This window comes from Buttiauxella sp. A111, assembly GCF_014189855.1.
In the GTDB taxonomy this organism is placed as follows: Bacteria; Pseudomonadota; Gammaproteobacteria; order Enterobacterales; family Enterobacteriaceae; genus Buttiauxella; species Buttiauxella selenatireducens.
This window is the reverse complement of the sequence record NZ_BJFN01000005.1, coordinates 57,672-115,342: the sequence shown is the minus strand read 5'-3', so window position 1 is coordinate 115,342 and position 57,671 is coordinate 57,672. Positions and strand designations below refer to the sequence as shown.

General features: G+C 50.4%; 51 protein-coding genes, 1 tRNA gene and 1 pseudogene (2 of these 53 cut by a window edge). 12 read left to right on the top strand and 41 right to left on the bottom strand.

The window, feature by feature from the left end; translation table 11 throughout:
* The 13 genes from hmsP to dppA form a co-directional block, all read right to left on the bottom strand.
* A protein-coding gene (gene hmsP, locus BSPA111_RS15705; RefSeq protein WP_183272093.1) for a biofilm formation regulator HmsP crosses the window boundary here: on the bottom strand, positions 1 to 446 show its 5' end (the start). The gene continues 1,549 nt to the left of window position 1, outside the view; the window shows 446 of its 1,995 coding nt (coding positions 1-446); its start codon is at positions 444 to 446; its stop codon lies off the left edge, out of view.
* A gap of 154 nt (positions 447 to 600) precedes the next feature.
* Positions 601 to 1,596 (bottom strand): glycosyl hydrolase family 8, encoded by a 996-nt coding sequence (locus tag BSPA111_RS15700; RefSeq protein ID WP_183272092.1) that lies wholly within the window; start codon positions 1,594 to 1,596, stop codon positions 601 to 603.
* 9 nt (positions 1,597 to 1,605) lie between these two features.
* Complete coding sequence (gene bcsD, locus BSPA111_RS15695) at positions 1,606 to 2,073, bottom strand: cellulose biosynthesis protein BcsD (protein ID WP_183272091.1); 468 nt, start codon at positions 2,071 to 2,073, stop codon at positions 1,606 to 1,608.
* 2 nt (positions 2,074 to 2,075) lie between these two features.
* Entirely contained in the window at positions 2,076 to 5,921 is a 3,846-nt protein-coding gene (locus tag BSPA111_RS15690; RefSeq protein WP_183272090.1) for a cellulose biosynthesis protein BcsC, read from the bottom strand.
* Positions 5,922 to 5,933: 12 nt separating this feature from the next.
* Entirely contained in the window at positions 5,934 to 8,282 is a 2,349-nt protein-coding gene (gene bcsB / locus BSPA111_RS15685; RefSeq protein WP_183272089.1) for a cellulose biosynthesis cyclic di-GMP-binding regulatory protein BcsB, read from the bottom strand.
* Positions 8,279 to 10,399, bottom strand: coding sequence for a UDP-forming cellulose synthase catalytic subunit (gene bcsA, locus BSPA111_RS15680; protein WP_183272088.1), 2,121 nt, complete (start codon positions 10,397 to 10,399; stop codon positions 8,279 to 8,281). The genes bcsB and bcsA overlap by 4 nt, the downstream gene beginning before the upstream one ends.
* Positions 10,400 to 10,418: 19 nt before the next feature.
* Positions 10,419 to 11,222: a cellulose biosynthesis protein BcsQ gene (bcsQ, locus tag BSPA111_RS15675; protein ID WP_183272087.1), complete on the bottom strand. Its 804-nt coding sequence runs from the start codon at positions 11,220 to 11,222 to the stop codon at positions 10,419 to 10,421.
* Positions 11,213 to 11,827: a cellulose biosynthesis protein BcsO gene (bcsO, locus tag BSPA111_RS15670; RefSeq protein ID WP_183272086.1), complete on the bottom strand. Its 615-nt coding sequence runs from the start codon at positions 11,825 to 11,827 to the stop codon at positions 11,213 to 11,215. Before bcsO ends, bcsQ begins: the two co-directional genes overlap by 10 nt.
* A gap of 725 nt (positions 11,828 to 12,552) precedes the next feature.
* Positions 12,553 to 13,557 (bottom strand): dipeptide ABC transporter ATP-binding subunit DppF, encoded by a 1,005-nt coding sequence (gene dppF, locus BSPA111_RS15665; protein WP_183272085.1) that lies wholly within the window; start codon positions 13,555 to 13,557, stop codon positions 12,553 to 12,555.
* The gene (gene dppD / locus BSPA111_RS15660; protein ID WP_183272084.1) at positions 13,554 to 14,537 is read right to left on the bottom strand and encodes a dipeptide ABC transporter ATP-binding protein; all 984 of its coding nucleotides are present in this window, start codon (positions 14,535 to 14,537) and stop codon (positions 13,554 to 13,556) included. Before dppD ends, dppF begins: the two co-directional genes overlap by 4 nt.
* Positions 14,538 to 14,548: 11 nt before the next feature.
* Entirely contained in the window at positions 14,549 to 15,451 is a 903-nt protein-coding gene (gene dppC, locus BSPA111_RS15655) for a dipeptide ABC transporter permease DppC (RefSeq protein ID WP_183272083.1), read from the bottom strand.
* A gap of 9 nt (positions 15,452 to 15,460) precedes the next feature.
* Positions 15,461 to 16,480 carry a dipeptide ABC transporter permease DppB gene (gene dppB, locus BSPA111_RS15650; RefSeq protein WP_183272082.1) on the bottom strand — a complete coding sequence of 340 codons (1,020 nt, stop codon included), beginning with the start codon at positions 16,478 to 16,480 and terminating at the stop codon, positions 15,461 to 15,463.
* A 247-nt stretch (positions 16,481 to 16,727) separates the two neighbouring features.
* Positions 16,728 to 18,335 (bottom strand): dipeptide ABC transporter periplasmic-binding protein DppA, encoded by a 1,608-nt coding sequence (gene dppA / locus BSPA111_RS15645; protein WP_183272081.1) that lies wholly within the window; start codon positions 18,333 to 18,335, stop codon positions 16,728 to 16,730.
* 917 nt (positions 18,336 to 19,252) lie between these two features.
* On the opposite strand from dppA, the gene BSPA111_RS15640 reads away from it, so the two are divergent.
* On the top strand, positions 19,253 to 19,921 hold the full coding sequence (locus tag BSPA111_RS15640) for a DUF3829 domain-containing protein (protein WP_183272080.1): 669 nt from the start codon (positions 19,253 to 19,255) through the stop codon (positions 19,919 to 19,921).
* A 71-nt stretch (positions 19,922 to 19,992) separates the two neighbouring features.
* Here BSPA111_RS15640 and BSPA111_RS15635 read toward each other — a convergent pair.
* Together BSPA111_RS15635 and eptB are read right to left on the bottom strand one after the other, a co-directional pair.
* Positions 19,993 to 20,069, bottom strand: a tRNA-Pro gene (locus BSPA111_RS15635).
* 100 nt (positions 20,070 to 20,169) lie between these two features.
* Positions 20,170 to 21,852 carry a kdo(2)-lipid A phosphoethanolamine 7''-transferase gene (gene eptB, locus BSPA111_RS15630; RefSeq protein WP_183272079.1) on the bottom strand — a complete coding sequence of 561 codons (1,683 nt, stop codon included), beginning with the start codon at positions 21,850 to 21,852 and terminating at the stop codon, positions 20,170 to 20,172.
* Between the two features lie 302 nt (positions 21,853 to 22,154).
* Between eptB and BSPA111_RS15625 the strand changes: the two genes are divergently transcribed.
* Positions 22,155 to 22,739, top strand: coding sequence for an HD domain-containing protein (locus BSPA111_RS15625; RefSeq protein ID WP_183272078.1), 585 nt, complete (start codon positions 22,155 to 22,157; stop codon positions 22,737 to 22,739).
* On the opposite strand, the gene BSPA111_RS15620 is transcribed toward BSPA111_RS15625, so the two are convergent.
* On the bottom strand, positions 22,730 to 23,932 hold the full coding sequence (locus BSPA111_RS15620; RefSeq protein ID WP_183272077.1) for an MFS transporter: 1,203 nt from the start codon (positions 23,930 to 23,932) through the stop codon (positions 22,730 to 22,732). The genes BSPA111_RS15625 and BSPA111_RS15620 overlap by 10 nt on opposite strands.
* 238 nt (positions 23,933 to 24,170) lie before the next feature.
* Positions 24,171 to 24,884: an autotransporter domain-containing protein gene (locus BSPA111_RS15615; RefSeq protein WP_183272076.1), complete on the bottom strand. Its 714-nt coding sequence runs from the start codon at positions 24,882 to 24,884 to the stop codon at positions 24,171 to 24,173.
* 251 nt (positions 24,885 to 25,135) lie between these two features.
* Here BSPA111_RS15615 and tag point away from each other — a divergent pair, with 251 nt between their 5' ends.
* Both tag and BSPA111_RS15605 read left to right on the top strand, forming a co-directional pair.
* On the top strand, positions 25,136 to 25,699 hold the full coding sequence (gene tag / locus BSPA111_RS15610; RefSeq protein ID WP_183272075.1) for a DNA-3-methyladenine glycosylase I: 564 nt from the start codon (positions 25,136 to 25,138) through the stop codon (positions 25,697 to 25,699).
* A complete protein-coding gene (locus BSPA111_RS15605) occupies positions 25,696 to 26,136 on the top strand; it encodes an N-acetyltransferase (protein WP_183272074.1) in 441 nt (146 codons plus the stop codon). The genes tag and BSPA111_RS15605 overlap by 4 nt, the downstream gene beginning before the upstream one ends.
* On the opposite strand, the gene BSPA111_RS15600 is transcribed toward BSPA111_RS15605, so the two are convergent.
* On the bottom strand, positions 26,105 to 28,435 hold the full coding sequence (locus tag BSPA111_RS15600) for a molybdopterin guanine dinucleotide-containing S/N-oxide reductase (RefSeq protein WP_255459293.1): 2,331 nt from the start codon (positions 28,433 to 28,435) through the stop codon (positions 26,105 to 26,107). The genes BSPA111_RS15605 and BSPA111_RS15600 overlap by 32 nt on opposite strands.
* A gap of 166 nt (positions 28,436 to 28,601) precedes the next feature.
* Between BSPA111_RS15600 and BSPA111_RS15595 the strand changes: the two genes are divergently transcribed.
* Entirely contained in the window at positions 28,602 to 29,264 is a 663-nt protein-coding gene (locus BSPA111_RS15595; protein ID WP_183272073.1) for an OmpA family lipoprotein, read from the top strand.
* Positions 29,265 to 29,339: 75 nt separating this feature from the next.
* Here the strand turns inward: BSPA111_RS15595 and BSPA111_RS15590 are convergent, their stop codons facing one another.
* A complete protein-coding gene (locus tag BSPA111_RS15590; protein ID WP_183272072.1) occupies positions 29,340 to 29,957 on the bottom strand; it encodes a hypothetical protein in 618 nt (205 codons plus the stop codon).
* Positions 29,958 to 30,050: 93 nt separating this feature from the next.
* Here BSPA111_RS15590 and BSPA111_RS15585 point away from each other — a divergent pair, with 93 nt between their 5' ends.
* From BSPA111_RS15585 to emrD, 3 genes are all read left to right on the top strand, one after another.
* Complete coding sequence (locus BSPA111_RS15585; RefSeq protein ID WP_255459292.1) at positions 30,051 to 30,452, top strand: hypothetical protein; 402 nt, start codon at positions 30,051 to 30,053, stop codon at positions 30,450 to 30,452.
* 472 nt (positions 30,453 to 30,924) lie between these two features.
* A complete protein-coding gene (locus BSPA111_RS15580; protein WP_122974051.1) occupies positions 30,925 to 31,014 on the top strand; it encodes a type I toxin-antitoxin system toxin TisB in 90 nt (29 codons plus the stop codon).
* Positions 31,015 to 31,262: 248 nt separating this feature from the next.
* On the top strand, positions 31,263 to 32,447 hold the full coding sequence (gene emrD / locus BSPA111_RS15575; RefSeq protein ID WP_183272071.1) for a multidrug efflux MFS transporter EmrD: 1,185 nt from the start codon (positions 31,263 to 31,265) through the stop codon (positions 32,445 to 32,447).
* Positions 32,448 to 32,535: 88 nt separating this feature from the next.
* Here emrD and BSPA111_RS15570 read toward each other — a convergent pair whose 3' ends face one another.
* The 4 genes from BSPA111_RS15570 to dsdC form a co-directional block, all read right to left on the bottom strand.
* Positions 32,536 to 33,258: an amino acid ABC transporter ATP-binding protein gene (locus BSPA111_RS15570; protein WP_183272354.1), complete on the bottom strand. Its 723-nt coding sequence runs from the start codon at positions 33,256 to 33,258 to the stop codon at positions 32,536 to 32,538.
* Positions 33,245 to 34,009, bottom strand: coding sequence for an amino acid ABC transporter permease (locus BSPA111_RS15565; RefSeq protein ID WP_183272070.1), 765 nt, complete (start codon positions 34,007 to 34,009; stop codon positions 33,245 to 33,247). Before BSPA111_RS15565 ends, BSPA111_RS15570 begins: the two co-directional genes overlap by 14 nt.
* Positions 34,010 to 34,052: 43 nt before the next feature.
* Positions 34,053 to 34,823 carry a basic amino acid ABC transporter substrate-binding protein gene (locus BSPA111_RS15560; RefSeq protein ID WP_183272353.1) on the bottom strand — a complete coding sequence of 257 codons (771 nt, stop codon included), beginning with the start codon at positions 34,821 to 34,823 and terminating at the stop codon, positions 34,053 to 34,055.
* Between the two features lie 87 nt (positions 34,824 to 34,910).
* On the bottom strand, positions 34,911 to 35,834 hold the full coding sequence (dsdC, locus tag BSPA111_RS15555) for a DNA-binding transcriptional regulator DsdC (protein ID WP_183272069.1): 924 nt from the start codon (positions 35,832 to 35,834) through the stop codon (positions 34,911 to 34,913).
* Positions 35,835 to 36,059: 225 nt separating this feature from the next.
* Between dsdC and dsdX the strand changes: the two genes are divergently transcribed.
* Both dsdX and dsdA read left to right on the top strand, forming a co-directional pair.
* Positions 36,060 to 37,397 (top strand): D-serine transporter DsdX, encoded by a 1,338-nt coding sequence (gene dsdX, locus BSPA111_RS15550; RefSeq protein ID WP_183272068.1) that lies wholly within the window; start codon positions 36,060 to 36,062, stop codon positions 37,395 to 37,397.
* A gap of 18 nt (positions 37,398 to 37,415) precedes the next feature.
* Positions 37,416 to 38,744 carry a D-serine ammonia-lyase gene (dsdA, locus tag BSPA111_RS15545; RefSeq protein WP_183272067.1) on the top strand — a complete coding sequence of 443 codons (1,329 nt, stop codon included), beginning with the start codon at positions 37,416 to 37,418 and terminating at the stop codon, positions 38,742 to 38,744.
* 119 nt (positions 38,745 to 38,863) lie between these two features.
* Here the strand turns inward: dsdA and BSPA111_RS15540 are convergent, their stop codons facing one another.
* On the bottom strand, positions 38,864 to 40,186 hold the full coding sequence (locus BSPA111_RS15540; protein ID WP_183272066.1) for a 6-phospho-alpha-glucosidase: 1,323 nt from the start codon (positions 40,184 to 40,186) through the stop codon (positions 38,864 to 38,866).
* Positions 40,183 to 41,805, bottom strand: coding sequence for an alpha-glucoside-specific PTS transporter subunit IIBC (locus BSPA111_RS15535; RefSeq protein ID WP_183272065.1), 1,623 nt, complete (start codon positions 41,803 to 41,805; stop codon positions 40,183 to 40,185). The genes BSPA111_RS15540 and BSPA111_RS15535 overlap by 4 nt, the downstream gene beginning before the upstream one ends.
* 296 nt (positions 41,806 to 42,101) lie before the next feature.
* Here BSPA111_RS15535 and BSPA111_RS15530 point away from each other — a divergent pair, with 296 nt between their 5' ends.
* A complete protein-coding gene (locus BSPA111_RS15530) occupies positions 42,102 to 42,809 on the top strand; it encodes a GntR family transcriptional regulator (RefSeq protein ID WP_183272064.1) in 708 nt (235 codons plus the stop codon).
* A gap of 128 nt (positions 42,810 to 42,937) precedes the next feature.
* On the opposite strand, the gene BSPA111_RS15525 is transcribed toward BSPA111_RS15530, so the two are convergent.
* The 5 genes from BSPA111_RS15525 to ibpA form a co-directional block, all read right to left on the bottom strand.
* Positions 42,938 to 43,831, bottom strand: coding sequence for an HNH endonuclease (locus BSPA111_RS15525; RefSeq protein WP_183272063.1), 894 nt, complete (start codon positions 43,829 to 43,831; stop codon positions 42,938 to 42,940).
* A gap of 115 nt (positions 43,832 to 43,946) precedes the next feature.
* Positions 43,947 to 44,678 (bottom strand): pentapeptide repeat-containing protein, encoded by a 732-nt coding sequence (locus tag BSPA111_RS15520; protein WP_183272062.1) that lies wholly within the window; start codon positions 44,676 to 44,678, stop codon positions 43,947 to 43,949.
* A gap of 287 nt (positions 44,679 to 44,965) precedes the next feature.
* A complete protein-coding gene (locus tag BSPA111_RS15515) occupies positions 44,966 to 46,621 on the bottom strand; it encodes a putative transporter (protein ID WP_183272061.1) in 1,656 nt (551 codons plus the stop codon).
* Positions 46,622 to 46,745: 124 nt separating this feature from the next.
* Entirely contained in the window at positions 46,746 to 47,177 is a 432-nt protein-coding gene (ibpB, locus tag BSPA111_RS15510) for a small heat shock chaperone IbpB (protein ID WP_183272060.1), read from the bottom strand.
* Positions 47,178 to 47,279: 102 nt separating this feature from the next.
* Positions 47,280 to 47,693, bottom strand: coding sequence for a small heat shock chaperone IbpA (ibpA, locus tag BSPA111_RS15505; protein ID WP_183272059.1), 414 nt, complete (start codon positions 47,691 to 47,693; stop codon positions 47,280 to 47,282).
* Positions 47,694 to 48,012: 319 nt separating this feature from the next.
* Between ibpA and BSPA111_RS15500 the strand changes: the two genes are divergently transcribed.
* Positions 48,013 to 48,333 carry a YceK/YidQ family lipoprotein gene (locus BSPA111_RS15500; RefSeq protein ID WP_183272058.1) on the top strand — a complete coding sequence of 107 codons (321 nt, stop codon included), beginning with the start codon at positions 48,013 to 48,015 and terminating at the stop codon, positions 48,331 to 48,333.
* Here BSPA111_RS15500 and BSPA111_RS15495 read toward each other — a convergent pair whose 3' ends face one another.
* The 11 genes and pseudogenes from BSPA111_RS15495 to BSPA111_RS15445 form a co-directional block, all read right to left on the bottom strand.
* On the bottom strand, positions 48,334 to 49,602 hold the full coding sequence (locus BSPA111_RS15495) for a DUF3748 domain-containing protein (protein WP_183272057.1): 1,269 nt from the start codon (positions 49,600 to 49,602) through the stop codon (positions 48,334 to 48,336).
* 49 nt (positions 49,603 to 49,651) lie between these two features.
* Positions 49,652 to 50,949 (bottom strand): annotated as a pseudogene (locus tag BSPA111_RS15490) (MFS transporter).
* Positions 50,950 to 51,138: 189 nt separating this feature from the next.
* Entirely contained in the window at positions 51,139 to 52,287 is a 1,149-nt protein-coding gene (dgoD, locus tag BSPA111_RS15485) for a galactonate dehydratase (RefSeq protein WP_183272055.1), read from the bottom strand.
* Positions 52,284 to 52,904: a 2-dehydro-3-deoxy-6-phosphogalactonate aldolase gene (locus BSPA111_RS15480; protein WP_183272054.1), complete on the bottom strand. Its 621-nt coding sequence runs from the start codon at positions 52,902 to 52,904 to the stop codon at positions 52,284 to 52,286. Before BSPA111_RS15480 ends, dgoD begins: the two co-directional genes overlap by 4 nt.
* Entirely contained in the window at positions 52,888 to 53,772 is an 885-nt protein-coding gene (locus BSPA111_RS15475; RefSeq protein ID WP_183272053.1) for a 2-dehydro-3-deoxygalactonokinase, read from the bottom strand. Before BSPA111_RS15475 ends, BSPA111_RS15480 begins: the two co-directional genes overlap by 17 nt.
* The gene (gene dgoR / locus BSPA111_RS15470) at positions 53,769 to 54,452 is read right to left on the bottom strand and encodes a D-galactonate utilization transcriptional regulator DgoR (RefSeq protein WP_183272052.1); all 684 of its coding nucleotides are present in this window, start codon (positions 54,450 to 54,452) and stop codon (positions 53,769 to 53,771) included. The genes BSPA111_RS15475 and dgoR overlap by 4 nt, the downstream gene beginning before the upstream one ends.
* Before the next feature lie 464 nt (positions 54,453 to 54,916).
* Positions 54,917 to 55,243 (bottom strand): hypothetical protein, encoded by a 327-nt coding sequence (locus tag BSPA111_RS15465; RefSeq protein WP_183272051.1) that lies wholly within the window; start codon positions 55,241 to 55,243, stop codon positions 54,917 to 54,919.
* Entirely contained in the window at positions 55,212 to 55,772 is a 561-nt protein-coding gene (locus BSPA111_RS15460) for a peptidoglycan-binding domain-containing protein (protein WP_183272050.1), read from the bottom strand. Before BSPA111_RS15460 ends, BSPA111_RS15465 begins: the two co-directional genes overlap by 32 nt.
* Positions 55,773 to 55,931: 159 nt before the next feature.
* Positions 55,932 to 56,750, bottom strand: coding sequence for a sugar-phosphatase (gene yidA / locus BSPA111_RS15455; protein WP_183272049.1), 819 nt, complete (start codon positions 56,748 to 56,750; stop codon positions 55,932 to 55,934).
* Between the two features lie 148 nt (positions 56,751 to 56,898).
* The gene (locus BSPA111_RS15450) at positions 56,899 to 57,288 is read right to left on the bottom strand and encodes a YidB family protein (protein ID WP_183272048.1); all 390 of its coding nucleotides are present in this window, start codon (positions 57,286 to 57,288) and stop codon (positions 56,899 to 56,901) included.
* A 48-nt stretch (positions 57,289 to 57,336) separates the two neighbouring features.
* On the bottom strand, positions 57,337 to 57,671 hold the 3' portion of the coding sequence (locus BSPA111_RS15445; protein ID WP_183272047.1) for an NAD(P)-dependent alcohol dehydrogenase. It continues 691 nt past the right edge of the window; only the last 335 of its 1,026 coding nucleotides appear in the window; the start codon falls outside the window, past its right edge; the stop codon is at positions 57,337 to 57,339.

The window sequence follows — 57,671 nt, the reverse complement described above, 5'->3', positions numbered from 1 at the left end:
TACATCCGCCAGGAGTCCGCTTGTAGCACCAGATAGGCCAGCGGCTGCGGATTTGCCGGGCGCTCCAGTGAATACAGCGGTAACGATATCTGAACCGGAAGTTCGAACAGACGAGTAATCCAGACGGGGATCGGGCGCTCTGGCGCAAAGCTCTTGCGCAATGCCTGGAATTGGTTCGGCAGCACCACATCCGCCCGGCTGATAATGCCGGAAGGTTGAATCTGATTCAGGATGGACTCTGCCTGAGGAATATCTGCCTTCAGGATAGCTTCAGACAGCGGAATACGCACCGAATGGGCGATTTTCTCCATCTGGCTGGCGGTGTCGTAGCGGCTTTGCTGCACAAAGTGAAAAAGCTGTACCACAATAAAAATGAAAATAAACAGCAAGGCGACGGCTGACACCATCGCCATTTGTTTAATCGTTAATGAACGACTGACTCGCAAACTTACACTCCGCAATGACTGGGCTTACTGGACATATTCTTATGCATGCTGAGTATACTGCATTGTGGTGGATTTTAGACGCAGTGGCTGGTGAATCAGGGGAATCTGTACGTTTCCCTCTCTCTGGTTGCAGAAAGAGGGAAAACAGAGGCATTTACCTCGCCGCTAACCCCACCAGCATTTTCAAACTCGCAGAATAATAATCTTCCTGAGCCGTAATTTGCACAGCCGCCACATTCGCAGGCTGGAGTACCAAATCCCGCACAGCCAGGAGCCCGCCATCCATCATGTACGATGCGGTATCGCCCGTGCTGACATTCACCCATGCTGGCGTTTTGTCACGTGGGTAACGTCCCCACCAGGTTTTATAGACCTGCAACTCAGGGCTGTTGTGATTAAACCAGTACACATACAACGGAACACGGATTGCGTCGTAACTAAAACGTGCAGGCCACTGTTTTGCCGGAACGGTACGGCCATCGGAATAGAGCGAAACCCAGTCAGACGGGAGTTGTGGGTTACCAAAATGCATTTTGCCCAGCAACTTCTGCCCATCATTAATCAAATCCCGCCACACCGTTAAATGACTGCGGTCAGCGAAATCCTGCCAGGCCGGGAAGATAAAATAGGACGGGTTCAGATTCACGTAGCTATTTAGGTTAAAACCTTTTGCGCCAGGCAGCATCACCTGCAAACCAGCAAAACGCACCACGTTATGAGCGACCAGCGCCTTAGCGATCGCATCTGATTCTTTGAGATAATCCGGGTTCTGCCACTTGTTGCCCGCTTTTAGCAGCGCCCACGCGATAAACGTATCGCCATCGGTGGCGTTATTTTTATCGGTGATCGGTTGGGCTTCGACTGGGTTATAACGCCAATAGAACAGACCATTTTCGGGGTTTTGCAGCGTTTTTCGCGTCCAGTTCCACATCTTTTCAAAACTGGCGCGGTCATCGTTGGCCACTGCCATCATCATGGCAAAACCCTGGCCTTCGGTATGGCTGACGCTTTTATTGCCGGTATCGACAATGCGACCATCGGGCATTAAAAAACGGGATTTATAGCTGTCCCATGCCGTGTCAGCCAGCGCTTGCTGGCTGAAGATCAAGGCAATAATTGCCACTATCAGCGTTTTGCATCGCTGCAACATCAAAGCACCTCATCGACTATTTTGATATCGAAAGTGTACCACTGTTGCTGACGGTGAAGACTCGCGCCACAGCGACACATGCGGTTTGCCGCCCTGATCGCGCAACCAACGGGCGTATATTCCTTCCAGAACGGCGCTGAAGGCGTTATTCCAGGAAGCCTGCTGCGCTTCGTCTGCGGGAACAGGCAAAGCCATGTGGCGAATGAGCATCGCCGTTTCGCTGGCTTCAATATCAATATAGCCCCAGTTGAAACGGGCAAGCTGAAGATTTATCTGCGATTCGAGTTCGCCCACAGTTCGCGCTAATGCTAATGGGTGACGCTCGGCCAGCGTCTCACCCATTTGTATCAGAAACGGGCGGCTTTCTGCTTCACCCGCATTCGCCACCATGCTATCAATCATGATGTGGAGCAAAGAGAACCAGCCCGGTTGAGTCTGCTGATTTTGAAAGTACTGCAATAACTGCGCGTCATTCATGATTAATTATTCCCTAGCAGATAACGGAAGTAGAGTTGCGCGGTACTTTCGTTGTAATCACCAAAGGTGTCATAACCGACCTGGCCACCAATTCGCATGTCTTTGTTAACCTTGTAATCAGCGCCGGCACGCAAGTTATAACCCATACCATTTTTGCTACTGCCGCTGTACCACGCCTCTTTAGCAAAACCATTGGCGACATAGTTTTCCAGTTGCGCTTGCATCGCTGAGTCAGTCGGGAAGTACGGGCTTGCATTCTGGCTATACGACTGATAACCCACGGATGCGCCAACCGACATATCCCAGTTATCAAACTTCTGCGTGTAATCCACCGGGAAGGAAACGCTGATGTAATCCTGCGGGCTAAAGTAGCCACCTTGCCCATAGCTGAAGTAGCTGAGGTTTTTCGAGAAGTCCATGTAACTCATGCTGATACCGGTTTTCAGTTCACGGTCATCAGCACGGTATGGGCGAATATATACGCCAGCATTACCCGTGACGTTGCCGTTACTCGGCACGTTTTCGCCAATGTAGTTATACAAACCTACGCCCGCGTAGAAACCTGCATCACCGTCGTCGTAGCTCAGTTGAGCGTTCCCGCCGTTTTTCGTGACCTGGCCCCATTTCTTACCGCTGTATTTGTCTTCCACACCAACGTAAGACAGCAGGCTGTCGACCACGGCACGACGTTCGCCGGTCAAAATTAACTTCAGGTAATCGGTCAGTTGTGGCGACCACTGAACGCCACCGACAACGGTATTTAAATCCTGACCCAATGGCGTGGAGCCGACGTCTAATTTGTACTGCTCGCCCGTCAGCGCCATAGCGACTTCCACACCCGCAGCGCTTTGCGAGCCCTGAGAAGGCACGGTTATCTTGTCAATATTTGGCAACTCCGGCGGTGTCGTCGTCGAAGCGTTATACAACTCCTGCGCCACCTGCCCTTGAATCAAGGCACCCGTGCCAAAACGACGGCTGGTTTCGTCAGACGAACTCCCGGCATTCAGGCTGATAGGCGTCACATTGAGATCCAAACGTGAGTCGCCAAACGGAACGGTTGACCATTGCAGTGGCGCTTTGATTTCAGTGAGTTCGCTCAGGCCACTTTCGCCATCACGACCACGAACCGCCACGGCACCTCGCGCCCAGGTCGCGGTTTTCTCCGTCAGTTGCTCCATCATGTTATCCACCTGGCGCAACGTGCCCGCCTGCGCCGTTTCAACCGGCAGATCGGTACGCGTGGTGCCCGGAGGTGCAGTTTGTGGGTTACGAGCCAGTTGGGCGACTTGCCACGGCATGACATCACCATACAGCGAATTGGATGCCGTTTGCGGTGCGACGGTGTTTTTCGGGGTAAACGGGTTATCTGCTAACGCCAGCCCACCCATAGTAGGTGCGGTGTCGCCACTCGTTCCTTGCAGGCCAACCAGTTTCCCACGCGCGGTACGCAAATAACTCATGGCCTGCTGGTGATTGCCATCGGCTTCCGCAACTCGCGCCAGCAACAGCAGACGATCCGGCGTTTCGTCGTTACGCAATCCGGCGGTTAACTGTTTAGCTTTATCAACGTCTTTATTGGCAAGAGCAACATCAATCGCCCCTGCCCGTGCATCTTGCTGCGGCGTGTCACGCGTCATCAGGTAGTCGTAAACCACGCCCGCTTCTTTGTTCATTTTGCCGGACTGATACAAACGCGCCATGGCAAACATCAGGTCGGTGTTTTGCGGGTCGTTTTGCATCGCACGGATCAGTTTGTCGTACGCCGCCGCATAATTACCCTGCGTGCGCAGTTGATCGGCTTCGTTGATCACATAACCATTACGGACACTGGCCAGTTGCGTTGGTGTACTGCGCGATTGCAATTCAGGGCTCGCAAGGAATGCCTGAGCTTCGCGCCCCAGCCCTGCCTGGTTCAGCACGGCTATCTGGTCGCCATAATCGCCAGCATTGCCTTGCACGCCACGACGCATGTTGTCGCGCACGATCGTCACCGCCGTAGTGACATCACCGGTTTGCGCCAGCATTTTCGCCAGTTTACCGGCGTCTGCTGGGCTTTGTGGTGGGCGCATCGCCAATGCTTTTAGGGTGTTAGACGCAGCGACGGTATCGCCCTGCGCCAGGTAGCGTTCCGCGACCGACATTTGCAAATTGTAGTTCACGCGTGCCGCCAGGTTGCGCATGTCGCTGGTCTGGCTGGCGGCTGGAATGCGCGACAGCAAAGTTTGTGATTGCTGCCAGGCATTGTTTTCACTGGCAAACAGCGCACCGGCATACAGTTCGGTATTGGAGGCATTTGGCCGGAATGACGGCGCCATGACGTTACTTGCCTCGTCGCGGCGTCCCTGTTTCTGGAGCTGGCGGGCTAAATCAAGGCGCAACCATGGATCGGATGGGTAACGCGCGACACCCTGCTGCAAAATATCGATGGCTTGCTGCGGATTGCCATTTGCCGCAGCCTGCTGTGCCTGACGACGCAGCGGATCGGCAGGATTGCCGCCAGATACCCGGGGCTGCAATTTCGCCTGCAAGCTGGCAGGTAAAGTTTGCAGCATCGCCTGGGCTTCAGCGGTTTTGCTCTGCTCGCGTAACACGTAGTAGAGGTTTTCACGCGCAGCACCGTTATTCGGCTGCTCGGCCAGAATACCGCGCAAAGACTGCTCGGCGGAGGCGTAATCTTTATTGTGCCGCTGAACATCCGCACGGAATAATTTGGCCGAAGTGCCGCGCTCGCCACTTTGTTGGGCCAGTGGCGCACTGAGCGCCAGCGCCTGGCTGATATTCCCTTGCTTGAATGCCGCCTGAGCGCTCGCCAGTTGCCCGTAAAATTCAGCGTCATCGGCTTGTTGTTTGCGCTCTCCAGACTGATCGCCACCGAGGTTCGCGGCACGATTTAAATATTCAGCCGCGGCAGTGTAATCACCTTTACGTTGTGCGATGTAACCCATCCCAGCCAACGCATCGGCGTCTTGCGGGTTGGTTTGCAACACCTGTTCAAACTGCGTTTTTGCCGCTTCCGTGTTGCCGCTGTTAAGCGCGTTAAAACCTTCACCTTTCGCCGCACCGCCAATATTTTTACGGTAGTGATCTTGCACCACCGTGTCTTTTGGGTGGCGTTGCAGGAAGGTTTGATAATAGGGTTCATCGCTTGAGGTTGGGCCAAGCCAGAGCAACGCCTGACGCAAGGCTTTATCAGCATCCTGGCTCCCGCTCGCCATATTTTGCAGGATGTCCATGCCTTCGCGGCGCGTGCCTTCCTGATAGGTCAGCACTTTACCCAGCGCGATGCGTCCGCCGTTATCCTGCGGGTTTTGCGCCGTAAACTGGCGCAAACCTGCCACGGCCTGCGGATAGAGCGATTTATCACCCGCCATCGTCAGATAATATTCTGGCGCGAGGCTTGGCGGTGGCTGGTCGCCATTAAATAAACTGCGCCAGGTGGCGAGGGCGGCGGGAATATTGCCGCTTCGCGCTTGCTGGCGTGCTAAATCCAGTTGCCCACGCGGGATTTGCTGAATTTGTTTGGCGTTATCCAGCGCCTGCAAATTGCCATCTTGCGGTGAAACTGACGCCAGACGTTCGCGCCATTGTGCCGCACCTTTGATGTCCCCGGCCTGCTGCGACCACAGCGCCATCAGGTACAACGCCTGAGTATTGTTGGCATCGACCATCAACACTTTTTGCAGCGCTTCTTTTGCCAGCTCGTCATGTGACTTTTCATGCCAGTAATTGGCCTGGTCGAACAACGCTTTTAGCGCCGGATTGTTTTCTGCAGCCTGAGCGCCAAACGTCAGGCTGCCAAAGAAGCACAGCGTTAACAAACGATGGGCGGTTTTGTTTTTATGATTCATTGAGCACCACCTTTACTTTCCATCATCCTGAGGATTAAGACGTTTGCGCGCGCGTTTTTTCAGTAAGGCATACAGGCTCAGGCCAATCACTGTGGCGAACAACAAACATAAAACGGCCATAAATGCAGAATGCTGGTTGGCATACCAGACCACCATCATGTACCACGGCATTTGACCACTCGGGAACTGCTGGCCGACGCGGAAACTGCGCACACCGTTTTCATCGGTAATGATCGCGACATCGCCACGAATACCGGCGTTTATCCGCGCCGAGCTTAAGTCCGTCTGAAGCCGTAAAAGCTGTTCATCCGTGGTGCCAATCGCCATCACCACCACTCGTGCCGGGTTCCACGGCGCGCGGAAACTGACAAATCCACGCCACGCTTCGTTAGACGAGAAGTAGCGGTCAGCGCCAACCCCCGTTGAACCCCAGTCACCTTCGACCCAGTTTTGTATTTTTTGCCAGATGGATTTATCCCGAACACCAAATGAATGCTCGTTGCTGGTAAATGGCGACTGAGCCAGCAGTGCGCGGTTAAACGCACTTTGATTGAGCGTTGAAACCGCCAGCACGTGGCTGATTTCCAGACGTTGCAGGTTTGCGCCGCCCGTCGGCAGGCCAAACATCACCGAGTTATTGTTCAGAGATGTGCCAGTCGCATTCCCCGAACGCGCCGCCATGTTCAAAAGCGTGCTGATTTCAGCCTCGCCAGGGTTTTCAGGCAACAACAGAACGGTATGCGAGTAGTCAGCGAAGCGTGAGAACGGGAACGACGCACCAACGAAGTAAGAAAGGTTTGGCAGCAGCGAGAAGTGACGCGTTTTGCTTAAATCGATCCACGAATTTTCGTCGATACGGCTCTTAATGTTGTTATTAAGCAGCACGTTACACGGTGCGGATTCTTTGGTTTCGATGTTGAAATACAGTGATAACTGGTTATCGCCGTAAATCAGATAGGGTTGCAGCGCGAGATTGTAACTTTCCTGGCGTGCATCGCCGCCCAGTTTACGCCAAAGCGTTTCCAGTGCGCCGAGCTTGTTCACCGGCAGGTTGCTGAGGAAAGTGCCGTTGAAGGTCATGGAAAGGAAAGAGCGATCTTCGTCTATCCAGTTTTCCGTCGGGAAGCGATAGCCGATTTTCATCGGGATCGTGCCGCCATCCCACAAGAACAGATCCGGTGCCGCACGGAAGGCCACGCTTAACGGTTCGTGCCAGATACCGGTCGCGGTCAGGCTTTGGTCTTTACGCATCAGCTCGGTTAAGCGCACCGGGCGTTCGGTGGTGATCCAACGCGGTGCGTCATACGCCAGGCTTACTGGAATATTCTGGTTTTCAACGGTGGTACTGGCGGTCTGGAGAGTAAATTTCCCCTGCGTTAAACGCCAGGCGGCTGCGCGCAATTGCTGATCGGAATTCCCGACCACCAACAGCAGCTTATAAACCGGATTGCCTGGGTTATCGATAATTTGCAGCATCGGTTTTTGCGTTTCAGGCAGCGTCAGGCCGCCAATTTGCTCGCCAGGTTTGCCAAACAAAATGCCGTTTTTCTCAGGCAGTTTGTCGTTCAACGCGTTAAAGGAGATGCCGCGGTAATCCGCCTCAATGCCCAACCAGGATGCAACCAATGCCGCCGCACTCACTTGTTCTGGCTGCGTTTTTGCCGGGAAGGCAAACGCCACAGAAGCAGGCGTCATCTGCATTGAGTCAAAGAACGGGCGTGGGAATTGGCTGAGATCCGCGCCGATATTCAGCTGCTGTCCTTCCAGATCCAGCCGCGTGCTCGGCATGATGGTGACCTGGTATTTATCCGACAGGTCACGCAAGCAGAGTAACGCATCACCATCGTTGATTTTAAAGCTGATGTTGTTGCTCGACACCACCATCGCCGCCGGGATTTCCAGCTGATAGTTGGAAACATCGCTGTCGGCAGAACCCAGTGGAACGGTTCCCAATGGCTGACCGTTCATCATCAGTTGCAATGTCGTATTTCGTGCCGCCATCGCCGGAGACACTTTCAGGTTCAGGAACAGCTGCGCGTTGGTGATGACCTGATCGGATGGCAAGGTAAAATCAATACCCGCCTGCAACTGGCCACCGCTGAGCATGACGCCGTGCGGCTGGCCCATTTGCGCCACGCTAATACTGCTCACACTCCCCGGCACGATAATCGAAGGTGCAGGCGTCACCACGACCGGAGCGGCAGGTGCCGTTTCTGGTACAGACGCGGGTTCCTGGCCCGGTACCGGTAAATCTATCGGAAGAAGCGATTCCACCGTGGTGGCCTCTTCAGCCATCACCGGTGTTGTTAAAACGCTTAACGCAAGCAACAACTGGCAAACTTTAAAGGTCATCCGTTTCATACCACGTTGTCCTCACCGGTACTTTCCATGCGCTTTGCCTCTTCCTGACGCAAACGGCGGTTTTCGCGGCGCGATTTAAACGTCAGCCAGAACAAATCAAACACACAGCGAATAATGATAAGCAGGGAACGGAACGGGTTGTCCTGCGGTTTTGGCGGATGAATCCAGGCATCAGCACGTGCCAACACCACGCGCACCAGTTCACGGCGGCGGTCCAGTGGGATCTCTTCAAACATCAGGCGAATCGCCTGTTCGTCGTAAGAGATCATTTGCACCGGAATACTGATAGAGCCGGATTTCAGTTGCAGCTCGATTTCTTCAATTTCGTCTGTGAGATGGCGGTCGTCCGGCACCGCAATGCGGCTGCCACCCATGGACAAATCAAGCGTATGGCTGCGTGAGGAGATACCGCTGGCGTAATGAATCACCACCGGGATATCGACATCAATACGAATCGTTTTTCGCGTCTGGCGCGTTTCACGGGCGACGGCGATTGCCGCCAGCAGGAACACCAGGCTGTATAAGCCCCAGCCGACGTTCAACGCGATAACGTTGGGGTCGACATCAAAGTAGTCATGGGCAAAGGCGCGCACAATCCCTGCGGTGACTCCTACCGCCAGTAAAACCGCCACAATCATATGCGGGCGAACGACGCTGAAATCGAAATACCCGACGTCCAGCAACGCACCTTTATCGGTCACGTTGAACTTGCCACGTTTTGGGAACAGCATCGTGACCGCCGTCGGTAGAACCAGGTGGAAAGCCATCACCATGTCGTAAATCTCGCCCCAGAAACTGTAGCGATAACGCCCGTTCATGCGCGAGTTGAGGTAAATACTCAGGATCAGGTGCGGCAGCGCATAAGCAAAAATCAGGCTGGCTGACGAGTGGATGATGTTCAGGTTAAACAGCAAATAGGCCAGCGGTGCGGTCACGAACGCCACACGCGGCAAGGCAAACTGGAAATAGAGCATGGCGTTGAGGTAACACAGGCGCTGCTGCCATTTCAGGCCACGACCGAATAACGGGTTATCGAGACGGAAGATTTGCGTCATACCGCGCGCCCAACGGGTTCGCTGAATAACGTGCAGAACCAGGCGCTCAGTCGCAAGCCCTGCCGCCAGAGGAATATCAAGGAACGCGGATTTCCAGCCAAGGCGCTGCATTTTCAGCGCGGTGTGCGCATCTTCGGTCACGGTTTCTACCGCAAAACCGCCAATTTCTTCCAACGCACTGCGGCGAATGACCGCACAGGAACCGCAGAAGAAAGTCGCGTTCCAGTTGTCATTCCCTTGCTGGATTGGCCCGTAGAACAACGCGCCTTCGTTAGGGATATTTTTACCGCCCGACAAGTTACGCTCAAAAGGATCGGGAGAGTAGAAGTAGTGTGGTGTCTGCAACAGCGCCAGTTTCGGGTCTTGCAGGAAGGCACCCACCGTAGCTTGCAGGAAGATGCGCGTGGCGACGTGGTCACAGTCAAAGACGCAAATCAGCTCGCCTTTGGTGAGTTTCATGGCGTGGTTGAGGTTACCGGCTTTGGCGTGCGAGTTGTCGTTGCGCGTGATGTATCCCACACCAACGTCCGCCGCAAACACCGCAAACTCACGCCGCTTGCCGTCATCGAGCAGGTAGATTTTTATTTTGTCGCGCGGATAGTCGATACATTGCGCGGCCAGCACGGTATCGCGCACCACTTCAAGACTTTCGTTATAGCTGGGAATGTAAACATCGACCGTCGGCCAGGTCGAGGTGTCATCCGGCAGCGGCACGATCCCCCGTTTTAAAGGGAATGCGGTTTGCAGATAACTCAGTAATAAGACAACCCAGATATACAGTTCTGCTAAAAATAACCCTATACCTAAAATGGCTTCTATTTCGGAATTAAAATGTAAGGTTTGAGTTGCACGAAAATAAATATAACGCGTCGACATCAACACTGAAACCAGCATCATGATTATCGACACGCTGTGCTTTTTGCTGAAGCCTAATAAAAACATCATACCGAGGCTGATAAAGCCAAAGATATACTGCTTCTGGCTGTCCATAGGCGTAATGATGATAAGCACTGCTATGGGTGCCATGACCAATAGCAGTAAATAAAACAGGACCTTTTTCATAGGACATCCTGGATGATTGTCAGAAATTTGATGTTCTCAAGGCGGCATGTACCGCGCCATCACCAATTTTTACGCCGAGAACACCCGCAACTCTTTTACTGATCAGTTCAATATCAAAAGCCGCAGCAGAGGCCGGGCTAAAATCGAATATTGATTGCTGAGACGCGTTGGCTTCAGCCACACTTTCGTCGCGGTTAATAACCCCAAGCAAACGATCGCCAAGACGCTGTTGCATAAATGCCGTGACATCGCGACTAATATGGCGGCGGTTATCACTTTGGTTGAGGACAAAATAATATCCGGCTTTATTGTTGAGCGGTTCACCAATAAGACGGTGATTTTCAATATGCGGCAACAATGACAGCGAAGCGGTATCTGCCATCATGGTCACCAGATGCAAATCGGCCAAATGCGATACCGCTTTCAGCGCCGGATTAGGGCCTGGCGGGAAATCGGCAATGATCACAAGGCCTGGGTAGTTAAGTAAGGTGCTTAATCCACGCATCAGAAAATGGCTGTCGGTACTCAAGCGGTGCTCAAACTCCATGCGCTGCTCTTCGGTGACATCGCCATACGGCAGCACGAACAAATTGCTACCGGCAGTCAGCACGGATTGGCTCCAGTCTGCGGATTCAATGGCTTTTGCCACATAGCCACGGCCATCCGATAAAGGCACCCCAAAATGCAAGCGCAGCGCATTTTGCACATCAAAATCAATGGCTAACACTTTGCTACCCGCGCGAGCCAACGCATATGCCAAATTGGCGGTAACCGTGGTTTTTCCTACTCCGCCTTTTGGCGAGCAAACACACACTAGCGGCATGACGCAATCATCTCCAGCAACGGTTGCAGCGGTAAGTCTTTAGCGGGATGATTCCGCGCCGTGTTCCCTTTGGCTGCGAACAGTTTGTCAAAACGCACAGGTTCAGTTTTTACCGGTGCAGAGGCCTGCGGCGCTGCGATAGCGGCAGGTTTCACGGTTTCTTTTAGCGGTTCTTTTATTGGTTCTTTTAACGATTCAATAATGGATTCTGGTTGCGCCACTACCGGTGCAAGTTGTTCAAACAACGTCGCTGTGGTGTGATGACTTTGCTCAGGCTGGAAAACCTCGGCTGTAGCTTCTGGCAGCGCGCTGTGCAAACTATCCAGAATAGACCCTTGAGACGCCGAGTTGCTGATAGGTTGCGCCACCAATGGTCTGAAATGGCTGGCATCAAACTCATCAGCCTTTACCGCTTGCGGAACGGGCACCGCGATACTGCCTGCATGGGAAAGCACAGAACCTTCATCTTCAGTTTTCATTAACTGTTTGATTATCGCCCAGTTGCTGGCATCTGACTGTTGGCTTTGCGCAGACATATCTTTGAAGTCGATAGCGCCTGTACGAGTCTTATCCTTGAAACGCTGCAAATCATCATAGTTTTTCATTGCGACACCCATGATTTATAAGACATTTGTATTTGATGCATGAATATACTCAAGCTTATACCGTGACTATTAGAACGTTTTGGTTGGTTATAATTTTGGCTTATTGACTTCATGAATTACTAATAATTGCAGTGCGTTATCATTCTGTGATTTATTATTCATTTTTCGGAAAACTGCTGCATTTCAAGCCAATATATAGGCACTGACGGTCTCATCACCATCTTTTTTTCTTATTAATAACGGGCTAAGCATATAACCGATTAGATTTGAGCTTGAGTAATATTTAACACTACCCCTTAAAAGGTAGCAGCTTTCTTTTGTGATTTCACACACATAAAGAGCATTTCTTGATTTGGAATATTTCGCGCAAGAAATTAACATTACGGGCGGGATTTGAGAGAACATATATTCACGCAGCTGATGAATCAGCTCAGTGCGCAGTTTTTTATACAGACATATGGCCCGCGCATTTCTATTCAAATAATTTGAGTTACCAGGCAATAACAATGCGAATAGCCCCTGTCAGAACATGGAATAAACCTGCCACGCGAGGCTTTGATACAGAATGGGGTTGGAGCGAAGGGTTTAGCTTGACGCCCTCATCCCGACCTTCTCCCCCAGGATAAGGGGAAAGTCCAAAGCCGAGTACTGGGGTGAAGGTGAAAACCAGAACAATCCCCTCTCCCGGCGGGAGAGGGTTAGGGTGAGGGCGAAGGCGATCCGAACTACCGAATCTCCACGTTCTCATCCTGATCAACAGCAAAACACGCCACCAACTGACCACCATACTCTTTAAGTTGCGGCTGCAACTGCGTGCATGGCCCGAAGCGGCGACGGCAGCGGGCGTTGAACGCGCAGCCTGGCGGCGGGTTCAACGGGCTAGGCAGCTCGCCCGTCAGCTTGATACGTTCGCGACGGTCATCCGGGTTCAGGCGTGGAGTTGCAGACAATAACGCCTGGGTGTACGGGTGGCGCGGGTTAGAGAAAATCTGGTCTTTCGTCCCCTTCTCTACGCAGCGGCCCAAATACATCACCATCACTTCGTCGGCAATGTGTTCTACCACGGATAAATCGTGGGAGATAAACACATATGACAGCCCCATATCCTGCTGCAAATCCATCATCAGGTTCAGCACCTGCGCACGCACGGAAACGTCCAGCGCAGATACCGGTTCATCGGCGATCACCACGTCCGGGTCGAGCATCAAACCACGGGCGATGGCGATACGCTGACGCTGACCGCCAGAGAACATATGCGGGTAGCGGTCGTAATGTTCGGTTTTCAGGCCGACTTTCGCCATCATCGCCAGCGCTTTTTCACGGCGCTCGGCTTTGCTCAGACTGGTGTTGATTTGCAGCGGCTCTTCAAGAATTTGCCCCACTTTTTTACGTGGGTTCAACGAGCCGTACGGGTTCTGGAACACGATCTGGATTTTCTGACGACGCAGCTTTTCAGAGGTTTCGTCAGGTTTGAGCAAATCCTGGCCCTGGTAGTAAAGCTCACCACCGGTCGGGATTTCGATCATTGTCAGCAGGCGGCCCAGCGTGGATTTTCCACAGCCAGACTCGCCCACCACCGCCAGTGTTTTGCCGCGTTCGAGTTCAAACGAAACGCCGTCCAGCGCTTTCACCAGGCGCTCCTGGCCGAAAATGCCTTTCTTCACCGGGTAGTGTTTTTTCAGGTCGATGGCCTGCAACAGAGGTTGCGTAGTGGCCTTATCGGTACTCATAGGGTTGGCCTCCCGGCATCATCGAGTGGGAAGTGGCATTTGGACTGACGCCCGTTGTCCAACATGTTCAGTTCTGGTTCTTCAGTGCGACATTTATCCGTCGCATACGGGCAACGCGGGTTAAGCAGGCAGCCGGTCGGGCGGTCATACTTGCCCGGAACCACGCCTGGCAGCGAGGCCAGTCGCGCTTTGTCCTGCGCAAACTCAGGCAGCGCGCGCAGCAATGCCTGAGTGTACGGGTGGCGCGGTGCACGGAAGATGTCGTGCGATGCCCCGGTTTCCACCACTTGCCCGGCGTACATCACGATGATCTTGTGTGCCGCTTCAGCCACCAGCGCGAGGTCATGGGTGATAAGAATCAGCGCCATGTTCTCTTTTTGCTGAAGTTCCAGTAACAGCTCAATGATTTGCGCCTGGATGGTGACATCCAGCGCGGTAGTCGGTTCATCCGCAATCAGCAGCTTAGGACGACAGGCAATCGCCATGGCGATCATCACACGCTGGCTCATACCGCCGGAAAGCTGATGCGGGTAAACATCCAGACGCGAAGCCGCATCGGGAATACCCACCAGATTCAGCAGGTCGATAGCGCGCTGACGACGGGTACTTTTGTTGCCGCCCTGGTGCACCTTGATGGCTTCCATAATCTGGAAACCGACGGTGTAACACGGGTTGAGGCTGGTCATCGGGTCCTGGAAGATCATCGCCACTTCGGCACCGACCAGGTTGCGACGCTCTTTCTCGGAAATCTTTTGCAGATCCTGGCCGTTAAACTCCAGTTTCTCCGCCATGACGCGGCCTGGGTAATCAATCAGCCCCATAATCGCCAGCGAGCTGACCGATTTACCGGAACCGGATTCCCCAACGATACCCACCACTTCGCCTTGATTTACGCTATAGCTCACGCGATCTACGGCACGGAACGGTGTCTTTTCGTCGCCGAAATGCACCGATAATTTATTTACATTCAATAACGCCATCTCGTGCCTCTTTACTGCTTGAGTTTAGGATCGAGTGCATCACGCAGCCCGTCACCCATCAGGTTAAATGCCAGCACCGTCAGCAGGATTGCGACACCAGGGAAGGTGACAACCCACCAGGCACTTTGTGCGAACTGCAACACGTCGGAGAGCATCGTGCCCCACTCCGGTGTTGGGGGTTGCGCACCCATGCCGAGGAAGCCGAGAGCGGCCATATCGAGAATGGCGTTAGAGAAGCCAAGGGAGGCCTGCACGATAAGCGGTGCGAGGCAGTTTGGTAGAATGTTGATGAACATCTGGCGCATAGAGCCCGCGCCTGCAACGCGCGAAGCGGTCACGTAGTCGCGATGCACTTCCACCAGCACCGCGCCACGCGTCAGTCGCACATAGTGCGGCAGCGCAACAAAGGTCAGTGCCAGCGAGGCGTTAACTATCGATGGGCCAAATATCGCGACCAATACCAGAGCCAACAGCAGGCTTGGCAGTGCCAGCATGATATCGACGACACGCATGATGATGTTGTCGATAAGGCCACCAAAGTAGCCTGCGACCAGGCCGAGCACCACGCCCATAATAAGCGACAGTACCACCACCAGACAGCCAACCAGCAGCGACAGACGCGCGCCGTACATCAGGCGAGCCATGATGTCGCGGCCGACGTCATCAGTACCGAGCAGGAATTGCCAGCTACCGCCTTCTTGCCACACAGGAGGATGCAGCAAAGAATCACGGAACTGTTCAGCCGGGCCGTGTGGAGCGAGGACGTTAGCGAAGATGGCGATCAAGATCATGACGGTGACATACACCAGGCCAACGACCGCCCCTTTATTTTTTTTGAAGTAGTACCAGAATTCCTGGAACGGCGTCATGGGGACGGGCGCCGCGACCACTTTATTCTCAGTTATTTGCGTCATGATAGACCCTTATTTCTTATGGCGTATACGCGGGTTCACCACGCCGTACAGTAAGTCGACGATCAGGTTGACGAGGATAATCATCGTCGCCACCAGCAATACGCCGCCCTGTACTACCGGGTAGTCACGACGTTGTAATGCATCAATCAACCAGCGGCCAAGGCCCGGCCAGGAGAAGATGGTTTCCGTCAGAATCGCACCTGCCAGCAATGTCCCCACCTGTAAGCCGATAACGGTGACAACCGGCAGCATGGCGTTACGCAGAGCGTGCACGACGATGACGCGCATACGGGTCAACCCCTTGGCGCGAGCAGTACGGATGTAATCTTCGCCCAACACTTCCAACATGGACGAGCGGGTCATACGCACGATAACCGCCAGTGGGATGGTACCGAGTACCACGGCTGGCAATATCATATGCATCACGGCATCGATGAAGTCACCGGACTCACCCCATATCGCGGTGTCGATAAGCATAAATCCGGTGAGCGGCAAGGTGTCATCAAGGAATACCGTATCGCTGACGCGCCCGGAGACTGGCGTGAGGTTCCAGTAAACTGAAACCAGCATGATTAACATCATACCCCACCAGAAAATAGGCATTGAGTAGCCTGTTAACGCCAGGCCCACAGCGGTGTGGTCGAATATGGAACCACGTTTAACGGCTGCCAAAACGCCAACCGGAATCCCCACGGCAACGGCGAAAAGCATGGCGCAAACACCGAGTTCCATCGTCGCTTTAAAGCGCGGTACGAACTCGTCCCAAACAGGGAGACGGCTTTTTAACGAAATGCCCAAGTCACCGTGCATCACGCCCCATATGTAATGGAGGTATTGCTGCCACATTGGCTTGTCGAGACCGAGTTCGGCCAACAACTGAGCATGACGTTCAGGAGAGATACCGCGCTCACCGGCCATAATCATTACCGGGTCACCGGGAATCATGTGCACGAAAGCGAAGGTAAGAAGGGTAATACCGATAAACGTGGGGATAACGAGTCCCAAACGTCGGAGGATGAACTGCAACATATCCCGGATTCTCTGTAATGACGAAAAGTCTGGTCACTTTCCGTCTGTATTGCTCACAAATAATTTCCGCAAACCTGGGAGGGAAGTCGGGTTGGCGATGTGTCGCCCTCACCCTAACCCTCTCCCCCAGGAGAGGGGAAAAACCCCCAGTCACCCCGCTCTCCTCTGGAGAGGGAAAAAGACCTCGATCTTCTCCCTCTCCCTCAGGGAGAGGGTCGGGGTGAGGGGCGGTACTTATTATTCGTACTTATTCGACAGACACGTTTTCGAAGTGGTGTTTGCCCAATGGGTCAACCACGTAACCTTTCACTTCTTTGCGCACTGGCTCGTATACCGTGGAGTGAGCGATGATCAGCGCCGGAGCCTGGTCATGCATCACGACCTGAGCTTGCTTGTACAGCTCGATACGCTTGTTGTGATCGTCTGTTGCACGCGCAGGCTGAATCAGGTCTTCAAACGGCTTGTAGCACCAGCGAGAGTAGTTAGACCCGTCTTTCGCCGCATTACAGCTAAACAGAGTCGCGAAGAAGTTGTCCGGATCCCCATTGTCGCCGGTCCAGCCCATCATCACAGCCTGATGCTCACCTGCTTTCGCACGTTTGAGGTACTCGCCCCACTCGTAAGTAACGATCTTGGCAGTCACGCCCACTTTCGCCCAGTCAGCCTGAATCATCTCAGCCATACGGCGAGCGTTCGGGTTGTACGGACGTTGTACCGGCATTGCCCACAGATCAACGGTGAAGCCGTCAGCGTGGCCGGATTCTTTCAGCAGCGCTTTCGCTTTCTCAGGATCGTAGGTGTAGTCTTTCACGTCATCGTTGTAGCCCCACATGGTTGGTGGGATCAGGTTTTTAGCCGCAGTGCCTGCGCCCTGATAAACCGCTTTGATGATCGCATCTTTGTTTACCGCGTAAGTCAGCGCCTGACGCACTTTCGCATCATCAAACGGTTTCTTCTCGGTGTTGAAGGACAGATAGCCTACGTTCAGGCCAGCCTGTTCCATCAAACTAATGCTCTTATCTTCTTTCATACGAGCGATATCAGCCGGGTTCGGGTATGGCATAACCTGGCACTCGTTTTTCTGCAGTTTCGCGTAACGCACAGAAGCATCTGGAGTGATAGAGAACACCAGACGGTCGATCTGCGGCTTAGTACCCCAGTAGCCTGGGAACGCTTTGTACAGAATGCGGGAGTCTTTCTGGTATTGCAGCAGCTGGAACGGACCGGTACCGATTGGGTTCAGGTCAGTTTTTTCCGGCGTGCCGGCTTTCATCATGTTGTCGGCATATTCTTTAGACAGAATAGACGCGAAGTCCATGGCAAGGTCGGCAAGGAATGGAGCTTCCGGGCGCGCCAGCACGAACTGAACGGTCTTGTCGTCTACTTTCTTAACTTCGCTGATCAGGTCAGGCAAGCCCATACCTTCAAAGTATTCGTAGCTGCCGCCAGAGACTTTATGGTACGGGTTGTTTGCATTTTTCTGGCGATCAAAGGAGAACACAACGTCGTCAGCATTTAAGTCACGCGTTGGTTTGAAATCTTTGTTGTCCTGCCACTTCACGCCCTGGCGAAGATGGAAGGTATAAGTTTTACCGTCCTCACTCACTTCCCACTTTTCAGCAAGACCAGGAATGATTTCAGTGGTGCCGATTTTGAACTCAACCAGACGGTTATAAATTGGCACTGAGCTGGCATCGTACGTAGTACCAGAGGTGAACAACTGAGGGTTAAAACCTTCTGGGGAACCTTCTGAGCAATAAACCAGGGTTTTTGCCTGAACGCTAGCTGCTACGGTCAGTGCCACCAGGCTCAGACCAAATTTCAGCATCCCTGACTTCTTCAAGGAAAGACTCATTCTTCTGCTCCGTTGTGATGTTCCCTTCATCTTTCTTGCCGAAGCTTTGTAGGCTGCCTTGCACTAACGCCGTCACTTACCCAAGTAAGCTCCGATGTTTTGTTCAATTGCCGTCACACTGCAACAAGAAATCTATTGGGACATATGTCGTGTTGTTTTTATCCGTTAGACCTTTGTTATATGAGTGCGGTCTGTTCGGTGTGCCCGGAGGCGATGGTGAGGCCAGGGTTTCCCTTCGTCAGGCTAGCTGTGTGGTAGTGCGGACTGTCCATAATTTGCCCCTCACGCCCTACAATCTGTCAATAGATGAGTAAAACGTCAATATAGGTAACGGGGATTTACAACCGAGGTGAGAAACAGCGAACAAAGTTAAAAAAAAGCCAGTCACTCTATTTCCAGCAGGGAAATTTATGCTACGGCTATGTTTCTAGAATATTACACTGCTTAAAAGACGAGCTACAGCCGTATTCAGTTGTGTCTATTTTGTAAAATTTCTTGCCGAATGCTGATTATCTGAACGATATGTTTTGTGATCCATATCTCCTACAGCGAATCATGCTGGGTTGAAACATAAGCATCGGGGTAAAAAACCACTATTTTCCATAACAAAATACGATGGAAAATGTCACAAAATCGTCCTCCCGAGGAGGATACAACGTAAACAGAAAGGTAAAGCCATTTTGAGTCACCAAACAGGCTGTTTTACTCCGTTCAGGAAGAGAGCGTTTAAATTGAACAAATAACAAGAACGCTATTTTTAAGTGCTATTGGAATAAAAAAATAAAACGTAAATAGCCAATAGAATATGCCTTAATATTTACCATGCTTAATAAGTCCATTTTAAGACATATACGCAAGAATCCTTGACTGGGTAATAGCATTATTAATACCGTCAACTCTTTCCGCCAGGAATTAGTATGCACTCACACATGAAATATATTAACAAGAGAATGCTTCATGTTTTTATGAATGGTTTATTCACAGTGTTATTTCTTTCAGGATGTGATGATAAGCAGCAGGACGTTTCTGCCAGTATCTCTTCTGAACAGGCTCACATCAGGAACGCACAATGCTATGCCCCACCGAAGGTCCCGGCTAATATTCAGAATGGAACTTATCCCTTCTGGAGTAGCAGTTCAGCCAGAAATAATATTCAAAATCTCCAGAACAAACTTTCTGAGATAGAAAAAAGCCAGGACAAAACATTAGTCTATTATTCTCTCGCTATTATTATCCAGGCCGATAAAACGACAGAAATAGTGAGCAAAGAAACGTTTATCCCGCAAGAAGCACTATTACAAGTGGCGGCACTCAATTCGCTGATTGCGAAGGCACAAGAATGCTATAAAGCAGCGCCGTCATCAGACAATGCCAGCCTTATTCGTTATAGCTTCCTGCTCGACTCTGCAAGCCAATACAGCAATTTAGTCGCAGAACGCATTCAGCGACAACAAAGTCACGTTGCTTATAGCGAAGGTGAAAAGGCCCAAATTGGCGGTATGACTGAATGGATGGTCAAAGGCTCTGCGGGAAGAGTGATCCGGGCCTATAACAGGGTTGTCAGCAGTTTTAATGATTTGAGCTAGTGAGGAGGTTCTCATCCTCTTCAAACTTCAGATGCAAAAAAGCCAACCCGAAGGTTGGCTTTTTCTAAATTTGGTCGGCGAGAGAGGATTCGAACCTCCGACCCACTGGTCCCAAACCAGTTGCGCTACCAAGCTGCGCTACTCGCCGAATGCGGAGCGCATCTTACTGCGCACCGTTTTAGCCGTCAATCCCTGATACTTAAAATTATGTCCGTTTGATTCAATTTCCAGCATATGTGGCGAAAAAGTTACTGTACGGCCTTCTGCGGCACATGACACCAGTTGTTATTCTGGTTAATACCGCCGTCTGGCGACGTGTAACCCAGGCAACCCAGAATCGTGTCGTACAACTCTACATGACGGTGCGGCACTTTCATTTTCGCCTGTTCCTGCATGTATTCAAATTCACGCGCGCGGTCTGGGTTTTCCAGATATTTATCTGAAGCCCAAACTAACAACGGAACACGGAATTGCTCAGGCGGTGCCATTTTACGTGGCGTACCATGCAAATGCTTTTTCTCATCAATCGATTCACCATGATCCGAGGCGTAGAAAATAATCGCCCGCTTATCACGCAACTGAGAAATCACACTATCCAGCACCGTATCGGTATAGAGCACTGAGTTATCGAATGCGTTAATCAGCTGCTCTTTACTGCACTCTGAATCAATACTGACGCACTCAGGAGCCCATTTAGCGAAGCTGCGCGGATAGCGTTGCACGTAAGAGAAGTGTGAACCTTTGGTGTGCAGCACAATCAGATGCTTGCCATCTGGATGCTTATCAACCGAACGCTTCATCTCCTCAACCAGCAACATATCGTCGACTTGTTTGCCACTGTTCCGTGGCTCAGCGGCGATTTGCTCACGATAAGAGAAGTTATCTGCCATGGTATTACCGTAGAACCACACTTCACTTTGCATCGCAAACAGCTCGGAGCTAAAACCCAGTTGCTTGAGTACGGCAAACACGTTTTGTTCTTTTAACGTCCGTTGCGGGTTGTCTTCCGCTCCACCTTCACGCACAAACATGCAGCGCAGCGAAAGTTTGGTCGCGGTATCGCAGGATTCCCCACGGAAAGCGACGAGGTTTTTCTCTTTGGCGAGTTTTGGCGTGGTATCACGGTCATAACCCAAAATCCCCATATGATCCCAGCGCGTCGTTTCGCCAATCACAAACACGACATAGGTATCATCCAGCTCTTTTGGTGCGACATAGGTGAACTTTTTCGCCGGATTCATCAACGAGTTGTTATCTGTCGATTCATCGGCCTGAGCCCAGGCAAAAAGACCCAAAGCGGAAACCCAGTTAGACGGCAGATAGGAGTTAGCGACCACACCGCCATAGCTTGGCATATCAACGGTCGAGCGTTTCTCAGAACGGTTTTGTTGTTTATCCAGTAAACGCAAAGGCGCCCAAACCATCAACCCTGCCAGCAGCACAATAGCCACATTCTTGATGCGTTGGCCTGGTGTTTTTAACTGATGAAGCAAGGTGTCGCGGGTATTACTTCCCCAAATCAACGCCAGCGGGATAACGCTGACCAAAATCATCCACATGACAAACTGATAGCCGACAATCTCTTTAGAAAGGTCGATATCGGTAGTCATTACCGACGCAATGATCCCGTAGCCAATAACAACGTTGAGTAACGTCATGTAGTAGCTTGCGGCGACAGAGACCACCACAATCAGTGATGCGAGAATTCGCCAAACCGTGCGGCCAAATAGCGACAACAGACGGAGTAAGAAGAAAGTGACCAGCACGCATGCAGCGACTTCAGCCAACATAGAAAATGCTTTAAAGCCGCTAAATTCCCGAATGAATCCTTCAAAACGATGATAAAAAACCGAAAGGTTTAAAAATAGTCCGATGTATACCGCTAACAGGAAGCACAGCTTCTGCTGGGTCATCGATTTAACGTAATTCATGCAGTTGTCCGAAGAAATGGTGCAAAAGAAGAAATGTCATAAGCATCACTCAGACTCTCTTTAACTTGTAAAATTCTGAGTAATGAAAAAATAAAGTCCGAATCAGGACGATTCTTAGCCAATTTTTTGTGCGAATTAGTAGAGCATAGGGTGGAGAAAAAGTATCGACAAAAATCGCGATTCGATATGTTGTTTACATATCTCTAGCCTGATTTACCTTTTTAAAAGGCACAACAAAAACCAGGCGTCACGACCGGGTTGTGGGGCACATGAGCCAATACGGGTGATGCGGAGGGGAAATCATGTTGTCACTGGAAGAACGCGCACGCCGATATGCCGCTAAGGCCCATGCAGCTTGCGATCAGCGTCGCAAATATACACTTGAGCCATACATTGTTCATCCCGCCGCCGTGGTGGAACTGGTCAGAAGCGTGTCGCTGGTTGAGGAGATGCTTGCTGCGGCCTGGTTACACGATACAGTAGAGGACACCGGCAGCACGATTGTCGATATTCAGGAACACTTTGGGCCAGACGTCGCGATGCTTGTTGCCATGGTGACAAACCCCGAACAGCACCCTGGCACCAACCGCATGACGCGTAAACGCGCCCATTTCCTGCATACCGCCAATGCCAGTGGCGAAGCGCAAACCATTAAAATCGCGGACATCATTGATAACACGCGTGAAATTTTACGCTATGACCCACATTTTGCCCGGGTCTATTTGATTGAAAAACGGATTCAGTTGGCAGGACTGGAGCGAGGGAATGAGCAGTTAAGGATTCAGGCAGAAAGTATTATCGAACAAGGGATTTCACAATTAATGATGCCGCCGTATAACGTCCCGGCGGCATGGTTTGCGGCATTAATGGCTCGCTATCAAGCGTGAGCTTCTTGCAAGACTTCTCGTGCTGGCTGGCGGATAGTCGTGGAAATTGCCAGGGACAAAATCAGCAGCGCGAAGATGACGCAGAAGGTGACATAGAAGCCGCCGAACACAGAGGCGATAATCGAACCGCAGATGCTACCGATACCGAAACCCAGGTAAATCACACCGTAGTTTTTAGTCAGGTTATTCAGACCAAAGAACTCACTGACCAGTGATGGATAAACGGTGATGGTGCCGCCGAAGTTAAAGGCTACACAAGCAATCGCGGCAAAGAAAGTCGCTTCGTTGAGTGGGGCGAACAACAGTGCCGCCATACCGACTAAAGAAATGACCTGGCCGATAGTAATAACGCGGATCCGGGCAATTTTATCGGACAAAATACCCAGAACTAAACGACCACTCAGGTTAGCAATGGCGATAACAGTCACTGCGTTAGCCGCAGCTTCAGCAGTCAAATGCACCATACCCTGTGCGATATCTTTTGCTACACCAATCACATACAGACCACTCATGCAGGCTGTCAGGAACATAATTGCCAGCATCCAGTATTGTGGCTGACGCATAGACTCTGCCAGTGTGTAATCTTTTTCAGCCACGCCGCTCGCTGTTTTCACTTCCTGCAATGGCGCATCTTTCATCAGCATTGAACCGAGAAGAATCATCACCATCGCCAGGCCACCCCAAATCATGAAGGTGCTTTCAAGGCCTACAGTCGCCAGCAAATGAGTGTCGATGTATTTAAAACCTAAGCTACCAAGGCCGTAGGAACCAATGGCGAATGCGGAAATCAGGCCTTTACGCTCAGGGAACCACTTCACGCAGTTGGAGAGAGTTAACAGGTAACCTGCGCCATCCGCCAGGCCCACCAGCACACCGGCGCTCAGCCATAACATCAGCAGGTTATCGGAGTGAGCGGTCAGGAAGAAGCCAACACCCAACAGCACACCCGCAGCCATCGTCACGTTACGCACACCGAAACGTTCCTGCAGTTTGCCTGCCACTGAGGAAGAGATCGCAAGGCCGAGGCTTAACAAACCAAAGGAGAATGCGACCTGGCTGATAGGCTCACCCAGTTTTTGCGACAACGCGCTATTGAACAGACTCCAGGTGTAAACGGAACCCAGTGCAAACTGAGTAATGATGGTGCCGATTAGCGTTAACCAGCGTGTACGGTTGTAGTTGGCATTATTCATGGCAGATGTCCGCAAAATTTAAGAGAAATCTTCTGCCGCTAAGAGTAACGAAGTGCATTTTATTCCAGGAGAAAAAGGCATGAGATGCACTCAGGGCGGAATGAAATGCCACTGAAAGGGAATGAATGACCTGGACGTTAGATTAATTCTTTGAACGGTTAGTGCTTACTATCGCTATAAATGGCGTAAATGCTGATAATTAAATGTTAAATATACCAGCACAAGGTTAAATGAATGATCAGAACCTTGCGCTGACGCCAAGGTTATAAATATAGGTTTCGCCCGTGGTGACACCTTCGGCTTGTGACAACGAAGCAAACGCCGCCATATTTTTACCGATTGGCATATCCGCACCGACGGTGACATCAATCCAGTTGCTATCCTGGCCTGACGCAACATTCGCCCTCAGCCCTGACTGGGCTTTCCACAGGTTTTCGCCGTACTGGTGGTTGTAACTTATCTGTGCCCACGGGTGCAGGTAGCCGAGCGACGAATCCAGCCGCCAGCCCACGCTAGACACGCTGGCATGCCAAAGTTGATCGTTAAATCCAGACCCGACAACCGAATCACCGTATTCGTTATAAATCCCTGTCGATGAACCGTCCCAGCGGTACTTTGCGGTCGGCCCTGTAGTGATATTTCCAGGCAAACTAATATTCCAGCCGATACCCAAAAGTGAGTTATCAGCGCTAACGCTATCGTTACCAGAAACGAGCGACAGCCCCTCCTGGTTTTGGGAGGTAAAAGAAGAATTAATCCGTTCTGCGAGAATATCGTTATAACTTGGTTGGTGACTGCTGTCCCAGGTATAACGATCCTGTGTTTCGCCCGGTGCATCCTCAACAACATATTCTTGTTGCCAGGCAAATACATTCGTAGCATAGGTAAGACAACATAAAGCCAGCACCGTGGTGAGAGTGACACGGTGACCACTGCGTAGTTTTATTATCATTAATGCGACTCCAGGAAAGAGCCAAATCCGGCGATATTTTTAGTCTTTTTGGCGGGCTTGCGGATAGCCCAAAAATAATTCAAGGTGCATCGAGGCAGCAAGTGAGCGAATCCCGATGAGCTTATTCGGGTGAGCAAACGCAGCCAACAAATAGGCGACTTGAAGTATGTAAGGGATAGCCCTGAATTAACTATTGTCTCTTTATCTGGCACGTCAAGTTGGCACGAGAAATTTCATCAAAGGAGAAACGTATGTTGCGTTGTGGATGGGTATCCCAGGACCCGCTTTACATGGAATATCACGATAAAGAATGGGGCGTGCCGGTCACTGATGGACAACATCTTTTCGAGATGATCTGCCTTGAAGGACAGCAGGCCGGTTTGTCATGGATTACCGTGTTGAAAAAGCGCGAAAACTATCGTCGCTGCTTTAAAAATTTCGACCCGCAAGCGGTAGCATTATTGCAGTCAGACGATGTCGATCTGTTGGTTCAGGACGCAAGCATCATCCGTCATCGCGGAAAAATTGAAGCTATAATCAATAACGCGAAAGCATACCTGGCGATGGAAGCGAACGGCGAAAAATTCCCTGAGTTTGTCTGGTCGTTTGTCGACAATCAGGCGCAAGTGACGAAAGCCGCCACGCTTGATGAAATCCCAACCACCACACCCGCTTCAGACGCGCTCTCCAAAGCACTGAAAAAACGCGGCTTCAAATTTGTAGGCTCGACGATTTGCTACTCATTTATGCAGGCCTGTGGTCTGGTTAACGACCATGTGACGAGCTGTTTCTGCCACCCAGATAACCTGAAATGATTCGCCGTATGCAGTCGGATGAAATGGATGAGCTGATCGATATTTGGCTTGCCAGCACCATTCAGGCACATCCGTTTATTCGCGAGCGTTACTGGCATGAAAGTGAGTCGATAGTCCGGAATGTCTATATTCCGCAATCAATGACCTGGGTTTATGTCGAAAATGACAAAATAGTGGGATTTATCAGCGTGCTGGACTCACACTTTATTGGTGCGCTGTTTGTGAGTGAACCGTTCATCGGCAAAGGGATTGGACAGGCGTTGATGGCACACGTCAAAACGCACTTTTCAGCGCTGAGCCTTGAGGTTTACCAGATGAATCATCGGGCAGTGCATTTTTATCATCACCAGGGCTTTCGCATTGAAGAAAGCGCCTGGCAAAATGAAACGCACCACCCGACGTGGATTATGAGCTGGCAGGAGGGAGAAACGCTGTGACTTCCGGCACTGGGCCGAGATACTTTTCGGCCCACACCAGCGATGAATTCGCGGCACAGCCATTGGCCAGCCGCGAAGTCGGTATATCCAGCGTCAGTACGTTTACCGCACCGTTTTTACACAGTTTCCGGTCATCTAAATCCGGCCATGCTCCCTGATGAATACAGACCACGCCCGGCTTGATACCCTCCGTCACTAACGCCCCAACCAACACCTGCCCACGCGCATTCCAGACTCGTACCAAATCCCCATCGGCGATGCCACGTTCTGCGGCATCTTTGGGATGCAGTGTTAACGGCTCGCGTCCGGCAATAGCGTATTTTTCGCGTAATGCCGCATAGTTCAGTTGGCTGTGCAAACGGTGCGCCGGGTGCGACGAAAGCAGTTGGAGCTGGCCAGGCTCAGCATTGCCCTGCCATTCATCCGGAGCAAGCCAGGTCGGGTGCGCTGGACAGTCAGCATAAGCAAAACTGGCAATGCGCTCGGAAAAAATTTCAATTTTTCCGCTAGGGGTTTTTAACGGGTTAGCCTGCGGATCCTCGCGGAAATCAGCAAAACGAATGAAAGCGGCATTCTTCTCACTTTCTGGCATTTCTATCAGTTGGTTAGCATCCCAGAACTGTTGGAAATCAGGCAATTCTACCTGCTGAGCGGCTCCACGCTTACGCGCGATTTCATAGAACTCTTCCAGCCATTGCAGCTCGGTTTTCCCTTCAGTGAAACGTGTCGCGCCCTCTTCTTCCCACAATGCGCTGAGCTGCGCAAAAACATCAAAATCATTACGTGCTTCACCCTGAGGTGAAATGACTTGCTTCATTGGCACCAGATGCTGGTTGCTGTAATCGCCAGTCATCGTCAAATCATTGCGCTCAAAGGATGTGGTGATCGGCAGGACAATATCCGCGTGTTTAGCCGCAGCCGTCCAGAAGCACTCGGAAATCACCACCAGCTCCGGCTTCTGCCAGGCTTTGATCAGACGGTTAGTGTCCTGATGATGGGTGAAATTGGCACCGCCCGCCCACCACAGCATTCGAATATCCGGGAAGGTTTTTTGCAGCCCATTATGCTGATACTCGCCGCCTGGGTTTTCCAGCGCTTCGACGATGCGCGCCACCGGGATTTTTTCCACGGCATCAATACCGTTTTTCACCGAGCCTTGCAGGGATCCCAGTACCGCAGCACGACGTGTCGGATTACCGCCGTTCGCAAAGTGATATGAAAGCCCAAATCCGCCGCCTGGCGTACCAATCTGCCCAAGCATTGCCGCCAGTGTTACCAGCATCCAGTGTTTTTGCTCGCCGTACTGCTGACGCTGCATCCCCCAGCCCGCCATCAACATGGTGCGTTTTTCACTGAATAACCGCGCCAGAGAGTCGATGGTTTGTGCCGGTACGCCGCAAATCTCTGCCGCCCAATGCGCTGTTTTTGGCTGGCCGTCAGATTCACCCAACAGATAAGCCGCAAATTTGTCGTAACCGTGCGTGCAACGGGCAAGGAATTGCGTATCGTGCCAGCCATTGATCACCAACGTATGGGCGATACCCAGCATCAGCGCCACATCGGTGCCCATATTCGGCGCAATCCACTGTGCTTTTTCACCGAGGAAATCCACCGTTTCCGATCGCATCGGATCGATGGTGATCACCGTTTTGCCGCTGTCTCTCAGTTGTTCGAAATACTTCACGCCCTGCTCATCGCTGGCATTCCACGCAATCTTTAGCGTGTTCAGTGGGTTAGCACTCCACAACACCACGACATCACTATGCTCCAGCACTAAAGGCCAGCTCGTTTGTTGCTGGTAAACTTCATTGGAGCCCACCACGTACGGCATGATGACCTGCGCCGCACCGGTAGAATAATCGCCAAGATGCCCGGTATACCCGCCCGCCAGACTCATATAACGTTGCAATAACGTCGCCGCTTTATGCAGCACACCATTGGAACGCCAGCCGTAGGAACCAGCAAAAATCGAGGCTGCTCCATAAGTCTCGCGAATACGTTGATGTTGCTGGTGAATGAGTTGTAATGCTTGATCCCAGCTAATCCGTACATAGTCGTCCTCACCACGCACACCTTGTGGCGCGTCAGGTGATGCCAGAAATCCTTTGCGGGCCATAGGGAATTGCACGCGAGCCTTGCTGTGAACCTGGTCAGGAACGGCGCTTTGCAATGAATTCTCATGCCCGGTTTCCAGTGCGCCCGTCGAGCTGATCACGCGTACCCCGTCGGTTTCGACGAGCATCGGACCCCAGTGTGCGGCTGTTAGAATTTTTTTATTTGATGAAGATGCACTAGCCAATTCGGGCTCCCCTGTTTGCAGGTAGTGGGCAGGTGGCGGTCTATTGACCACTCAATATTTTATTTAGAAATTCAGACGACTCTATAGAAACTTCTACACATTCACGCGGCATAATCAACCGCCGCTGAGCATGCGGTTGAGTTATTTAATTCACAAAGGAAATAAGATGAAAAAACGCGTCATGATGATTGCCGCTATTGTCTGCGGCACGTTAGCAGTTTCTGGTTGTACTACCAACCCATACACCGGCGAACGTGAAGCGGGTAAATCGGGTATTGGAGCAGGTATTGGCTCACTGGTAGGTGCTGGCGTCGGCGCTCTTTCGTCATCGAAAAAAGATCGCGGCAAAGGTGCATTAATTGGTGCCGCAGCAGGCGCTGCATTAGGCGGTGGCGTTGGTTATTACATGGATGTGCAAGAAGCTAAACTGCGTGAAAAAATGCAGGGAACCGGCGTAAGCGTAACGCGTAATGGCGACAATATCGTGCTTAACATGCCAAACAACGTCACTTTCGACAGCAGCAGCGCAACACTGAAACCAGCGGGCGCTAACACCCTGACCGGTGTGGCGATGGTACTGAAAGAATATCCAAAAACTGCGGTTAACGTCGTGGGTTACACCGACAGCACCGGCAGCAATGATTTGAACATGAAGCTCTCCCAGCAGCGTGCCGATGGTGTGGGCAGTGCTCTGATAACCCAGGGCGTTGCAGCAAACCGTGTACGTACAACGGGCATGGGGCCTGCGAACCCAATTGCCAGCAACAGCACTGCTGACGGTAAGGCGCAGAACCGCCGTGTAGAAATTACGCTGAGCCCACTGTCCTAATCATTAGAATTGATGCGCTCGCGCCCCGGGAACCTCCCGGGGCAATGCTATTGAGTCCAACACAAACGCCAAAACTCACATCGGCGGCGTCAGCCCGTCTCTGCCCGCAGAAATACCCCGCGCCACCAGTTGGCCTTTATCGTCTTTCACGGCATGCAGCACCACTTTGGTACCGGGTTGCAGCAGGTTCCGCACTCCTGGGGTAATCAAAACAACGGGAACATCGTCAGGAACTATCACCGTTTTCTCCTGGTCTTTAACATTCACCGTCATGGTGCGACCATTGCTATTCACCAGTTTGCCAACCGTACCGTTCGTCATCGTGTTGACGTTGCCGTCTGCAGATTCAAAGGGATTAAACCCTTCGCCTGAGCCACGTAAGTCTGGCGAAAACACGTGCACCTCCAACGCTTTCAGCGAACCATCCGCCTGCTGCACGGCAGCCGTGCCAATAAAACTATCAGGCTTGATGTCGCTGATGTTGGCCTTGCTGACGCTATTCACCTTGGTTTTGTCTGTCAAAGCGACCTCGAGCTTCTCCCCCTGACGGGTGGTGATTGTGACCTCATTGCCATTCACCGAATCAATTGTTCCACGAATTGGCCTAATAACATTATCAGGCTGAGCCGCCACAGCCCCCGCACTCAGCAACAGAGCACTGAGCAATAATGCGGAAAAACGATGCTTTATCATGTCCCTCTCCAGTATTCAGCAGATGAATAATTAGCACGCTCATTAAGGGTAATTCGCAAATGAAAACTGGGGAGGAAAGTGGAGTGAAAGAGTGTGTTTAAAGATTTCGTCGAATCGTGTGACGCCAGACAGTCGCAGCTAAACTATCGTGATACGCTGCGTGAATTCGATATCCATCGTGCTGGCACAGGAAAAAATATGGCTTACAAATTTGCTCTGTTATTGCTTATCCCGTTCGCCATTATTGGCTGCGCTACGAGGGATACCTCAGGCTATGACGGGCATCGTACGTATGGTCCAACCGAAACCGACGAGTTTATCCGCTCGCAACAGCTCGATCCCCTCAACAACCGTGAAAATTTAACCCCGGAACAGCGCAAGGCGATTAGCGAACAAATGCGGGCAGAAAGGCTAGAAGCCAGAGGCAGAATGGATAACAGCACCGACAGTGGCGATGGTTTTGGGCAGGCTGTTCCGCGAGGATTCTCTAACTAATTGAAGGGTGGGCAGCGCGTATCTTTGTCCTCAGCTAAAAACCCCATCACCAAAAACAAAAAACCCCGCTGGTGAGGCGAGGTCTTTTGTTTTTACTGCTTAGTGCTTTTGGCGCATTTACTGCTTCGCACACCACGCAACATCAACCCTCAGAATATACGACGAAACCTATAGCCGCGCAAACACTTGCTGTTAATTTAAGCACACCATAAATTCTCTGCCTGGGAAGATGCTCGCATTTTCACCAAAACACTGTTTTTTTATACAGCAAAACATTTATACTGACTGTGTTGAAAGTGATGCGCTCTGAGGCCGCAATTCGCCGCGGAATACAAGTCCTGGCTGAAACGGGTGGTGCCGTCAGTGCCTTAACCTCGAAGGAGCACGCCACGTAACTTCAACAAATTCAGCAGACTACAGGCAGCGGAAAGGCGCGTCGGCTGACAGTGCTCCTGGCCACAGGAGAAAGCGTATGGGCTTGATGGAACTGGCTATTCTGTTTCTGAAACTCATGGTTGCGTTGTTGCAACTGCTTGAGGTTGCCATGAAATACTTCAAGTAATTCATGGCCTTCAAGTCGCATCAAAAGGAGGCGGGAAACCGCCTCCTTTTAATAAATTTCAGTTGCCGTTTCGCTGGCAACAAAAATTGCCGTTCAGGCTTTAAAAGCTGCCATTAAATCCCCGATCAAAAAGCATTACACCATATGGCTTCATTGTCTTTATGTGGTAGATTCCTCTCGATTTTTAGACGCAGTTAGATTTATACACTGACCATTGGCACATAAATCCCTACAACACACCTGAGACAATGAAAAAATTAGCCAACATTCACCTGCTGATGATGTTAATTCTTCTGGTTGCCGTCGGGCAGATGACGCAAACCATTTATATTCCGTCTATTCCCGATATGGCTCACGACTTTGGTGTTCGCAACGGCGCGATCCAACGCGTGATGGCAGCCTATTTGCTGACCTATGGCGTATCGCAGCTTTTCTACGGGCCGATTTCAGACCGCATTGGCCGCCGTCCGGTCATTTTGGCGGGTATGAGCATCTTTATGCTCGCGACAGTGTGGGCGCTGTTTACCACCAATTTGACCGCACTGGTGATTGCCAGCGCATTGCAGGGGATGGGAACCGGTGTTGCGGGCGTCATGGCACGAACCATGCCACGCGATTTGTACGAAGGGTCATCGCTTCGCCAGGCCAATAGTTTGTTAAATATGGGGATCCTTGTCAGCCCGCTCATTGCACCGGTGATTGGCGGCATGCTCGATTCCATTTGGGGCTGGCGCACTTGCTACGGCTTCCTGCTGGTGCTGTGTATTATTGTCGCGATCTGCATGCTGCGCTGGCTGCCAGAAACTCGACCCGTTCAGGCCAAACCTCAACGCCTGGTAGCGAGCTACAAAGCACTGCTGGGTAGCGGCTCGTTTAACTGCTACTTGCTCATGTTGGTGGGCGGCCTTGCTGGCGTGGCGGTCTTCGAAGCCTGCTCCGGCGTATTGATGGGCGGCGTGCTGGGGCTAAACGGTGTTGTCGTCAGCATTCTGTTTATTCTGCCGATTCCGGCGGCATTTTTTGGTTCGTGGTACGCAGGTCGACAAAATGCCCGTTTTTCATCGCTGATGTGGCAGGCGGTTTTGAGCTGCCTTATTGCGGGCATCCTGATGTGGATCCCAGGCTGGCTCGGTTTCATGAATATCTGGACACTGCTGGTGCCTGCGGCGCTGTTTTTCTTCGGTGCCGGGATGCTATTCCCGCTGGCAACCAGTGGCGCGATGGAGCCATTCCCGTTCCTGGCAGGGACCGCTGGCGCGTTAGTGGGTGGGTTGCAAAACATTGGTTCTGGAGCGATGGCGTGGTTTTCTGCCCTGCTGCCACAAACCGGGCAATTCAGCCTTGGTATGTTAATGACCGCCATGGGCGTGATGATTTTGTTCTGCTGGCTGCCGCTTGCGCATAAATTCCAGCAAAATGAGCAGACTATCTAAAGCAAAAAAAGCTGCCCAATAACAGAATGCAAAATTGGGCAGCAAAATTGAGAACGGGCTAAGGGGCAGCCCTGAAAGCGAACGAAATTTAAAGCACCTTACTCAAAAACTCTTTGGTACGCGGGTTAGTCGGATTGTTAAACAGTTGCGACGGTGGCCCCTGTTCCTGAATCACGCCCTGGTCGATAAACACCACACGATCGGCAACTTCACGGGCAAAACCCATTTCGTGGGTAACGATAACCATCGTCATGCCTTCCAGCGCCAGTTGCTTCATCACCGCTAACACTTCACCCACTAACTCCGGGTCAAGTGCTGAGGTCGGTTCATCAAACAGAATGATCGACGGCTCCATTGCCAGCGCACGCGCAATCGCCACACGCTGCTGTTGTCCACCAGAAAGGCTCGATGGCCAGGCATCAATTTTGTCTATCAGACCCACTTTTTGCAGTAGTTTTTCCGCACGCGAAACCGCTTCAGCTTTCGACAAACCTTTGAGCGACATCGGCGCCATCGTCAGGTTCTCCAGCACCGTCATATGCGGGAACAAATTAAAGCGCTGAAAGACCATCCCCACACCGGAACGCAGGGTATTGAGGTTCGTTTTCGGATCGTGCACCGCAAAACCGTTCACCACCACTTCACCGCCATCCGGTTTTTCCAGCGCGTTCAGGCAACGTAAAAAAGTACTTTTACCTGAACCAGACGGGCCAATCACGCACACCACTTCCTGTGGCGCGATATCACATGAAATACCACGCAGCACATGAGTTTTGCCAAATTGTTTCTGTAAATCATTAACGTGAATCACTTTTGCCAAGCCTCTTTTCCATGTGTTGCACCATCAGCGAGAGCAGGAATGTTAATACCCAATAAACCAATGAGATCGTCAGGTAGGGTTCCCAATATGTCGCATAAGCGCCAGAAACGGTACGTGCTGCGTAAGCCAAATCTGCCAGGCCAATCGCTGAAGCCAACGAAGAATCTTTCACAATGGCGATGGCATTATTGCCCAGTGGAGGCAGGATGCGGCGGAACGCCTGCGGCAAAATAACTTTGCGCATCGTTTTGCCCCAGCCCATTCCCAGCGCGCGCGATGCTTCCATCTGGCCTTTGTCGATTGACTGAATGCCCGCACGGAAAATCTCAGAAACATACGCCCCGGCATTAAGCGTAATCGCGACCACGCACGACAGGAATGCACCATATTCAGACCGCAGTTCGCGGGCAAAATCCACCGACATCAGCCCACTGCTGACCAACATCCCATCACGCGGGTTGATGAATAGCGGCACCAGCGCGAAGTGAACCACCATGATTTGCACAAACAGCGGCGTCCCACGGAAGGCGCTCACGTAAATGCGCACCGGCCACTGTACTGCGTAGCGCAGCACCTGTTTCCATGGGCCATCTTCGGCATGCGCCATTCGACCCAGGCCAAGTAATAAACCCCAGGTGGTACCCAAAATGACACAGATGATGGTGCATTTGATGGTCATGAGCGCGCCTTGCATAAATAGCGGCGCGTATTCTGAGATTATCTCCCAGCGAAATCCGGTCATACCTATCCTTGTTGGGGCCAGACAGGCCCCGAGTCATCCAAAATTATTCAGCGGGGAGAGTAGGAACGTTGCTATCAAACCAGGTGGAGTAGATTTTTGCGTAAGTCCCGTCAGCCACGATTTTCTTCAAGCCGGAGTTGATTTTACCCAGTAACTCCTGGTTATCTTTCGCGACGGCAATACCGAAATACTGGCGTTCAAACTTGTCGTCTTTGACCGCTTTCAGCGCTTTATCCGGGTGGGATTTGATGTAGTACTTCACCACGCCAACGTCACCAACAGCAGCATCAATGCCATTTTCAGCCAGCTCCTGAAGCATCAGCGGCGTATTATCAAAACGTTTGATGTCGGTGCTGTTTTTACCCAGTGTTTCGGATACCACGGTATCGCCTGCGCTTGAGTTCACCACGCCGACTTTCTTGCCTTTCAACGCGTTAACTGAATCGACACTGGAATCATTCGGTACGACGATGGATTGCTCCGCCGGGAAGTAAGGAGCCGAGAAATCGACCATCGCTTTACGTTTATCAGTGATGGTGATGCCTGAAATAATAATGTCGCGATCGCCAGAATTCAGGGTGGCAAAAATCCCTTCCCACGGCGTATTAACCAATTTGATATCAAAACCTTCGGCTTTAGCGATGGCTTTGATGATGTCGATATCGAAACCTTCAAGCTGCTTTTGGCTGTTTTCAAATTCAAACGGGCGGTAAGTCCCACCAGAACCGACAACATAAGTCTGCTGTGCGGCCCAGGCAGAAGTGAGAACGGTAGAAACAAGGCATCCTGCTAAAACAACTGATTTTGCTAACATCCTGAACATATGACGCTCCCAATAAAATTATTTATGCACTTTAATTGCATAAAAATACATAATTTCATGAGAAACGGCAACTAAAAATCATACGTGTGATTGAAGCCACTGGATAAACGCTTCAATTTTCGGCCATTGCCGTCCAGGTAACGTCGTAGCGTAGTAATGCTGATGGCATTTCAGCGTCATTTCCCCAAATGGGGCAACCAACTCGCCGCGGTCCAGGCGTTTTTGCACCAGTCTTTTTCGTCCCATCGCCACACCGACCTGGTTCACGGCCGCAATCACCGCTAAATCGGAACGATCAAAACCGATGCCTGAAGATGAAGGTAACGGGACCGAAAAATGCTGAGCCCAGCTGTGCCATTCGTCCGTACCGGAATCATTGCTCCATGCTTGTCTGTCATGCAACAACGTGCAATTGCGTAGATGCGCGGGTTTATCTTTTAATTCAAATCGTTGCGCGTATTCAGGACTGCACACCGGCAGGATGGATTCATCCATCAGAAAATGATGTGTTAGCTGCGATGAAGGCGCATCGTCAAAATAGAGTGCTAAATCAATGCCTGCGCGTTGCAGATTCACGTTCTCATTGCCAGTGAGAATGGTCAGTGAAATAGACGGATAGCGCCGCGTAAAATCCCCAAGAATCGGAACCAACCAGCACTGGGCAACGGAAGGACGCGAGTAAATGGTCAGTAGACCTGACAGCTCCTGGTTTTTGATATCCAGGATCTCCTGATTTAGCGTATCCAGAGACGATTTCAGCGCCCAGAAAACCCGTTTTCCTTCATGTGTTAACTCCACTTTACGGTGCGAGCGCACAAACAACTGAATTCCCAACTCTTGCTCAAGTTGATTAATTCGGTGGCTGACTGCGCTTGAGCTTAGAGAAAGCTCTTCTGCCGCCAATGCGAAGGATTGATGCCGGGCAGCGACTTCAAAAGTGTAGAGTTTTGATAGCTGCCAACCATTAAGTAAGCGATTTCGGACTTCGCGAATCGGATCCATTGTGCTTTCCAGAGAGATAAATCATGGCGGCATTGTAAAAGATGTGCCTGAAAACGTCGTTTTAAGATGCGAAAAGTCGAACCAAAATCAAATTTACACCCCGATTTTCAACCTGAATCACTCTTTTGGCTCAATCTGGCTCATGTGAAATGCCATTTATATCGTTTGTCAGCCAGGAGCAATTTTTGTCCAATAGCTGGAGATAAATCGCAGAACGAGGTGGGTATGGAATCTCAGATTTGGGTTGTGGGAACGCTGCTAAGCAGCATAATTTTAATCGTCTTTACCATTGTCAAACTGAAGTTTCACCCTTTCCTTGCCTTGCTGTTGGCCAGTTTTTTTGTCGGCACAATGATGGGCATGAGCCCGCTGGATATGGTGAATTCCATCGAAAGCGGCATCGGCAGCACACTGGGCTTTCTTGCAGCGGTCATTGGCCTTGGTACGATTCTTGGGAAGATGATGGAAGTGTCTGGCGGGGCTGAACGAATTGGCCTGGCTTTGCAGCGTTGCCGCTGGTTGTCTGCTGATGTCATCATGGTTTTGGTGGGGTTGATTTGCGGTATTACGCTGTTCGTTGAAGTCGGCGTGGTTCTTCTGATCCCACTGGCATTTTCTATCGCGAAAAAGACCAACACCTCCCTGCTGAAACTGGCTATCCCGTTATGTACCGCGTTAATGGCAGTGCATTGCGTGGTTCCACCTCATCCGGCCGCCATGTTTGTTACCAACAAATTGGGTGCAGATGTTGGTACGGTGATTGTGTACGGCTTACTGGTAGGTTTAACCGCATCGTTAGTCGGCGGGCCACTGTTCCTGAAAATTGTCGGCAATCGCCTGCCATTTAAAGCAGTACCCGCTGAATTTTCTGACCTGAAAGTCCGTAAAGAGGAAACGCTGCCATCGTTAGGCGCGACACTGTTTACAATATTGCTGCCGATTGGTCTGATGCTGATCAAAACGCTCGCCGAGTTGAATATGGCGAAAGGCGGGACGTTGTATACCGTGCTGGAGTTTATCGGCAACCCAATAACAGCCATGTTTATTGCGGTGTTTGTGGCCTATTACGTCCTCGGGTTACGTCAGCATATCGGCATGAGCCAGCTGTTAACCCATACGGAAAATGGCTTTGGATCTATCGCCAACATTTTGTTGATTATCGGTGCAGGTGGGGCGTTTAACGCCATCCTGAAAACCAGTGGTCTTGCGGATTCTTTGGCGGTGCTGCTCTCCAATTTGCATATGCACCCGATTCTGCTGGCATGGCTGGTTGCACTGATTTTGCATGCCGCCGTAGGCTCTGCAACGGTCGCAATGATGGGAGCAACCGCGATTGTGGCACCGATGCTGCCGCTCTATCCCAACGTCAGCCCGGAAATTATTACGATTGCTATCGGCTCCGGCGCGATTGGCTGCACCATCGTCACGGATTCACTGTTCTGGCTGGTGAAGCAATATTGCGGCGCAACACTCAACGAAACATTTAAATACTATACAACGGCGACATTTATCGCCTCTTTACTGGCACTGGGCGCGACGTTCCTGCTTTCATTTATCATCTAAGCGCAAAGAGATTGTCTTATGAAAAACGCTGAAATCAATACTTTAACTCAACAATTTCCGCTAGTTAGCGATTTAATCGCCCTGAAAGAAACCTGTTGGTTTAACCCGGAAACGACTTCATTTGCCGAGGGCTTACCTTATGTAGGCCTGACCAGCGAAGATGTGCAGGATGCCCATGCTCGCCTGACACGTTTCGCACCTTATCTGGCGCAGGCGTTTCCAGAAACAGCGGCGACCAACGGTATTATCGAGTCAGAACTGGTCGCGATCCCAGCAATGCAAAAGCGCCTGGAAACCGAGTTTAAGCAAAAAATAGGCGGCCAGTTGCTGCTTAAAAAAGACAGCCATCTGCCCATTTCCGGTTCAATCAAAGCGCGTGGCGGGATCTATGAAGTGCTAACGCATGCCGAAAAACTGGCGATTGAAGCGGGCCTCCTGACGACCGAAGATGACTATCGCAAGCTGCTGACGCCTGAATTTAAAGACTTCTTTAGCCAGTACAGCATCGCCGTAGGTTCAACCGGCAACCTGGGGTTATCTATCGGTATTATGAGTGCGCGCATTGGATTCAATGTCACCGTGCATATGTCAGCTGATGCCCGCGCCTGGAAAAAAGCCAAACTGCGTAGCCATGGCGTGACGGTTGTGGAATACGAGCAGGATTACGGTGTCGCCGTTGAGCAAGGTCGTAAAGCTGCCGAATCCGACCCTAATTGTTTCTTTATCGACGATGAGAACTCCCGCACCTTGTTCCTGGGCTATTCGGTTGCCGGTCAGCGCCTGAAAGACCAGTTCGCGCAGCAGGGGCGCATTGTTGATGAACAGCATCCGCTGTTTGTTTACCTGCCGTGCGGCGTTGGCGGTGGTCCTGGTGGGGTCGCATTTGGCCTGAAAATGGCGTTCGGCGATCACGTTCACTGCCTGTTTGCTGAGCCGACTCACTCACCTTGTATGCTGCTGGGGGTTTACACCGGCCTGCACGATGAGATTTCCGTGCAAGATTTGGGCATTGATAATATTACCGCTGCCGATGGCCTGGCCGTGGGACGTGCATCCGGGTTTGTTGGGCGTGCCATGCAAAGACTGCTCGATGGTTTTTATACCCTTGAAGATCAGACGATGTATACGCTGCTCGGTTGGTTGGCAGAAGAAGAAAACATTCGCCTCGAGCCTTCCGCGCTTGCCGGTATGCCAGGTCCACTGCATGTGAGTGCCGACGCGGCCTATCATCAAATGCACAACTTCACTGCTGAACAATTGCAAAACGCCACGCATATCGTCTGGGCGACTGGCGGTGGCATGGTGCCGGAAGCAGAGATGGCGCAGTATTTGGCGAAAGCGAAGTAGTCACGCTTAATAAGCACGCCCTCACCCCGGCCCTCTCCCCCAGGAGAGGGAGAAAACTGAACAGTCCCCTCTCCCTGTGGGAGAGGGTTAGGGTGAGGGCTGCCCACACCCTACAAAACTTACTTCAGTTCAGGCCAGTAATCTTTGTTCGCCTCAATCAAATCATCAAGAATCGCTTTGGCAACCGATGCACTCGGTACGGTTTTAGAGAGCGTAATGGCCTGCCATAACTTCACATAAGATCCCTCTTCCCAGGCTTCAACCACCAGTTTTTCAACCGCCACCTGCTGGCTCATCAACCCTTTCTGGAACTGCGGAATGTTACCGACGACCAACGGCTCAGGGCCGCTTTTGCCTACCAGGCATGGGATTTCAACCATCGCTTCCGAGTCAAAGTTATTAATCGCACCGTTGTTTGGCACAATCAGCAGCATGCGCTCCTGGGTGTTGAAGGCGATAGCCGCCGCCAGATCGACGATGTACGACGCATGTTCGTCAATTTCCAGCTCTCCGGCAGACGATTTCCCCGCCTGAATGATGGCATTACAGGAACCAAAGACGTGTTTTTCACGGTGTTCCATCACCTCATTCGCGCGAGTGTGCTCAGGGTTTGAATGCTCAACCACGTAATCCGGGAACAGGTAGTATTTCAGATAGGTATTTGGGAAGGTGGTTGGATCCAGTGCCCACACATCTTTTGCTTTCGAGAAAGTGTCGTTCCAGCTGGCTTCTGTACCATGTTCATCAGATGGCGGCACGTAACCAAATTTCGCTACATGTTCACGGATTTTAGGCATCAAATCGTTGCCATTTTTATCTTCAATAGACGTCCACCAGCCAAAGTGATTCAGGCCGTAATAGCGTACGCGCATCTCTTTGCGATCTTTCAGACCAGCAATTTGCGCCATGCGGCTTTCAATGCCGATTGGCATATCGCAGATGTTGAGAATTTTTGCATTTGGGCGCAGACGACGCGTCGCTTCTGCCACAATCGCCGCCGGGTTGGAGTAGTTGAGCATCCAGGCGTTCGGCGAGTATTTTTCCATGTAGTCAACGAGTTCCAGAACACCGCCGATGGAGCGCATCCCGTAAGCAATCCCGCCCGGCCCACAGGTTTCCTGGCCCAGCACGCCGTGACGCAATGGGATTTTCTCGTCTTTTTCGCGCATCGGGTATTTACCCACACGAATGTGCGCCATCACGAAATCCACATCGGTGAAGGCTTCTTGCGGATCGGTGGTGTAGCTGAACTCAATGTCTGGAGCCTGCTCTTTGAGGATGACTTTGCAGGCCTCAGCGATGGTTTCCTGACGCGCGCCATCGTTGTCATAGAACTTTAAAGAACGCAGCGGGAAACGATGCTGGTTCGCCAGCAACATCAATACGATACCTGGAGTAAATGTGCTACCGCCGCCGGCTACAACTACAGAGAATTTTTTCATGATACTGCCTCCGTCATGGATTTAAGTTCGGTCAATGATGTGTCTTTCATCAGGGTTTCAATCTGGTCACGGACTTGCGGGACATGCAGACCCACAATCACCTGAATACCGTTGCCGCGCCGCACCACACCGTGGGCGCCCAGCGCTTTGAAATTTTCGTCACTCTGCGTCAGCGCCATATCAGCCAGAGTGATGCGTAAGCGAGTTGCACAGTTATTGACGCTAAGGATGTTGTCGTTCCCCCCCAGAGCTTCGAGGATGCCAGCAGCCTGGCTCTGTTTAGTTTCTTTGGTAGCCGCAGCGGTGGTTTGCTTGCGTGACGCCTGGTAATCCGCCTTGCTGTAGAGCTTGATTTCACTCTCTTCACGGCCTGGCGTTTTCATGTTGAAGCGCAGGATTAAGGTGCGGAACACCACGAAGTAGATGGCGGTGAACGCAAGGCCGATGCCAATCTGGATAAACATCATCGATGCGTGGTTGTGGAACATCGGTATCCAGTTTTGCGGCAAGAATTGGTCGAGCAGGCCACCGCCCATGTTGCCCACCACGCCACACATGTACATCACGGTCGCCATCGATGCGGCGAGGAAGGCATGAACGGCAAACAAGACTGGTGAGATAAACAGGAAGGTAAATTCAAGGGGTTCGGTAATGCCCACTAGCATCGCGGTCAATGTTGCAGGGATCAGCAGGCCAGCCACTTTTACGCGGTTTTCAGGTGCAGAGGTGGCATACAAAGCAAGTGCAATCCCAAGGCAGCCAAATATTTTCGAGTTACCGTGCAGCGCGAATCCCCCTTCAGGGAACAGCGTTTTCAAAGGCAGTGTGCTTTGACTGAACTCCTGCAAATGCTGCGCCCAGTAAACCTGAATACCGCCTTCTACCACCGCAGGGCCAAAGATAAACGGACCATAGATGAAGTGATGCAGGCCGGTTGGGATAAGGATGCGTTCAAGGAAGGTATAAACCCATACGCCAAGTGAACCGGCGTTGCGTAAGAAATCCTGCAGGGATTCAATACCCATTTGCACTTTCGGCCAGCCAAACAGAGTGAGCCAGGCGCAAGGGATCATCACGAAAAAGGCCACAATCACGACGAATGAACTGCCCTGGAAGATGCCAAGAAAAACGGGAAGTTGTTTTTCGAAATAGCGGTTGTGAATAGCCGTGACTAATCCGGAGATAACAATCGCACCAATGATGCTGGTATCGAGCGTTTTTATCCCGGCAATCATAGTTAGCCCGGTACCCGCTGTCGGGTCGACACTGAAATCAACACCGAAGTAATGGCCCCAGGTCATCCCCATCGCATTGATGAAGTAGTTCCAGGTCATAAAGCTCACCAGCACCGCTAAGCAAGCACGGCCCTGCGCTTGCTTAGCGAGGCCAATAGGTAAGCCGACGGCAAAAATCAGCGGCATATTGCGGAACACTGTCCAGCCGCCTTCTTCAATAATGTGGACGATTTGCGCAAATAAGTTATCGGGAGCGGTTAGCGCTTCGCCGACAAACATCGGGTTGCGCAACATAATGGCGATGCCTACGACAATCCCGGCAAATGGAAACAGCAAAACCGGGGTAAACATTGCGCCACCAAAACGTTGTATTTGACTGAGCATTTTTAAATCCTCACGTAACAACTTGTAGGGTAAGTGACCTTATTTTTTAACCTTGGTCTGAGACTGAGAGTAGGGAGACGTGGGTGACTTATCTTTGCCCGCCGCGCCGATTCGTGATCGCTTTCATAGTTTTTATTTGGGGTAAGTTGTCTACTTTTTGATAAATAAATAGACACTCTGATTTTCACTATCCAATTCACGGTGTGAATGAGAAATTTAACTCAATTGAATCAAGTGAATATTTAATGGAACAAGGGTTTATTAAACCCTGTGCGCAGCCATTAAGAGGTCTACAGGTGATCTACAAATCTATCGCCGATCGGTTACGAATCCGCCTTAACTCGGCTGATTACAACATTGGCAGCCCACTGCCTTCTGAAGTGCGTCTTGCAGGTGAGTTTGGCGTATCACGCATGACGATTCGTAAAGCTATCGATTTGCTGGTGATTTGGGGGCTGGTAGTACGCCGCCACGGTAGCGGCACCTATGTGGCTAAAAAAGATGTCCATCATGAGACCACGAATCTGACGGGATTCATTGAAGTGATGCGCAACCAGGGTAAAGAGGTCATCAGTAATGTGCTGGAGTTTCAGGTAATGCCCGCACCGCCTGCCATCGCTAGCCAATTACGCATTAATATTGATGAACGGATCTACTACTCGCGCCGGGTGCGTTCGGTAGACGGAAAGCCATTGATGGTAGAGGACAGCTACATGCCATTGAAATTATTCCATAATCTATCAGTCGCACATCTGGAAGGGTCAAAGTTCAGTTATATCGAGGATGAATGCCACATTATCGTGTGCGGTAACTACGAAAGCCTGACACCCGTCCTGGCCGACCGGAAGATGGCAAAGTTACTCAACATCGACGAGCTCACACCGATTTTGCGCATCACGTCGCTTTCATACAGCGACAGCGGCGACTATGTGAATTATTCGGTAATGTTCCGCAATGCCAGCGAATATCAGGTGGATTACCATCTGCGGCGAGTGCATGTGTAATACAAAGAAAAAAAGCGGGAGCATTCCTTACGGGTTAGCCGGAGTGTAAGAAAGAACCGCTTATTATATGTAGGGGAAACTCGCTGCCTTTACAGGCAGCTTTTTAGCTGAACACTCCAGGCTCGCTGCTATCTCTTGAAAACATTTTCTCTATGCCATTCCAGAAATGCGCAAGCCTTTGGATGAAAGGCCTTTTCTTGTTGGGTTTTGATGTTTAAATCCTGCCATGTTTTATTGTCCAGGCACGGACTTAACATAACTTCACCACCATCGGTAAACGACAAATAACCGTTATCAAACAGCACATCTATGTGCGCTGCCAGCATAATCCCGTTATAAGGATTTAACCTTTCCGCGCCGCTCTCACAAGCACGCCAGGGTTTGATATGACTTGCTTTGAGCAGGGGGAGGAAAGAGATGCCAGTCACAGGACATGCTGGGTAAATTTTTAAACATTCAGCCCTAAATATCCCCTGTCCACGACGTGCTTCAACGAAGGTCAGTTTCTGTGTTTCGCTCAGGGATATATCATTAAGAATTTCTTCAACATCTTCTATTTCGGGAGCAATTAAATCCGTCATAGCATTGACAAAAATGCTTCCGTTTATCACATTTCGTTCAGAAGTTAAGATCGTAGCTAAATATTGCGTGGGAGTATTCGCTGGAATATTGAGGTATTTCATTTTTGAACCATATGAGCGATTACCTGTGAACTCCTCCCAGTTCGTGGCCGTTTTACCGTGTATACTGGCGTTTGTAAAATGAACCACTTTTTTATTTCTTTTTACGCTTTCAACTTCACGAATCTCCACGATATCTGCAACGATAATATCGAATAAAGATTTATTATTTTCGTCTTCTTTACGAATTATAATAACCTTAGGTTCTCTTCCTTCTCCTATAGCCCACTTGCCGGAATAACCTTCATTCCCTTCCATGTGAAAGTTGGTACCATTTGTCTCGACAATTACTGCAAGCTTAGAAAGAGATTTACTATCAATGTCGGCATTTCTATTTTCCACAGTACACTTTCTCCATATAATATAATTCAATACACAATAGAAACTAAACCGTAATTTTTCCTTATCGGCCTTATTTAATATTTCTTTAGCATTTAATGCTCGGGGTGGAATCTGGCTACAGGCTGAAACAAACTTTTTCAGCACCATAGCAATTGATAAAATTAACATTAGATTTAGACATATTGAGGAAATGAGCACCCATTACATCGCAGTTTTCTAACACCAATGGGCTATCGACAATGTTGCAATGCGAAAAAGTAACGCGCCTCAAATTACAATTCACAAAGACCACTTTTTGTAAAGTGCACTTATTGATAATTACATCTTCTAAATGGGTATTTTCAAACAGACAACTCCGTAAAACCGATGAGTAGATAATCGCTTTAACGACACCAGAGGAAATCACCAGACCACGTAAAACACAATCTACAAGTAACCCATTAATAGATAATCCAGATAGATGCTCCCCCATAGAATCAATATCAACCGACCGTGACTCAACACCATTCAACAGGAGTGAAACACCGGAAGATAGCCTTATAAATGAATCCTTCAGCACCCCATGCTTAATATGCAACTTACTTTTAGCTTGTAACTCTGAATTTTCAATAACATTATCAACCAGTAAAAATTCACCATCTGTTTGCAATAAAGAGTTTACTATTTTCCCATCACTTATTTTTATTACTGAGTTTTTTCCACATGCCTCTATCAGACAGTTATTTAAATAACACTTATTAATATCAGAGGTACCAATTAAATTATTGGCTATTATTTTTTCATCTTTCAGGCTGGAATTATTGAAGGCGAAAGAAGTCGCCTCCTTGATATATAAGGGGGTCAACATGATAACTCCTGGGCAGCAAAAAAGCCGCTTACGAAAATAAGCGGTAGTGAAAACGATGATGAGGAGTGGTTATAGCAAAAACTGCTGTTATAAAACAAACGCTATTTCGTCCAACTATATGCAGAGTTGCACAACAGGAATTGTAAAAAAATACTTATTATTCAATGTAATAGAAATAATTTATGTCATTCCTACTTATCATCCGTTGCCAGCCAATTCGCAGCCTGGCGCTGTCCCTGTGTAAGAGGCTGCGCCAGGTGAAAAATTTCCATCGCGATACGTTAAAATTATACCCAGAACAACACCGCCAAAAGCTGCGGGGTAATAATGCGCAGGAACATGACCAGCGGGTAAACCGTGGCGTAAGATAATGCCGCCGCGCCACTGGTGCCATGCAAGCCGTTAGCAAAAGCCAGGGCCGGGGGATCGGTCATCGAGCCTGCCAGCATGCCGCAGAGCGTCAGGTAATTCATTTTGGCGAGCAATCTTGCAATGATCGCCGTCACCAGCAGCGGAATGCCGGTAATCAGAATGCCGTAGCCAATCCAGCTGACGCCGTCGCCATGCAGCAAAGTACTGACAAAATCCCCACCCGATTTCAAACCGACCACCGCAAGGAACAAGACAATTCCCAGCTCGCGCAATGCGAGGTTCGCACTCGGTGGCATAAACCAGTACAGCGTACCAATACTGCCTATGCGCCCAAGAATGATCGCCATAATGAGCGGCCCACCCGCGAGCCCAAGGCGCAGTGCGACAGGGAATCCCGGAATGAAAAGCGGTATCGAGCCCAATAAAACACCGAGCCCAATGCCGATAAATACCGGCAACATTTGTACTTGCTGGAGTTTTTGCTGCGCGTTACCCACCTCTGCCGCCACGGCTTCTATCGATTCAGGACGACCAACTAAATTGAGGATATCGCCAAATTGCAGGCTGACATTGCTGCTTGCCACCAGCTCAATACCTGTACGATTCAGGCGCGAAATGACCACGTCGTACTTCTGCTTTAAATGCAGGTCGCGGATTTTTTTCCCCAGCACTTTCTCATTGGTCACCACCACACGCTCCACACGCAAGTCGGTTCCGCGTGTAGAAAGTGAGGTATCCACTTGCTGGCCGATAACCAATAATGCGGAATGCAGATCTTTTTCTTGCCCCACCAGGTGCAATAAATCCCCAGTTTGAATCACCGTACCCGGCGCGGGGACCATCAGTAATTCTCCGCGTTTCAGGCGTGAACAAATAATGGTATCGCTGTTAAGGACGGGCACATCCTGAATGGGTAAGCCGTTGAGATTGGGGTTGGCGACACAGATATTCATGGTCTGGAGTTGAGCATGACTTTGCCCGGAACTGCTATCAAAGCGCGCCGCTTCTTGATCGACGTTAATACGAAAGACCATGCGCGTCAGCCACATGGTTATCAGGATCCCGCAAATACCGAACGGATACGCCATCGCATAGCTCATCCCCATTTTATCAACCCATTCTGCAGGGTTGCCCAGGTCTGTCAGGATTTGCTGGCCCGCACCCAATGCTGGCGTATTGGTCACAGCACCCGAGAAAACACCTAATACCACGGGCAGGGGAACATCGAAGATTTTATGGATGAGCGCAGTGACCAACCCACCGAGCACCACGATGAGGAGCGCAAAGAGATTGAGGCGCAAACCGGACACGCGCAAAGAAGAGAAGAACCCCGGCCCGACTTGAATACCAATGGTGTAAACGAACAGGATCAGGCCAAATTCCTGAATGAAATGAAGCATGTCGCCATTCAAGTTAATTCCGGCTTTATTGACGAAGTGACCGACGATAATACCGCCGAATAGCACACCGCCTATCCCAAACCCGATACCACGAATTTTGATGTTGCCAATCCACAAGCCGACGACCGCGACCAGTGCCAACATACTGACGGTTAACGCTATTTCACTCATCGCAGAATTCCCTGTGAATAACATTATTATTAACAGTGATTCTGGCAGAGAGATGCGGGCGTTAATGGGGTGCAGAACACAAAAAAAGGCCCCATAAATGGGGCCTCGAGAGGGGATGCTGTAATTAACTATCCAGCGCCGGGCGATCGGCACTAATAGCAATGCGCTTCGGCGCAGCCGCTTCAGGCACTTCGCGCACCAGGTCGATGTGCAACAGGCCGTTAGTAAAGCTCGCCCCGGAAACTTTCATGTATTCGGCGAGCGTGAAGCTCAGGTCAAACGGCTGAGTCACTAACCCCTGGTGCAACCAGGTTGGCTCTTTTTCTGGTTTGACCGGCGTCCCTTTCACTTTCAAGCGCGTACCTTCGAGTTCAATCTCGAGGTCTTCCTGACGGAACCCCGCCAGCGCAAGCGTGATGCGGTAATGGTTGTCGTCGCCTTTTTCAATGTTGTAAGGCGGGAATGTCTGCCCTTCGCTGCTGGTTTGTAAGGCATTAGCCAGTTTGTCAAAACCGATCCATTGACGCAGCAGAGGTGATAAATCGTAGTTACGCATGTGTTTTCTCCTTCTTTGAAGCGAGTTTTACCTTCGGCTCCCTATCGGCAAGCCTGGGCTGGGTTACGTTATTTGTTCAGGCCGCTTATGCGACCCGCAAAATTAGTTGATTTCGATACGGCGCGGTTTCATCGACTCTGGAATGACACGTTCGAGATCGATGTACAGCAGGCCGTTGACCAGGTTAGCGCCACGAATGTGGATGTTTTCTGCTAACTGGAATTTTCGTTCGAAGTTGCGCTCGGCAATCCCCTGATGGAGATAAGTCCGTTCTGGTTGTTCGCCTGCGTGTGCGCCTTTTACCACCAGCAAATTATCCTGAGCGGTAATTTCCAGCTCGCTTTCTGCGAATCCGGCAACAGCAATCGCAATGCGATAATGGTTTTCGTCTACTAATTCAACGTTGTATGGAGGATAGCCCCCATTACTCTGGCTTTGGTTGTTTTCAATTTGGTTGAACAGACGGTCAAAACCAATAGCAGAACGATAAAGCGGGGATAAATCGAAATTACGCATAAATTAATACTCCTGATTATCAGCGAGAATCAAACATTGCCTTCCATCAAGGACAGGCTTCAGTAACTGAGTACCCTTACGGCGTACCCTTTATTGACCACGTTAATAAAATCGGTCCTGTTTCACGCTTTTCAAGGCCACAAAAGTAAATTTTTTGCGGGTTCAGCTGTCAGTACATAGACTGATTGCGGAGTAAACAGGAATTATCTGCGATAAACGCCACAGAGTAGTAAGTGCAGTTTTTTTATTATCTGTATGGGTGATATAACCCAGTGCAGCCAGGCCAGAACAGGCCCTTTACGACGAAAAAATTATAGTGATGATGAAAAGTTATCTTCCAACAATCATTCTGGGTAGTGGATTACTCACCGTCAGTGGATGCTCAAGTGTCATGACTCATACGGGTGGGCAAGATGGGACGTATCCCGGCACCCGCGCAAGCTACCAAATGCTGACTGACAGCGGAACAAGCTGGGGATACAAACCGTTTGTCGTACTCGATATGCCCTTTACGGCGATTGCGGATACCGTATTGGTACCGTGGGATTTGTACCGCACCGACAAGTCGCTGAAATCTAAAGTCGAAGCGAGCGAGAACGCGAATCTGGCCACCAATTCTGTGCTCCCGCCCGTTCAGTAATTACAGGCCTGTTTCCGTCATAAACAGTTGACGGAATCCCTCGACATCTTGCATCCAGGCAATGTGTTTTCCATCCGGTGAAAACACCACGGCATCTGCTGAAGGCACCTCACTCCCTGGCCGCGTTAGCGGTGTGATTGCCCTATCGTTCACGCCAACCAACACAATTTGGTTATTCTGCACAAAGCCCAGCGCTTGCCCATTCGGATGCCAGTTAAACGCCGACTGGATGCTCTCTTGCCCATGCGTCAACTGACGTGGCTCCCCGCCGTTTGGTGAAAGCAAATACATTTGCACCACACCCGAATCGTCGCGCATCAAAAACGCCAGTAAACTGCCGTCCGGGCTGCTGCGTACCCAATGCCGTGGCTGAACCGCTAAGCCTGGATAACGATGTTGATGGGTATAGGTAAGCCGGCGTTGATGCACTTGCGCAGGCGGAGCGGGCAATGTGGTTTGCGTACCTTCGACAGGCTCAGCGCCAGCCTCGAAGTAAGCCTCTTTGTTATCAGGTAAATCCACGACAAACAGCTCAGGCACTTTATTGCCGCTGGCGGAAAGCGTGTCACCGATAAACGCCAGCGCCCAGCGCTGCTGGCTGCCATCCGGTTTGCGATAACCATGATTCCCAATCCAGCCTTCTTCATAAGCACGGTTAATCTCGTCGCTTTCAGGCTGTGGATTTGGCGTAGTGCGGCTGACCAGAACGCAATAATGGCTGCCATCGTATTCACGAGGATGTTGTTTGGTTGGGGTTACCGGGCCAAATGGCAGTGCGATACCCACATTGCGCAAATCTTTCGACGCATCGTATTCATGCATAACGTGGTCGTTATAAGTGAAGCTCAGACGCGTGCCGTCTGGGCTCCAGACGTGAACATGGCTACCGCCGCGCAATGCACCTGGCGTAAAGGGCGGCGTAATGTCCATCGCATCGAGATTTGTTGCAGTGCCGTTTTCAACCACCACGCCACGGCGGTGATGAAAGTCATACTGCCAGTGTTCATCTGGGTTTTCCGGGCCATGGATAAAGACATAACGCTCAGGTTGCTGCGGATTCACCGTGACCACGCCGACATGCGCGCCTTGCGACGCCCGGTACACAACATCCACTTCACCCGTATTAACATTAACGCGCTCAATGGTTTCGCTGGTAAACGACGCGCCAGAAGGGCGCACATCAAACACCAACCATTGGCTGTCTGGTGTCCAGGTGTTGGTATTCGTGAGTTGATGGTGGCGAGGTGCAAAGGTGAGTTGTTTGGTCATGGTTTTACCCTGAAGCGATGGACGCCTCAGGGTAAATCATTGCTGATTTTTATCCCACCCTTTCTACTTTACCAACCAGCAGAATATAGGAAAGTGCGCCAAGCAAGGCGACAGCGGCAATGTACACCAGCGCCGGTGCAAAACCGTAACCTTGTGCCAGGTAACCAATCACCAGCGGAACCGTAATCCCGCCCAGACCGCCCGCAAAGTTAAACACGCCCCCCGTCAGGCCAATTAAACGCATTGGTGCGAGAGAGGAAACCAGCGACCAGGTAATCGAAGCAAAACCATTACCAAAGAAGGCGATAGCCATCAGCGTCATAATCCAGACAGGATCGTTGGTGTAGTTTGCGCCCATGATGCAGGTAGAAAGCAACAGACCACAGATGATTGGCGTTTTACGCGCCATTCCCAACGAATAACCTTTGCGTACCAGGCGATCCGCTACCCAACCCGAGAGCAGCACACCGACAAAGGCCGCGAGGAAAGGAACCGTGGTCATAAAACCGGCTTTCAGCGCCGTAATGCCTTTTTCCTGAGTCAGGTAGTTCGGGAACCAGGTCAGGAAGAACCAAAGCGTCGACGCCACGGCAAACTGCCCTAAATAAACGCCGACTAATTTACGGTTAAACACCAGTTTCCAGTCTGCCGCCGTCAGCGGAGTGCGGGCTTTCTTCTCAACCGGTGCGTCGCCATCAACCAGACCGCCACCGTCACGAATGTGCTCAAGCTCAGCCTGGTTAATCCCTTTGCTGGTGCGGGGTGGCTGGTAAACCTTGAACCAAATCAATGACCAAACAATACCAACGGCGCCAGTAATGATGAACACCCAATGCCAGCTCAGCATTTCCTGAATCCAGATCAGCAGCGGCGTCAGGAAAGCCAGGCCAACAAACTGACCGGAGGTATAAAAGCCGACTGCGGAGGCACGTTCTTGTTCCGGGAACCAGCTGGTCACCATACGGTTGTTGGTTGGGAACGCAGGCGCTTCAAAAATACCGGTGATCGCGCGCAGCCCAATTAACGACATAAGCCCGGTAGCAAACCCCTGGAATAGGGTGGCAACCGACCAGCCGAAAATAGCAATAAAATAGGTCATGCGCGAACCCATGCGGTCAAGGAACCAACCGCCGGGGATCTGGCATAATGTATATAACCAGGCAAAGGCCGAAAATATATAACCCATTTCAGTTTTAGCAATCCCAAACTCTTCCTGAATATGAGCCGATGCCACCGCCAGATTCGCGCGATCGACATAACAAATAACGACTGTAATGAAGATCATAATTAACGTCACATAACGGCGACGCGTAGGTTTTGTAGCGGTTACAGAAATATCCATAACATCTGTCTCCAAAAATAGTACAGAGGGTTTTTATAATGAATTATTTAATTATTCAGATATTTATATACCCTAAATAATTCGAGTTGCAGAAAGGCGGCAAGTAAGTGAATCCCCGGGAGCTTACTAAAGTAAGTGACTGGGGTGAACGAACGTAGCCAACGCATCTGCAACTTGAAGTATGACGGGGATATTTACCATTCAGCGACGGCACCATCTGGATACCGCCATAACGGATTACGCCAGTCGGTCACATTTTTACTGCGTTCAATAACCATTTCTTCGTTAATTTCAACGCCAAGACCCGGTTTCATTAATGGCATAAAGTGGCCGCCATCCATTTTGAAGTCTTCTTTATTTTTAACGAAATCGAGTAATTCAGCGCCTTTGTTGTAATGAATCCCCATACTTTGTTCCTGAAGTACCGCATTGCGGGAAACAAAGTCGATATGCAGGCACGCGGCAAGCGCGATAGGCCCCAACGGGCAATGTGGTGCCAGTGAAACATCATAGGCTTCAGCCATACCCGCGATTTTGAAGCATTCAGTGATGCCACCAGCATGTGAAAGATCCGGTTGCAGAATCGCTAAACCGCCCGCTTCCAGCACGCGTTTAAACTCAAAGCGCGAGAACATGCGCTCACCTGCAGCGATTGGAATATGCGTTTGTGCGGCCAGACGCGGGTAATATTCCGCTTGTTCAGCCAGAACCGGTTCTTCAATAAACAATGGGCGATAAGGTTCCAGTTCTTTAATTAATACTTTCGCCATTGGCGCGCTGACGCGTCCATGGAAATCCAGACCAAATTCAATTTCATTACCAAAGGCTTCACGAATTTGCGCTACGGTATTAACCGCCGCATCAATTTTACGGGAGTTATCAATAATCCCCATTTCTTCGCAGCCGTTTAATTTAAACGTATCGAAACCAATTTTTCGTAATGCAGTAATACCTTCGATGACGTCTGATGGACGATCTCCGCCCACCCAGCTATATGCTTTAATTTTATCGCGTACCAGTCCGCCCATTAATTGCCAGACAGGGGCATTTAAGACTTTACCTTTAATATCCCATAATGCCTGGTCGATACCGGCAATGGCACTCATTAATATCGGGCCACCGCGATAAAAACCGCCCCGGTACATCACTTGCCATAAATCATTAATGCGAGCAGGGTCCTGGCCAATCAGAAATTCACTTAATTCATGAACAGCGGCTTCAACGCTTTTTGCCCGCCCTTCAATTACCGGCTCGCCCCAGCCGACGACGCCTTCATCAGTTTCAATTTTCAGGAACATCCAGCGCGGAGGTAGGCGGTAAGTGGTTAATTTAGTAATTTTCATGCCTGCAAAGCCTCTTTGTACGCGTTAACGAATGCTTTTGCTTTCTGTGCAGTTTGTTCAACGGATTGCCCCGCACGGTATAAATCACTGCCAAGTCCCGCCCCAGTACAGCCTGCTTTTAACCATTGCGCGATATTTTCCGGCGTCACCCCACCCACCGCAAAAACAGGCACTTCAGGCGGCAATACTGCTTTTAGCGCTTTGATGTAATCAGGTCCGAAGGATGAAGAAGGGAAAATCTTCAGTGCCTGCGCGCCCGCGTCGAGTGCATTAAACGCTTCGGAAGCGGTGGCACAACCGGCACAAACCGTCATTCCGTGGCTAACCGCGCGGCGAATAACTTCCGGTTGTGTATTTGGGGTCACCACCAGCTTGCCGCCCATGGCAGCCAGTTCATTGACCTGATCGGGTTTCAAAACGGTGCCCGCACCAATCAACGCGCGATGGCCAAACTCTGCCACCATTGCCGTAATGCTTACTTGCCAGTCTGGCGAATTCATCGGGATCTCAATCGCGTCGAACCCTGCATCCAGCAACGCTGCAACATGCGCATGCGCTTCAATGGGAGTGATACCGCGCAAGATAGCGATAAGGGGAAGATCAGTTTGCCACTGCATTTGCAATACTCCTTATTCCTGCCTGGAATGCATTGTCGCCATCCAGCACTTGCGCCTGGTAGCCCAGTAAACCGAGAGCGCTGACATAACGCTGGCTCAGTGTGGGGTTAGCAACAATGGTGATAGGTTGTTGAGCGTCCGGCGTGTACTGGCGAGTCATCGCAGCCACTTCGTTACCAATCAACAACCCGGAAAGAAATTCGCTCACCTCACTACGCGGCAGTTCACCCAACACATGGGCGGCGCGTATTTCGAAAAGGCGTGGCAATAAATCGCTATCACTTATCCCGCGATGCAGCCCGGCGAGGAAGGCTTCCTGGCTGGTTTGTTGCTCAGGCAGGCCTGTGCCAATTAAGGAGTGATTAAGCAGAAGATGGTGCAGTTCGCCCGTCATTACCGTGCGGAAATCCTGCACGGTGTCTTTATCGGCGTGAACCCATTTGCAGTGCGTTCCCGGCATGATGTAAAGCGAGGCCGGGCCAAGCGTTCTTGCGCCAAGCAACTGGGTTTCTTCACCACGCATGACGTTGCAGTTATCGTCACGTTGCACGCTGAGGCCTGGAATAATCCATACATTATCCAGCACAGGGGTAAGTTGCTGGCTTAAATCAGAAAAACGAGCCGGACAAGGCAGATAAGGGGCAATTTTCCACCCGGCATTACTGCCTACCATTCCGGCCATCAAAACGGGCGTGTTCGCTTCACGCCAGTTCTGAGTGACTTCATCGAACACCGCTTCTGGGGTTTTACCGTTCAGGCGCGTAACGCCTGCGGTGGTCTGGCGACTGTCAATGCACATTCCGTCCTGGTAGAGCCAGGCGCGGAGGTTAGTCGACCCCCAATCAATAGCGATGTAGCGTGATGTCATGTGACTTCCTTTAGTCGTTTGGTGGAGCTGGCAATCATTGTCAGTGCAGCTTTTTCAGCTGCCTGACTGTCCTGGTGGCGAATCGCATCAAACAGGGCTTTATGCTCCTGAAGCGTTTGCGGCATGTTGGCTTCATCGCCCATCCATGTGCGTTCAAACACCGCTCGTTGAAGTGAGCTTATTGCCACGCTCAGCTGCTGTAACACCGGGTTGTGCACCGATTCCAGTACCGCTTCGTGATAGCGAATATCGGCTTCGTTAAATGCGTCTCTGTCCTGGTTATTTGCCACCATGTCATTAAGCGCGGCTTCAATTCGCGCCAGTTCACTCGATGTGGCACGTTCTGCGGCCCAGCGTGCAATGGCAGGCTCGACCAGGTTTCGCACTTCGCTCATGGCGCTTATCAGCCTTGGGTCGTAGTCGTTTTCCAACACCCACTGCAACACTTCGGTATCGAGGTAATTCCACTGGTTACGCGGCTGTACAAAAGCCCCTCGATAACGTTTCATTTCGACCAGTCGTTTCGCCATCAGAGAACGAAAAACTTCGCGAATAATGTTGCGTGAGGTTTCGAACTCCTCACATAAGTCGGCTTCTGACGGAAGTGCTGCGCCCGGCGTGTACTTGCCATCAACAATCTGTTTGCCCAACGTCACGATGATGCGATCGGTCTTAGTCATGGTTAGCCCTGTTCTATTTAGGTTTTAACCTTACTTTACCGTGAGCGCTGAAAAACACCGCTATTTTGAAGTACAAATGTGAAGCCAATAGCTCTTCTGATGTGAGTAATGTAGTACAACAATAATATATTGTACTACAATTCAGATCACAAAATGGACAACTCATCTAAAAAGAGATGAAATGGCAAAGCACATTATTGTCATCTAGCTGGAAGGGATTAGATATGCTCTGGACAGCGCTGAAAGATGGGAAATAGCTCTAACGAACACAATACTGCGCAAAAACTCCGCTTACTTGTAGCGAACAGGAAAGCTCAGAAGAAAACTTTTTAGGAAAGTCATTAAAGCAAAGATATTAACGTCAGCATGGTTGCGTAAGCTTATCAAGAAAAGCGGGTTCCGCTGGTTGATGTGCGCTGATCCAAAGCGGCCACATTTGCAACTTGAATTATGACCGCTATAAATTAATCGAAAGTATAGTTTGAAAGCTCTTTTTCTATACTCTTATTCCCTTTATATTTTATCTCGAGCTCTTTTTGTTGTTTCTTAGCCAATCCGCAATATTTATCGACTGCTTTTTCTATTTTCTGCTGCCTTTGTTTAGATATAGAACTATCCCACTCCCCTGAAAAATGTGTACATGCATCAGCATTTTCAACAAATAAATTAACATCAGAAGGGTTTCTTCTATTTATTTCCGCAATGCAACCATTACAAAACAGCATTAAGAAAATTAATATAAATTTTATTTTTTTCAATTTAGCGACCATCATTAGACCAATGCGACTCATCAGCAAAACCGCCATGATATTTAATAACACCATACATCTTAGCAAGTTGATGTAACTCTCTATTCATTCCATTATTTGGATGTGATGATATAGCAACCAATTCCCCAAATACATTTTTAATTTTTAGTTCTTCACGCCATGATATATTCATATCAATAGCGTTACCTTCTGTATGGCGACTATTTAATGCAGGAGCTACATGTAAGTTATGCATGCCATAAGCATTAACCATTGCAACAGCAGCGGCTATACTTTTGCTATCATATTCATGCACCCAGTTGATATTAACACCTTTAAAATCAGGAACTTTATTTGGTGGCGTTTTCCTATTAGCGATCATCCAGGACCAATGCATAAGATAGGCTCTCTCTGGAGGACGGAGCGTTGCTGCTATGAGCACCCTGGCTCCTGCTTGTACAAGTGCTTTATAGAATTTCTCGACCCCCATACGAAATCCGGGGCTAAGGTCATCAATACTATTTTTTCCAGGGAAGTATCTCACCCATTCGGCACCACTCAGCTTATTCATCTTAAATTCCATTTAATATTTTGAGTGGATAGTTAACTCCCGGTTAATTTAAAAAACAACTATATAATAAGTTAAGGAGCATTACATATTCTAACTTTGCCAGAAAAAAGCCCCCAAAAGTTAATTTGAGGGCTGGGCTGGATTATCTCAACAGAAAAATCAGGATCTATTCAGTACAAACTTCTCAATCGCGTAAGCCACGCCATCTTCCAGGTTGGATTTAGTGACGAAGTTGCTGACTTCTTTCACTTTATCAATCGCATTTTCCATCGCGACGCCAATACCGGCGTATTCCAGCATCGCAATGTCGTTTTCCTGATCGCCCAGGGTCATCACTTCTTCTTGCTTGATACCTAGCGTTTCAGCCAGCGCTTTCACACCAGTGCCTTTGTTTACGCGCTTATCGAGGATCTCGAGGAAATATGGGGAACTTTTTAGCAGCGTATAGCGCTCATACACGTCATCTGGAATTTGAGCGATGGCTTTATCCAGAATGGCGGGTTCGTCGATCATCATCACTTTCAGATATGCGCCGTTTTTATCCATATTTTCTGGCTCACTGAATACCAGCGGGATATTGGCGATAAAGGATTCATGAACGGTGTAGTAGCTGATGTCACGGTTCGCGGTGTACAGCGTATGCCTGTCCAGCGCATGGAAGTGGGTACCCACATCACGGGAAAGTTGTTCCAGATAGCGGTAATCATCGTAGCTCAGCGCCGTTTGCGCGACGGTGCTGCCGTCGCTCGCCTTTTGTACCAATGCACCGTTATAGGTGATGCAATAGTCATTCGGCTTATCCATGTGCAGCTCTCTGAGATAGCTCTCAACACCTGCAAAAGGGCGTCCGGTACACAAAACAACGTTAACACCCTGTTCGCGCGCACTGGCGATGGCGGCTTTAACGGCTGGAGAAATGGTGTGGTCCGGCAGCAGTAATGTGCCGTCCATATCAATAGCAATGAGTTTTATAGGCATGGGATTTTCTGAGGTAATGAGTTTATCTCATGCTAACGCGATTAAGCCCGCAAAAATAGCGCTACGTTTCACGTTAAAAAGGTCCGTTTTATACACAAGAAAACGCCACCCAGTACTGCAAATAAAAAGCGTGAGTGGCGTTTTTCAGCTAGCTGAAGAATTTATCCTTCAGCATATGGAAGCCTTTAGTCAGCAAGTCTTCGTCATGAGCGACTTCACCTGCTGGTGATAAGGTATCGACTATTTTTGGGAACTGCTCTGACAGCAGTTGAGATGCGCTTCCCACATCAATTCCCAGTTTCTCAGCCAGTCCACTGATTGCGGGCATGCCCAGCACCTCTTGCACCTGCTCAGGGCTAACGCTTTGATTATGTGCGCCGCTTAACCATGAGGTGACAATATCTGAGTACCCCTTTTCCCGAAACTGTTCAAGTATTGCCTGAATACCGCCTTGTTCATTTATCCACGTTAGGATGACTTTGAATTTACCTGCATCGCCACCCCCCATCATGCCAGTAACTTGATCGAAAAAGCCCATGACCGTGTCCTCTTGCAATCACGAAGTGTGCAATAGAAGTGTAGTCAATCACGAGCGAGTTAAGACGATTTTGCCGAACGCACCGCGATCAAGATGCGCCAGCGCCTGTGGGAGTTCGTCAAAACGGTAGTGCGTTTCGATGACCGGTTTCAGGCCGTTGGCATCAATCGCACGGACGAAATCTTCAAGTGCCCGGCGATGGCCGACACCAATCCCCTGAATCGTCGGTGATTTCAGTAAGAGCTCACCCACCGGGCCTGAGAATTCAAAACCTTCAAGTACGCCAATCACCGATATGCGCCCATGCACCGCCACCGCACGTAGAGAATGACTCAGGTTTTCCCCACCCACTGTTTCGATAATATGATCGATTCCGTGCTCCT

Excerpts from the sequence above, each read along its gene's own strand:
- BSPA111_RS15480 (WP_183272054.1), bottom strand. The coding sequence starts at position 52,904 with ATGCAGTGGCAAACTGATCTTCCCCTTATCGCTATCTTGCGCGGTATC.
- ibpA (WP_183272059.1), bottom strand. The coding sequence starts at position 47,693 with ATGCGTAATTTCGATTTATCCCCGCTTTATCGTTCTGCTATTGGTTTT.
- tag (WP_183272075.1), top strand. The coding sequence starts at position 25,136 with ATGTTGCGTTGTGGATGGGTATCCCAGGACCCGCTTTACATGGAATAT.
- BSPA111_RS15560 (WP_183272353.1), bottom strand. The coding sequence starts at position 34,823 with ATGTTAGCAAAATCAGTTGTTTTAGCAGGATGCCTTGTTTCTACCGTT.
- dsdC (WP_183272069.1), bottom strand. The coding sequence starts at position 35,834 with ATGGATCCGATTCGCGAAGTCCGAAATCGCTTACTTAATGGTTGGCAG.
- BSPA111_RS15460 (WP_183272050.1), bottom strand. The coding sequence starts at position 55,772 with ATGAATAAGCTGAGTGGTGCCGAATGGGTGAGATACTTCCCTGGAAAA.
- BSPA111_RS15565 (WP_183272070.1), bottom strand. The coding sequence starts at position 34,009 with ATGACCGGATTTCGCTGGGAGATAATCTCAGAATACGCGCCGCTATTT.
- dppC (WP_183272083.1), bottom strand. The coding sequence starts at position 15,451 with ATGACGCAAATAACTGAGAATAAAGTGGTCGCGGCGCCCGTCCCCATG.
- BSPA111_RS15500 (WP_183272058.1), top strand. The coding sequence starts at position 48,013 with ATGATGAAAAGTTATCTTCCAACAATCATTCTGGGTAGTGGATTACTC.
- BSPA111_RS15590 (WP_183272072.1), bottom strand. The coding sequence starts at position 29,957 with ATGATAAAGCATCGTTTTTCCGCATTATTGCTCAGTGCTCTGTTGCTG.
- yidA (WP_183272049.1), bottom strand. The coding sequence starts at position 56,750 with ATGCCTATAAAACTCATTGCTATTGATATGGACGGCACATTACTGCTG.
- dsdX (WP_183272068.1), top strand. The coding sequence starts at position 36,060 with ATGGAATCTCAGATTTGGGTTGTGGGAACGCTGCTAAGCAGCATAATT.
- BSPA111_RS15495 (WP_183272057.1), bottom strand. The coding sequence starts at position 49,602 with ATGACCAAACAACTCACCTTTGCACCTCGCCACCATCAACTCACGAAT.
- BSPA111_RS15640 (WP_183272080.1), top strand. The coding sequence starts at position 19,253 with ATGCACTCACACATGAAATATATTAACAAGAGAATGCTTCATGTTTTT.
- BSPA111_RS15625 (WP_183272078.1), top strand. The coding sequence starts at position 22,155 with ATGTTGTCACTGGAAGAACGCGCACGCCGATATGCCGCTAAGGCCCAT.
- BSPA111_RS15535 (WP_183272065.1), bottom strand. The coding sequence starts at position 41,805 with ATGCTCAGTCAAATACAACGTTTTGGTGGCGCAATGTTTACCCCGGTT.
- bcsB (WP_183272089.1), bottom strand. The coding sequence starts at position 8,282 with ATGAAACGGATGACCTTTAAAGTTTGCCAGTTGTTGCTTGCGTTAAGC.
- dgoR (WP_183272052.1), bottom strand. The coding sequence starts at position 54,452 with ATGACTAAGACCGATCGCATCATCGTGACGTTGGGCAAACAGATTGTT.
- dgoD (WP_183272055.1), bottom strand. The coding sequence starts at position 52,287 with ATGAAAATTACTAAATTAACCACTTACCGCCTACCTCCGCGCTGGATG.
- BSPA111_RS15690 (WP_183272090.1), bottom strand. The coding sequence starts at position 5,921 with ATGAATCATAAAAACAAAACCGCCCATCGTTTGTTAACGCTGTGCTTC.
- BSPA111_RS15465 (WP_183272051.1), bottom strand. The coding sequence starts at position 55,243 with ATGAGTCGCATTGGTCTAATGATGGTCGCTAAATTGAAAAAAATAAAA.
- emrD (WP_183272071.1), top strand. The coding sequence starts at position 31,263 with ATGAAAAAATTAGCCAACATTCACCTGCTGATGATGTTAATTCTTCTG.
- dppB (WP_183272082.1), bottom strand. The coding sequence starts at position 16,480 with ATGTTGCAGTTCATCCTCCGACGTTTGGGACTCGTTATCCCCACGTTT.
- BSPA111_RS15540 (WP_183272066.1), bottom strand. The coding sequence starts at position 40,186 with ATGAAAAAATTCTCTGTAGTTGTAGCCGGCGGCGGTAGCACATTTACT.
- eptB (WP_183272079.1), bottom strand. The coding sequence starts at position 21,852 with ATGAATTACGTTAAATCGATGACCCAGCAGAAGCTGTGCTTCCTGTTA.
- dppD (WP_183272084.1), bottom strand. The coding sequence starts at position 14,537 with ATGGCGTTATTGAATGTAAATAAATTATCGGTGCATTTCGGCGACGAA.
- bcsQ (WP_183272087.1), bottom strand. The coding sequence starts at position 11,222 with ATGCCGCTAGTGTGTGTTTGCTCGCCAAAAGGCGGAGTAGGAAAAACC.
- bcsA (WP_183272088.1), bottom strand. The coding sequence starts at position 10,399 with ATGAAAAAGGTCCTGTTTTATTTACTGCTATTGGTCATGGCACCCATA.
- dsdA (WP_183272067.1), top strand. The coding sequence starts at position 37,416 with ATGAAAAACGCTGAAATCAATACTTTAACTCAACAATTTCCGCTAGTT.
- dppF (WP_183272085.1), bottom strand. The coding sequence starts at position 13,557 with ATGAGTACCGATAAGGCCACTACGCAACCTCTGTTGCAGGCCATCGAC.
- bcsO (WP_183272086.1), bottom strand. The coding sequence starts at position 11,827 with ATGAAAAACTATGATGATTTGCAGCGTTTCAAGGATAAGACTCGTACA.
- dppA (WP_183272081.1), bottom strand. The coding sequence starts at position 18,335 with ATGAGTCTTTCCTTGAAGAAGTCAGGGATGCTGAAATTTGGTCTGAGC.
- BSPA111_RS15520 (WP_183272062.1), bottom strand. The coding sequence starts at position 44,678 with ATGTTGACCCCCTTATATATCAAGGAGGCGACTTCTTTCGCCTTCAAT.
- BSPA111_RS15620 (WP_183272077.1), bottom strand. The coding sequence starts at position 23,932 with ATGAATAATGCCAACTACAACCGTACACGCTGGTTAACGCTAATCGGC.
- BSPA111_RS15515 (WP_183272061.1), bottom strand. The coding sequence starts at position 46,621 with ATGAGTGAAATAGCGTTAACCGTCAGTATGTTGGCACTGGTCGCGGTC.
- BSPA111_RS15605 (WP_183272074.1), top strand. The coding sequence starts at position 25,696 with ATGATTCGCCGTATGCAGTCGGATGAAATGGATGAGCTGATCGATATT.
- bcsD (WP_183272091.1), bottom strand. The coding sequence starts at position 2,073 with ATGAATGACGCGCAGTTATTGCAGTACTTTCAAAATCAGCAGACTCAA.
- BSPA111_RS15580 (WP_122974051.1), top strand. The coding sequence starts at position 30,925 with ATGGGCTTGATGGAACTGGCTATTCTGTTTCTGAAACTCATGGTTGCG.
- ibpB (WP_183272060.1), bottom strand. The coding sequence starts at position 47,177 with ATGCGTAACTACGATTTATCACCTCTGCTGCGTCAATGGATCGGTTTT.
- BSPA111_RS15615 (WP_183272076.1), bottom strand. The coding sequence starts at position 24,884 with ATGATAATAAAACTACGCAGTGGTCACCGTGTCACTCTCACCACGGTG.
- BSPA111_RS15475 (WP_183272053.1), bottom strand. The coding sequence starts at position 53,772 with ATGACATCACGCTACATCGCTATTGATTGGGGGTCGACTAACCTCCGC.
- BSPA111_RS15700 (WP_183272092.1), bottom strand. The coding sequence starts at position 1,596 with ATGTTGCAGCGATGCAAAACGCTGATAGTGGCAATTATTGCCTTGATC.
- BSPA111_RS15595 (WP_183272073.1), top strand. The coding sequence starts at position 28,602 with ATGAAAAAACGCGTCATGATGATTGCCGCTATTGTCTGCGGCACGTTA.
- BSPA111_RS15450 (WP_183272048.1), bottom strand. The coding sequence starts at position 57,288 with ATGGGCTTTTTCGATCAAGTTACTGGCATGATGGGGGGTGGCGATGCA.